This window comes from Streptomyces sp. B3I8, from assembly GCF_030816915.1.
Classification (GTDB): domain Bacteria; phylum Actinomycetota; class Actinomycetes; order Streptomycetales; family Streptomycetaceae; genus Streptomyces.
Genome location: NZ_JAUSYN010000002.1, coordinates 5,261,125 through 5,318,795, shown reverse-complemented (window position 1 = coordinate 5,318,795; position 57,671 = coordinate 5,261,125). Strand labels below are relative to the sequence as shown.

The 57,671-nt window shown below is 71.7% G+C and carries 40 protein-coding genes, 1 tRNA gene, 2 rRNA genes and 2 pseudogenes (2 of these 45 only partly in view); 15 read left to right on the top strand and 30 right to left on the bottom strand.

Annotated elements, in window-relative coordinates:
* Window positions 1–1,016, top strand: the 3' portion of a protein-coding gene (locus QFZ64_RS25800; protein WP_307069606.1) for a serine protease. It extends 214 nt beyond the left edge of the window; only the last 1,016 of its 1,230 coding nucleotides appear in the window; its start codon lies off the left edge, out of view; the stop codon is at window positions 1,014–1,016.
* Window positions 1,017–1,190: 174 nt separating this feature from the next.
* On the opposite strand, the gene hflX is transcribed toward QFZ64_RS25800, so the two are convergent.
* The 6 genes from hflX to miaA all read right to left on the bottom strand — a co-directional run bounded on the left by hflX (window position 1,191) and on the right by miaA (window position 9,955).
* Window positions 1,191–2,684: a GTPase HflX gene (hflX, locus tag QFZ64_RS25795; RefSeq protein ID WP_307069604.1), complete on the bottom strand. Its 1,494-nt coding sequence runs from the start codon at window positions 2,682–2,684 to the stop codon at window positions 1,191–1,193.
* Window positions 2,685–3,021: 337 nt separating this feature from the next.
* The gene (locus QFZ64_RS25790) at window positions 3,022–4,569 is read right to left on the bottom strand and encodes a M1 family metallopeptidase (RefSeq protein WP_307069602.1); all 1,548 of its coding nucleotides are present in this window, start codon (window positions 4,567–4,569) and stop codon (window positions 3,022–3,024) included.
* 256 nt (window positions 4,570–4,825) lie between these two features.
* Window positions 4,826–7,084: a bifunctional (p)ppGpp synthetase/guanosine-3',5'-bis(diphosphate) 3'-pyrophosphohydrolase gene (locus tag QFZ64_RS25785; protein WP_307069600.1), complete on the bottom strand. Its 2,259-nt coding sequence runs from the start codon at window positions 7,082–7,084 to the stop codon at window positions 4,826–4,828.
* Window positions 7,085–7,401: 317 nt separating this feature from the next.
* Window positions 7,402–8,274 carry a diaminopimelate epimerase gene (dapF, locus tag QFZ64_RS25780; protein ID WP_307069599.1) on the bottom strand — a complete coding sequence of 291 codons (873 nt, stop codon included), beginning with the start codon at window positions 8,272–8,274 and terminating at the stop codon, window positions 7,402–7,404.
* A 45-nt stretch (window positions 8,275–8,319) separates the two neighbouring features.
* Window positions 8,320–8,910 carry a hypothetical protein gene (locus tag QFZ64_RS25775; protein ID WP_307071862.1) on the bottom strand — a complete coding sequence of 197 codons (591 nt, stop codon included), beginning with the start codon at window positions 8,908–8,910 and terminating at the stop codon, window positions 8,320–8,322.
* 106 nt (window positions 8,911–9,016) lie between these two features.
* Window positions 9,017–9,955 carry a tRNA (adenosine(37)-N6)-dimethylallyltransferase MiaA gene (gene miaA, locus QFZ64_RS25770; RefSeq protein ID WP_307069597.1) on the bottom strand — a complete coding sequence of 313 codons (939 nt, stop codon included), beginning with the start codon at window positions 9,953–9,955 and terminating at the stop codon, window positions 9,017–9,019.
* Window positions 9,956–10,517: 562 nt separating this feature from the next.
* Between miaA and QFZ64_RS25765 the strand changes: the two genes are divergently transcribed.
* Together QFZ64_RS25765 and QFZ64_RS25760 are read left to right on the top strand one after the other, a co-directional pair.
* Entirely contained in the window at window positions 10,518–10,658 is a 141-nt protein-coding gene (locus tag QFZ64_RS25765) for a hypothetical protein (RefSeq protein WP_307069595.1), read from the top strand.
* Between the two features lie 24 nt (window positions 10,659–10,682).
* On the top strand, window positions 10,683–10,940 hold the full coding sequence (locus QFZ64_RS25760; protein ID WP_307069593.1) for an antitoxin: 258 nt from the start codon (window positions 10,683–10,685) through the stop codon (window positions 10,938–10,940).
* Between the two features lie 46 nt (window positions 10,941–10,986).
* On the opposite strand, the gene QFZ64_RS25755 is transcribed toward QFZ64_RS25760, so the two are convergent.
* Entirely contained in the window at window positions 10,987–11,700 is a 714-nt protein-coding gene (locus QFZ64_RS25755; RefSeq protein WP_307069590.1) for a class III extradiol dioxygenase subunit B-like domain-containing protein, read from the bottom strand.
* 74 nt (window positions 11,701–11,774) lie between these two features.
* Window positions 11,775–13,304: a tRNA (N6-isopentenyl adenosine(37)-C2)-methylthiotransferase MiaB gene (gene miaB, locus QFZ64_RS25750; protein WP_307069588.1), complete on the bottom strand. Its 1,530-nt coding sequence runs from the start codon at window positions 13,302–13,304 to the stop codon at window positions 11,775–11,777.
* Window positions 13,305–13,407: 103 nt separating this feature from the next.
* Between miaB and QFZ64_RS25745 the strand changes: the two genes are divergently transcribed.
* On the top strand, window positions 13,408–14,406 hold the full coding sequence (locus QFZ64_RS25745) for a TAXI family TRAP transporter solute-binding subunit (protein ID WP_307069586.1): 999 nt from the start codon (window positions 13,408–13,410) through the stop codon (window positions 14,404–14,406).
* Window positions 14,407–14,512: 106 nt separating this feature from the next.
* Here QFZ64_RS25745 and QFZ64_RS25740 read toward each other — a convergent pair whose 3' ends face one another.
* Together QFZ64_RS25740 and QFZ64_RS25735 are read right to left on the bottom strand one after the other, a co-directional pair.
* Window positions 14,513–15,928: a HAMP domain-containing sensor histidine kinase gene (locus QFZ64_RS25740; RefSeq protein ID WP_307069584.1), complete on the bottom strand. Its 1,416-nt coding sequence runs from the start codon at window positions 15,926–15,928 to the stop codon at window positions 14,513–14,515.
* A gap of 9 nt (window positions 15,929–15,937) precedes the next feature.
* On the bottom strand, window positions 15,938–16,624 hold the full coding sequence (locus QFZ64_RS25735; RefSeq protein WP_307069582.1) for a response regulator transcription factor: 687 nt from the start codon (window positions 16,622–16,624) through the stop codon (window positions 15,938–15,940).
* 332 nt (window positions 16,625–16,956) lie between these two features.
* On the opposite strand from QFZ64_RS25735, the gene QFZ64_RS25730 reads away from it, so the two are divergent.
* The 7 genes from QFZ64_RS25730 (at window position 16,957) to QFZ64_RS25700 (ending at window position 23,967) form a co-directional block, all read left to right on the top strand.
* A complete protein-coding gene (locus QFZ64_RS25730) occupies window positions 16,957–17,733 on the top strand; it encodes an amino acid ABC transporter ATP-binding protein (RefSeq protein ID WP_307069580.1) in 777 nt (258 codons plus the stop codon).
* Window positions 17,734–18,084: 351 nt separating this feature from the next.
* Complete coding sequence (locus QFZ64_RS25725) at window positions 18,085–18,924, top strand: glutamate ABC transporter substrate-binding protein (RefSeq protein ID WP_307069577.1); 840 nt, start codon at window positions 18,085–18,087, stop codon at window positions 18,922–18,924.
* 144 nt (window positions 18,925–19,068) lie between these two features.
* Window positions 19,069–19,737, top strand: coding sequence for an amino acid ABC transporter permease (locus QFZ64_RS25720; protein ID WP_307069574.1), 669 nt, complete (start codon window positions 19,069–19,071; stop codon window positions 19,735–19,737).
* Entirely contained in the window at window positions 19,734–20,675 is a 942-nt protein-coding gene (locus tag QFZ64_RS25715) for an amino acid ABC transporter permease (protein WP_307069572.1), read from the top strand. The genes QFZ64_RS25720 and QFZ64_RS25715 overlap by 4 nt, the downstream gene beginning before the upstream one ends.
* Window positions 20,676–20,895: 220 nt before the next feature.
* Entirely contained in the window at window positions 20,896–22,662 is a 1,767-nt protein-coding gene (locus QFZ64_RS25710; RefSeq protein ID WP_373430664.1) for an FAD-dependent monooxygenase, read from the top strand.
* A 298-nt stretch (window positions 22,663–22,960) separates the two neighbouring features.
* Window positions 22,961–23,524, top strand: coding sequence for a cysteine dioxygenase (locus QFZ64_RS25705; protein WP_307069570.1), 564 nt, complete (start codon window positions 22,961–22,963; stop codon window positions 23,522–23,524).
* Window positions 23,521–23,967 (top strand): rhodanese-like domain-containing protein, encoded by a 447-nt coding sequence (locus QFZ64_RS25700; protein ID WP_307069568.1) that lies wholly within the window; start codon window positions 23,521–23,523, stop codon window positions 23,965–23,967. Before QFZ64_RS25705 ends, QFZ64_RS25700 begins: the two co-directional genes overlap by 4 nt.
* 102 nt (window positions 23,968–24,069) lie before the next feature.
* Here QFZ64_RS25700 and recX read toward each other — a convergent pair whose 3' ends face one another.
* Together recX and recA are read right to left on the bottom strand one after the other, a co-directional pair.
* Window positions 24,070–24,906, bottom strand: a complete 837-nt coding sequence (gene recX, locus QFZ64_RS25695; protein ID WP_307069567.1) for a recombination regulator RecX — start codon at window positions 24,904–24,906, stop codon at window positions 24,070–24,072.
* A gap of 6 nt (window positions 24,907–24,912) precedes the next feature.
* Complete coding sequence (gene recA / locus QFZ64_RS25690; RefSeq protein WP_307069565.1) at window positions 24,913–26,046, bottom strand: recombinase RecA; 1,134 nt, start codon at window positions 26,044–26,046, stop codon at window positions 24,913–24,915.
* Window positions 26,047–26,263: 217 nt separating this feature from the next.
* Here recA and QFZ64_RS25685 point away from each other — a divergent pair.
* Window positions 26,264–26,882 (top strand): annotated as a pseudogene (locus tag QFZ64_RS25685) (hypothetical protein); the annotation flags it as partial.
* Window positions 26,883–26,952: 70 nt separating this feature from the next.
* Here the strand turns inward: QFZ64_RS25685 and QFZ64_RS25680 are convergent.
* From QFZ64_RS25680 to QFZ64_RS25660, 5 genes are all read right to left on the bottom strand, one after another.
* Window positions 26,953–28,218: an AI-2E family transporter gene (locus tag QFZ64_RS25680; protein WP_307069563.1), complete on the bottom strand. Its 1,266-nt coding sequence runs from the start codon at window positions 28,216–28,218 to the stop codon at window positions 26,953–26,955.
* Between the two features lie 120 nt (window positions 28,219–28,338).
* Window positions 28,339–28,533 carry a DUF3046 domain-containing protein gene (locus QFZ64_RS25675; RefSeq protein WP_307069561.1) on the bottom strand — a complete coding sequence of 65 codons (195 nt, stop codon included), beginning with the start codon at window positions 28,531–28,533 and terminating at the stop codon, window positions 28,339–28,341.
* A gap of 51 nt (window positions 28,534–28,584) precedes the next feature.
* Window positions 28,585–28,893: an AzlD domain-containing protein gene (locus QFZ64_RS25670; RefSeq protein ID WP_307069559.1), complete on the bottom strand. Its 309-nt coding sequence runs from the start codon at window positions 28,891–28,893 to the stop codon at window positions 28,585–28,587.
* The gene (locus tag QFZ64_RS25665) at window positions 28,890–29,621 is read right to left on the bottom strand and encodes an AzlC family ABC transporter permease (protein ID WP_307069558.1); all 732 of its coding nucleotides are present in this window, start codon (window positions 29,619–29,621) and stop codon (window positions 28,890–28,892) included. Before QFZ64_RS25665 ends, QFZ64_RS25670 begins: the two co-directional genes overlap by 4 nt.
* 10 nt (window positions 29,622–29,631) lie before the next feature.
* Window positions 29,632–30,483 (bottom strand): AraC family transcriptional regulator, encoded by an 852-nt coding sequence (locus tag QFZ64_RS25660; RefSeq protein WP_307069556.1) that lies wholly within the window; start codon window positions 30,481–30,483, stop codon window positions 29,632–29,634.
* Between the two features lie 423 nt (window positions 30,484–30,906).
* On the opposite strand from QFZ64_RS25660, the gene QFZ64_RS25655 reads away from it, so the two are divergent.
* The gene (locus QFZ64_RS25655; protein ID WP_307069553.1) at window positions 30,907–35,790 is read left to right on the top strand and encodes an ATP-dependent helicase; all 4,884 of its coding nucleotides are present in this window, start codon (window positions 30,907–30,909) and stop codon (window positions 35,788–35,790) included.
* 266 nt (window positions 35,791–36,056) lie between these two features.
* Entirely contained in the window at window positions 36,057–36,896 is an 840-nt protein-coding gene (locus QFZ64_RS25650; RefSeq protein ID WP_307069551.1) for an Fpg/Nei family DNA glycosylase, read from the top strand.
* On the opposite strand, the gene QFZ64_RS25645 is transcribed toward QFZ64_RS25650, so the two are convergent.
* From QFZ64_RS25645 to QFZ64_RS25605, 9 genes and pseudogenes are all read right to left on the bottom strand, one after another.
* Window positions 36,880–37,194 (bottom strand): hypothetical protein, encoded by a 315-nt coding sequence (locus tag QFZ64_RS25645; RefSeq protein WP_373430663.1) that lies wholly within the window; start codon window positions 37,192–37,194, stop codon window positions 36,880–36,882. The two genes, QFZ64_RS25650 and QFZ64_RS25645, sit on opposite strands and share 17 nt — an antisense overlap.
* A 305-nt stretch (window positions 37,195–37,499) precedes the next feature.
* A complete protein-coding gene (locus QFZ64_RS25640) occupies window positions 37,500–37,877 on the bottom strand; it encodes a helix-turn-helix domain-containing protein (protein WP_006142544.1) in 378 nt (125 codons plus the stop codon).
* Between the two features lie 109 nt (window positions 37,878–37,986).
* Window positions 37,987–38,532, bottom strand: a complete 546-nt coding sequence (locus QFZ64_RS25635) for a CinA family protein (protein ID WP_307069545.1) — start codon at window positions 38,530–38,532, stop codon at window positions 37,987–37,989.
* Window positions 38,529–39,335, bottom strand: a complete 807-nt coding sequence (gene pgsA / locus QFZ64_RS25630) for a CDP-diacylglycerol--glycerol-3-phosphate 3-phosphatidyltransferase (protein ID WP_307069543.1) — start codon at window positions 39,333–39,335, stop codon at window positions 38,529–38,531. Before pgsA ends, QFZ64_RS25635 begins: the two co-directional genes overlap by 4 nt.
* Window positions 39,332–40,801 (bottom strand): 30S ribosomal protein S12 methylthiotransferase RimO, encoded by a 1,470-nt coding sequence (gene rimO, locus QFZ64_RS25625; protein WP_307069541.1) that lies wholly within the window; start codon window positions 40,799–40,801, stop codon window positions 39,332–39,334. The genes pgsA and rimO overlap by 4 nt, the downstream gene beginning before the upstream one ends.
* Before the next feature lie 178 nt (window positions 40,802–40,979).
* Complete coding sequence (locus tag QFZ64_RS25620; protein WP_307069539.1) at window positions 40,980–41,882, bottom strand: helix-turn-helix domain-containing protein; 903 nt, start codon at window positions 41,880–41,882, stop codon at window positions 40,980–40,982.
* 304 nt (window positions 41,883–42,186) lie between these two features.
* Window positions 42,187–44,995: pseudogene (locus QFZ64_RS25615) on the bottom strand (DNA translocase FtsK).
* A 184-nt stretch (window positions 44,996–45,179) separates the two neighbouring features.
* Window positions 45,180–45,878, bottom strand: coding sequence for a two-component system response regulator (locus QFZ64_RS25610; RefSeq protein ID WP_307069537.1), 699 nt, complete (start codon window positions 45,876–45,878; stop codon window positions 45,180–45,182).
* A 370-nt stretch (window positions 45,879–46,248) separates the two neighbouring features.
* A complete protein-coding gene (locus tag QFZ64_RS25605; RefSeq protein WP_307069536.1) occupies window positions 46,249–51,783 on the bottom strand; it encodes a HAMP domain-containing protein in 5,535 nt (1,844 codons plus the stop codon).
* Between the two features lie 526 nt (window positions 51,784–52,309).
* Here QFZ64_RS25605 and QFZ64_RS25600 point away from each other — a divergent pair.
* Window positions 52,310–54,943 (top strand): SpoIIE family protein phosphatase, encoded by a 2,634-nt coding sequence (locus tag QFZ64_RS25600; protein WP_307069534.1) that lies wholly within the window; start codon window positions 52,310–52,312, stop codon window positions 54,941–54,943.
* Between the two features lie 58 nt (window positions 54,944–55,001).
* Here the strand turns inward: QFZ64_RS25600 and QFZ64_RS25595 are convergent.
* The 4 genes from QFZ64_RS25595 to QFZ64_RS25580 all read right to left on the bottom strand — a co-directional run.
* A tRNA-Thr gene (locus QFZ64_RS25595) sits at window positions 55,002–55,074 on the bottom strand.
* 105 nt (window positions 55,075–55,179) lie between these two features.
* Window positions 55,180–55,842, bottom strand: coding sequence for a DegT/DnrJ/EryC1/StrS family aminotransferase (locus tag QFZ64_RS25590; protein WP_307071860.1), 663 nt, complete (start codon window positions 55,840–55,842; stop codon window positions 55,180–55,182).
* Window positions 55,843–55,956: 114 nt separating this feature from the next.
* Window positions 55,957–56,073 (bottom strand): 5S ribosomal RNA (gene rrf / locus QFZ64_RS25585).
* Between the two features lie 89 nt (window positions 56,074–56,162).
* A 23S ribosomal RNA gene (locus tag QFZ64_RS25580) occupies window positions 56,163–57,671 on the bottom strand; it runs 1,618 nt beyond the window's last position.

Genomic DNA, 57,671 nt, shown 5'->3' with positions numbered 1-57,671 from the left:
AGAAGCTCAAGGAGCACGGCTTCGACCTGGACAAGTGGAAGGGCGGCGCCTGGAAGAACTGGGACAAGGACGACTGGCTGCGCGAGGCCAACGAGTACGTCAATCCCATCATCAAGGGCCTGTGGAACCCGGACCGGATGCGCAAGGCCGACGACCTGGACAAGGGCGTCGACACCGCCGACCTCGCCGGCGACCAGGGCGTCACCGACCCGACGCCCGCCCCGGTGCGGGCCCAGCCGGTCGCGGCGCCGTACCACGACAGCGCGGCCACGGCCGGCAAGGTCTTCTTCGACGCCCCCGAAGGCACGATGGTCTGCTCGGCGACGGTGGTCGAGGACCCCGCGCACCCCGGAAAGTCCAACCTGGTGTGGACCGCGGGCCATTGCGTGCACGCGGGCAAGAAGGGCGGCTGGTACCGCAACATCGCCTTCGTGCCCTCGTACAACGACGCCGGCAAGACCGCCGACCAGTTGGTGGGCGCCGGCTCCGAGGACGTGGCGCCGTACCGGATCTGGTGGGGCGACTGGGCGCAGACCTCGCAGCAGTGGATCGAGCAGGGCGGCGAGACGGGCGGCCAGGGCGCCTCGTACGACTACGCCGTGATCCATGTGACGCCGGAGAAGGGCAGTGACGGCAAGTCGCTGGAGGAGACGGTCGGTTCGGCGCTGCCGGTGGACTTCGCCGCGCCCGCCGTGCCGGACGTGGACAGCCTCACGGCCACCGGATACCCGGCCGCGCCGCCGTACGACGGGCAGAAGCTGTACCAGTGCCAGGACAAGCCGGGTCGGCTCTCGGTCAAGCGCACCGACCTGACGATGTACCGCATCGGCTGCACCATGACCGGCGGTTCGTCCGGCGGTGGCTGGGTCGCGACGGGCGCGGACGGCAGGCCCGCGCTGGTCTCCAACACCTCGATCGGCCCGGTCAGCGCCGGCTGGCTGGCCGGTCCGCGGCTGGGTGACGTGGCCAAGGGCGTGTACGACGCGGTGAGCAAGAAGTTCGCCGCCGCCGAGTAGCCTCTCGTCGTTCCGGCCGAAGTGGCCCCGGGCCCGCCGGCCGGGAGCGACGAGAAGGGCCCGGTCCCCCGCGAGTACGCGGGAGGCCGGGCCCTTCTCGTGTCCGTGCCGAGGCCGGTCCCGCCCCTGCCGGGAGGGCGTCGGGGCGGGCGGCCGGTGGTGTCGGCAGGTGCGTCAGGCGAGCGGCGCCGGGGTGTACGGCGCGAGGTCCGCCGCCAGTTCCTCGTGCACCCGTAGCTTGAGCAGTGTGCCCTCCGGGGTGTGCTCCTCGGAGAGGACCTCGCCCTCGGCGTGGGCGCGGGCGACCAGCTTGCCGTGCGTGTACGGCACCAGGGCCTCCACCTCGATCGCGGGGCGCGGCAGCTCCGCGTCGATCACGGCGAGCAGCTCGTCGATGCCGCGGCCCGTGCGGGCGGAGACGGCGATCGCGCGCTTCTCGTTCCGCAGCAGCCGCTGGAGGACCAGCGGATCGGCCGCGTCCGCCTTGTTGACGACGACGATCTCGGGCACGCCGGTGGCGCCGACGTCCCTGATCACCTCGCGCACGGCGGCCAGCTGCTCCTCCGGGACGGGGTGCGAGCCGTCCACCACGTGCAGGATCAGGTCGGAGTCGCCGACCTCCTCCATCGTGGAGCGGAACGCCTCGACCAGGTGGTGCGGCAGGTGCCGGACGAAGCCGACGGTGTCCGTCAGGGTGTACAGCCGCCCGCCCGGGGTCTCGGCCCGGCGCACGGTCGGGTCCAGGGTCGCGAACAGCGCGTTCTCGACCAGGACGCCCGCGCCGGTGAGGCGGTTGAGCAGCGAGGACTTGCCGGCGTTGGTGTAGCCGGCGATGGCGACGGAGGGCACCTTGTTGCGGCGCCGCTCCTGGCGCTTGATCTCGCGGCCGGTCTTCATCTCCGCGATCTCCCGGCGCATCTTCGCCATCTTCTCGCGGATCCGCCGCCGGTCCGTCTCGATCTTGGTCTCACCGGGACCGCGGGTGGCGAGGCCGCCGCCCTTGCCGCCGCCCATCTGACGGGACAGCGACTGGCCCCAGCCGCGGAGCCTCGGCAGCATGTACTGCATCTGCGCGAGCGCGACCTGCGCCTTGCCCTCACGGGACTTGGCGTGCTGGGCGAAGATGTCGAGGATCAGGGCCGTACGGTCGATGACCTTGACCTTGACGACGTCTTCCAGGTGGATGAGCTGACCGGGGCTGAGCTCACCGTCGCAGATGACGGTGTCGGCGCCGGTCTCGATGACGATGTCCCGCAGCTCCTCGGCCTTGCCTGAGCCGATGTACGTCGCCGCGTCGGGCTTGTCGCGGCGCTGGGTGACGCCGTCGAGCACGAGGGCGCCTGCGGTCTCGGCGAGGGCGGCGAGCTCCGCGAGGGAGTTGTCCGCGTCCTGGATGGTGCCCGAGGTCCAGACACCGACGAGGACGACCCGCTCCAGGCGGAGCTGGCGGTACTCGACCTCGGTGACGTCCTCGAGTTCGGTGGAGAGGCCGGCGACGCGGCGCAGCGCCGCGCGCTCGGAGCGGTCGAGCTGGTCGCCGTCCCGCTCTGTGTCGATCTCGCGGCTCCAGGTGACGTCCTCTTCCATCAGGGCATCGGCCCGGAGGCCCTCGGGGTGTGTGCGCGCGAGGCGCTTGGTGGCCTGAGAAGAGGAAGAGGAGGAGGTCATTGGATCCTTACGTCGTCGGAATGCGAGGGGGGACGGCGGGGAGCCGTCCTTCCTGTCAACGTGTGAGAGTGCCCGGGGATTCCCGGCGGGCCCCTCGCGCCGTCGACCCCCCGATGCTCCCACGGGCCCCCGTCACCCGTCACCGTGTTATCACCCGCACGGGCCGTGGGCCGTGTTTCTCGCCCCCGCCCGCTCTGGAAGGAGCGCGGGGAACTGCGCGAGCGGCCACCCGCCACCCGCGGTCGCCCGACAACCCGAACCCCCGAGCCATAAGGCGCCCGCGACCCCGCTCCCCCTGGCCCCGGGCCGATCCGAGGGCCAGGGGGCGGGGCCCCGGTCAGCTCGGGTCGCCGGACGGACGCCAGTCCGGGTGCCCCGGCATCGGCGGCGTCTTCGCCCCGTACAGCCACGGCCGCAGGAACCCGCTCAGGTCCCGCCCCGCCACCTTTGACGCGAGCCGCACGAAGTCGGCCGTCGTCGCCGTGCCGTCCCGGTGGGTTGCCACCCACTTCCGCTCCAGCCGCTGGAACGCGTCCGCACCGATCTCCTGCCGCAAGGCGTACAGCGCGAGCGCCGCACCGTCGTAGACGCTGGCCCGGAAGATGCCGATCTTCTGGCCGGCCCTGGGCGGCTTGGGCGCGGCCGGCGGGCCGCCGGACGCCCTCCAGCCGTCGGACGCGGCGTACGCGGCCTTCATCCGCGCCTCCATGGGGCGGTCCGCCTTCTCCTGCGCGTACAGCGCCTCGTACCAGGTGGCGTGCCCCTCGTTGAGCCACACGTCGGACCAGGAGCGGGGACTGACGCTGTCGCCGAACCACTGGTGGGACAGCTCGTGCACCATGATCGACTCGACGTACCAGGCCGGGTATCCGGGCTGGGTGAACACCTCCTTCTCGAACAGCGACAGGGTCTGCGTCTCGAGTTCGAACCCGGTCTGCGCCTGCGCCATCAGCAGCCCGTACGTCTCGAACGGGTACGGGCCGACCTTGCTCTCCATCCAGGAGATCTGGCCGGGGGTCTTCGCCAGCCAGGGTTCCAGCGCCTTCTTGTCCTTGACGGGCACGACGTCGCGGACCGGCAGTCCGTGCGGACCCTGGCGGTGCAGCACCGTCGAGCGGCCGATGGAGACCTGGGCGAGCTCGGTGGCCATGGGGTGCGCGGTGCGGTACGTCCAGGTGGTGGTGCGGGCGGTGCGCTCCAGCCCTGCGGGCAGGCCATTGGCGACGGCCGTGTAGCCCTCGGGGGCGGTCACGTGGATGGTGAAGCCCGCCTTGTCCGAGGGGTGGTCGTTGCACGGGAAGACCAGGTGGGCGGCGTCGGCCTGGTTGGCCATGGCGAGGCCGTCCGTGGTCCGCACCCAGCCGCCGTCCCGGTCCTCGGCGGGTTCCCGGGGGTCGCTGGTGTGCCGGACGGTGATCAGGAGCGGGACCCCCGGCACGAGCGGGGTGTCGGGCGTGACCACGAGGTCCTCCCCCGCGGTGGTGAACGTGGCGGGGTCGCCGTTGACGTTGACGGACTGCACCGTGCCGTGCGAGAAGTCCAGGTTGAAGCGCTCGAGGTTCTCCGTGACGCGGGCGTCGATCCTGGTCACGGCGGTGAGCGGCTTGGTGTTGTCGCCGCTGTAGGTGAAGGACAGGTCGTAGGCGCGGACGTCGTACCCGGGATTGCCGAGGTACGGGTAGAGCCGGTCGCCGACGCCGAGAGGCTCGGCCGGGGAAGGTGCCGAGGCCGCGACGAGGCAGACGGAGACGGCCGGGGCGAGCAGGGCGGCACGCAGCCGGCCGCCGCGACAGGGGCGGCGTGACCTGCGGGTGTCGAGGGGTGAGGGGGTTGCGGGGAGTACGGGGGCGGCGGACGGGTGCTGCGGATCCGGGGTGTGCGGCATGCCTCACGGCTATCAGCGCCCGCCCGCCGGACGGCGCAGACGCGCGCCGGGCCCACCCGAAAGAAGGGCGTGCGGGGCCCAGGGGAGGCGCACGGCGGCGCCGGGGAGCGCGGCGTACGGGGCGGGCACGCCCACGGGTCCGGGGGCGCGCCCGGCGGCGCCCGCAGCACGGGGGCGCGGTACCCCCGGGACCCGGGCGCGGCCGGGCGCGCTCAGCCCGGTCCGGCAAATCCGGTCCGACACGTCCGATAGGTGATCAGCGGTGCCCGAGGCTCCGTGCCGTGGCGTTGGAATGCGAGGCGCGGTCGACGTCGTAGACGCCGGGGACGTCGCGCATGGCCCGCATCAGGGCGGGAAGCTGCGCGGCGTCCGGGAGCTGGAGGGTGTACGTGTGCCGCACCCGCTGCTGGCTCGGCGGTGCGACGGTCGCCGAGACGATGCCGACGCCCTCCCGGGCGATCGCCTCGGTGAGGTCGGCGAGCAGGTGGGGGCGGCCGAAGGACTCGGCGACGAGCGTCACCCGGAAGTCGGTGGTGTCCCCCCAGCGCACGTCGACCTCCGCGCGCCCGGCGCTCTTCATGCGCGCCGCTCCGGCGCACTCGACGCGATGCACGGTCACCGCTCCCCCGCGCACGGTGAAACCGGTGATCTCGTCGGGCGGTACGGGCGTGCAGCATCCGGCGAGCCGTACAGGAGCCCCGGGCCGGTCGGCGACGACGCCTGCCGGGGTCCGCGTGGAGCCGGGCTGGGGCGCGGTCGCGGGCACCGGGCGCGCACCCTCCGCACCCGCGCCCTCCGCGCCGTCGGCGGGGACGGAGGCGGCGGGCGCCGTCGGGGGATGCGCGGTGAGCCAGCGTTGGATGGCGATGCGCGCGGCGGGGGTGTGCGCGTGCTCCAGCCACTCCCGGGACGGCTCGGAGGCCGCGTCCTGGCCCATGAGGAGTTCGACCGCGTCCCCGTCCCTCAGCACCGTGCTGAGCGTGGCCAGCCGGCCGTTCACACGGGCGCCCATGCAGGCGTGCGCGTCCTCGCCGTACTGGGCGTAGGCGGCGTCGACGCAGGTGGCGCCCTCGGGCAGGCCGAGCGTGCCGCCGTCGGGGCGGAAGACGGTGATCTCGCGGTCCTGGGCGAGGTCCTCGCGCAGTGCCGACCAGAAGATGTCGGTGTCGGGGACCGCCTCCTGCCACTCCAGGAGGCGGGAGAGCCAGCCGGGGCGGGTGGGGTCGGCACGCTCGCCGTCGGCCGGGTCCTCGGCTCCGGGGGCGTACGGATTACCGAGGGCGACCACGCCGGCCTCGGCGACCTTGTGCATCTGGTGGGTGCGGACGAGGACCTCGGCGACCTCGCCGTCCGGGCGGGCGACGGCGGTGTGCAGCGACTGGTACAGGTTGAACTTGGGTACGGCGATGAAGTCCTTGAACTCCGAGACGACCGGCGTCATACAGGTGTGCAGTTCGCCGAGCACGGCGTAACAGTCGGCGTCCTCGGCGACCAGGACGAGCAGCCGGCCGAAGTCGGTGCCGCGCAGGGTGCCGCGTTTGCGGGAGACACGGTGCACGGAGACGAAGTGCCGGGGCCGGATGAGGACTTCGGCGGAGATGCCCGCCTCGCGCAGGACGGCGCGGACCTCCTCGGCGACCTCGGTGAGGGGGTCGGTCCCGCGTTCCGCGTTGCGGGCGATCAGTTCGCGGGTGTGCGCGTATTCCTCGGGGCGCAGGATCGCGAAGACCAGGTCCTCCAGCTCGGTCTTGAGAGCCTGGACACCGAGGCGTTCGGCGAGCGGGATGAGGACGTCGCTGGTGACCCTGGCGATGCGTTCCTGCTTCTCGGGGCGCATGACGCCGAGGGTGCGCATGTTGTGCAGCCGGTCGGCGAGTTTGATCGACATCACGCGGACGTCGTTGCCGGTCGCGACGAGCATCTTGCGGAAGGTCTCGGGCTCGGCGGCGGCGCCGTAGTCGACCTTCTCGAGCTTGGTGACGCCGTCGACGAGGTAGCGGACCTCCTCGCCGAACTCCTCGCCGACCTGGGCGAGGGTGACGTCCGTGTCCTCGACCGTGTCGTGGAGGAGGGACGCCGTCAGCGTCGTGGTCTCGGCGCCGAGCTCCGCGAGGATCAGGGTGACGGCGAGCGGGTGCGTGATGTACGGCTCGCCGCTCTTGCGCATCTGGCCGCGGTGGGAGGACTCGGCGAGGAGGTAGGCGCGACGGAGAGGGTCGAGGTCGGCGTCGGGATGGTGGGCGCGGTGCGCCTCGACGACGTGGCCGATGGCGTCGGGGAGCCGGTCGCGCGCGGCGGGCCCGCGGAGGGCGGCGCGGCTGAGGCGGCGGAGGTCGAGATGGCGGCTCTTGCGGCGGGGGCTCGCGGCGGTGGCCGCGGGAGGGTCCTCGGGTGCCGGGGCCGGACGTGCGGGGGGTGCTGCCGGGCGCGGGGCCGGCGCCGGGGGTGTCGTCGACGGCGCGGGCGCGGACGTCGTGGGGGCGGGCGTGGCAGGGGTCGTGGCCTCCGCACTCAATGGGCACCTCCGGCTACTAGACCGGCGGACGGGTTCCCCTTGACGGTGCGCGGCTCGGGGACTGGCGTTGTTCCCCGTCCGGGCCGGTGCTTGATGCTACCGAGCCCACCACGGGTGTCCGACCGCCTCCCGCCGAGCGTGAAACGGATCACCCCATCGAGCGACGTCGTACGAGGTTTACCTCTCGCCGGCTGTGCTTGCCCCCACGTCAACACCCCGGGCGCCTTCACTCTTCCCGAATCCGGCACCCGGCCACTTCGTCCCTGGTGGACGCGCGAGAACGATGCGCGGTAGGCGCAGAGGACCGACCCGCTGGTTCAGGCGGAACCGACCGCCCGCAGCCACTCCTCGTCGATCTCCCCCTCCGCCACGATCACCGCGGGGCCCGTCATCTCGATCTCGCCCCCGGGGTACTCCGTGATCACCAGCCTGCCGCCCGGCAGGTCCACCGTGTACGTCGAGGCGTTGCCCGTCACCTGCGGGTCCGCCCCGTCCCGGCGCCCCGCCGCGACGGCCACCGCACAGGCACCCGTGCCGCACGACCGCGTCTCCCCCGAGCCCCGCTCGTGCACCCGCATCGCGACGTGCCGCGGCCCCCGGTCGACCACGAACTCGACGTTCACGCCGTCCGGGTAGGCGGCCGCCGGAGCGACCGGCGGCGGCGCCAGCAGATCCCCCGCGTGCGCGAGATCGTCCACGAAGGCCACGGCGTGCGGATTGCCCATGTTGACGTTGCGCGCGGGCCAGCTGCGCTCGCCGACGCGCACGGTGACCTCGCCCTCCGGGAGCCGCGCCCGGCCCATGCCGACCGTCACGTCCCCGTCCTTGGCGAGGTGGACCCGCTTCACGCCGCCGCGGGTGGCGATCGCGAGGTCTCCCGCCCCGACGTATCCGGCGCGCTCGAGGTAGCGCGCGAAGACCCGGACGCCGTTGCCGCACATCTCAGCGACCGAGCCGTCCGCGTTGCGGTAGTCCATGAACCACTCGGCCTCGGCCGCCATCTCCCGGGCTTCGGGGTGCGCCGCGGAGCGTACGACGCGCAGCATGCCGTCCCCGCCGATGCCCGCGCGGCGGTCGCACAGCGCGGCGACGGCGGCCGCGGGGAGGTCGAGGGCGTTCTCGGGGTCCGGGACGATCACGAAATCGTTCTGCGTGCCGTGACCCTTGAGGAAGGCGATCCGCGTGCTCATTCCTCGATCGTACGGGGTGGGTACGACACTCCGCCGCCCGTAGGGTCAGCGCAGGCGGGCCACCCGCCACACGGCGAGCACCGCGACCGCGGCGACCACCACCGCGTAGGCCAGGACGACCCGCCACTCGGGCCGTCGGCCGGACCCGCGCGCGGGCAGTCCGGGCCAGGCGTAGCCCACCCGGCGGGCGGCCATCATGCCCCACCCCGCGGCGCAGGAGCAGATGAGCAGCCCGAGCATGGCGACCACGGCGCCGCCGTCGCCGAACTCGAAGGCCAGCGGGAAGGCGAACATCAGCGAGCCGCCCGCGGCCAGGCCGACGATGGGCGCGAGCTGCCAGATGCGTAGTCGGCGCTGCGGGCGCAGCTCCACCTCGACCTCGGGCCCGGGGGAGAGCTCCTCCGGGTCGGGGCCGTCGTCGGTCACGCCCACCGGCTCCGGTTCGTCGTCGGGGCCGTCGGAACTGAGCGGTCCGACGTCCTCGCCGAGCCGGTCGTCGTCCGGCAGCGACGGGGCGTCACCGAACTCGGGCGCGGTCTCGTCGAGGTCGCCGTCCGTCTCCGGTTGCGGACGCCCGGTGCTCTCCGCGGCGCCGTGCACCGCGGCGTGTGCTGTGTCACGAGGGCCGGCCTCCATCGCCACGCGCCCTCCCCACTCGGACTCCACTTGCGATCGAAGCTCGATGATGGCACGCCCCCGATGGCCCGTACGGCGGCCGGAGCGTCCCGATGCCATCACGTGATCAGGCTGTGACCGGTCGTTCGACCAACGCGAGGGCGAGCCGCGGAAGTTCCCGGACGTCGGCCGCGGCCCCACTCAGCCAATGCACCCTCGGGTCGCGTCTGAACCACGAATCCTGACGGCGCGCGAAGCGCTTGGTGGCGCGTACGGTCTCGGCGCGCGCCTCCTCCTCCGTGCACTCCCCGGCAAGCGCCGCGAGCACCTGCTGGTAGCCCAGTGCCCGGGAGGCCGTGCGCCCCTCGCGCAGGCCCCGCGCCTCCAGCGCGCGCACCTCGTCGACGAGCCCCGCCTCCCACATGCGGTCCACCCGGCGCGTGATGCGGTCGTGGAGCTCGGGGCGCGCCACGTCGACCCCGATCTGCACGGTGTCGTACACCGAGTCGTGTCCGGGGAGATTGGCGGTGAACGGCTTGCCGGTGATCTCGATGACCTCCAGGGCCCGCACGATCCGCCGTCCGTTGCCGGGCAGGATGGCGTGCGCGGCCTCGGGGTCGGCGGCGGCCAGTCGCGCGTGCAGCGCGCCGGAACCGCGCAGTACCAGTTCCTCCTCCAGCCGGGCCCGCAGCTCCGGGTCGGTACCGGGGAACTCCAGGTTGTCGACGGCTCCGCGGACGTAGAGCCCCGAGCCGCCCACGAGCACGGGCCAGCGGCCCTCGGCGAGGAGCGCGTCGATACGGGCGCGGGCCAGTCGCTGATATTCGGCGACGGACGCGGTGACGGTGACGTCCCAGATGTCCAGGAGGTGGTGCGGAACGCCGGCCCGCTCCTCGGGCGTCAGTTTGGCGGTGCCTATGTCCATCCCCCGGTACAACTGCATGGAGTCGGCGTTGACGACCTCGCCCCCCAGTTGCCGGGCGAGGAAGACACCCAGATCGGATTTTCCGGCCGCGGTCGGCCCGACGACGGCGATGACCCGCGGGGCGGGGGCTGCGCTACTCACCACCCCAGTCTCGCAAACCGCGCGGGCGCTCCTCGAACGAGTTACGTGACGCCACCGAAGTGGGGTCGTTGCGGGATGCGGGGGTTCCGGCCGCCGTTCGTGGGCGCCGGCGTTCCGGAGGATGCGAAGAGGCGCACCGGAGCCACGCGGGAATTCGCCCGCACGAGTACCGTATGGAGTGGATATGGGTATTTTCACGCGGCTTTTCCGGAAGCCGGAGAGCACGGGGTCCGCGGAGACTCGGGAGGCCTCGGGGTCCGCGGAGACTCCGGAAGCCTCGGAGACCGTTGCGTGCTCGGCGTCTTCGGCGGGCTCGGCGTCCTCGACGCCCGCGGAGGGTGAGAGGGCGCCGGAGACCGGGGAGGCCTCGTCGGCCTCGGAGACCGCCGCGAGCGCGGCGGACCCCGAGACATCGGAGTCCTCGACGCCCTCCGGTCCGGCCGAGCCCTCGGCGTCCACGGACGCTGCCGAGCCCGCGGAGGTCCGCGAGTCCAGGGACGCGGAGGAGGCCCCTGCGGCGGACACCGACGGAGCGGCCGACGACGACGGGACGGAGGACCCGGTGGCCGATGCGGTGGTCGACACGGCCGGCGACGGGGTTCCCTCGGCCCGGGAACGCGCGGAGATCCCCGGGCAGCAGTCCGCCGGACGGGCCGTCGGCGAGGAGGCCGGTGAGCCGGCCGGCGAGGGCGCCCGTACCTGACGGTCCGCGAGGAGAAGGTGCACCATGGGTCTGCTCGACAACGTGAAGGCCAGGCTGGGCCCGGCCAGGGACAAGGTCTCGGACCTCGCCGATCGGCACGGGGACAGGATCGAACGAGGAATCGACAGGGCGGCGCGAGTCGTCGACAAGAGGACCGGGGGCAAGTACCGCGACCGGATCGGAAGCGGGTCGGGGAAGGTGAAGCACGCGGTGGAGCGGCTCGGCCGTCATGAGCCGGGGAACGGCGGTGCGGGCGGGGCGGCTCCGCCGCCCGTCTCCTGAGGAGTGCGGGTGCGGCGGGAGACTCCTCGCCGCCGCCCCGCTGTCCTCATGACCAGGTCGCCACCAGGTAGCCGACCCCGTACGGGGCCTCGTCGTACAGGAGGGTGCCCGTGAGGCCGGCCGGGGCTGCCGCGCCCGCCAGTACCTGCCAGGGGGCCCGGCCCGAGACCTTCAGGGTGCGGGCCAGGTCGGGATCGAGGGTCATCAGGGCGTCCGGGTCCGCCGCACCGAGCGCCTCGGCGACCCGGGCGTCGAACGGCTCGGCCCGCTCGTCGAGGTAGCCCGGCGCCTTGAGGGAGCGGCAGGCGCTGCCGTCCCCCATCACCAGCAGGGCCACCCGGTCGGCCCGCGCGGCGAGGTCCCGGCCTGCCTCGGCGCAGCGCTCGGGGGCGAGCGGTTCCCCCACGCCCAGCCCCTCCACCGGGGCACCGGACCATGCGTGGCGCTCCAGCAGCCAGGCGGCGACGGCCAGCGAGGGCGGCAGCACCGCCTCGGACGCGGTGCCGCGCTCCCGGCCCAGTCGGACGTCCAGATCGACACCGAAGCCACGGAACGAGCCCCGGGTGCCCTCCGGGTGCGGGCCCCGCCCCGGCCGCTCGGCCGCCCCTACGACGACGAGCAGATCGGGGCGGGCCGCGGCGAGGACACCGAGGGCGTCCGTGCACGCCGCACGCGCGGCCTCCAGCTCGGGCGCGGCTCCCCGGGCCACCTCGGGCACCAGCAGGGGCGGACAGGGGCAGACGGCTGCGGCGACAAGCATGATCGGCAGCCTAACGCCGGCCCCGACCCCGTCCCTGCCGCTCCCCCGGCCTCTGCCGCTCCCCGTCGCCCGGATCAGTCGCAGCCGCAGCCGCTCGCCGCCACCGGCAGCGGCTCGGGCACGCCGACCTTCGGCAGGCCGAGCAGGACGCCGTTCTGCTCGGTCTCCCGCCCCCGGGCGTTGCGAAGCGCCCAGGCGTCCCCCGCCCGCGTGCGGCGCGTGTCGAGTACGGCGCCCTCGGCGAGCAGGTGGTGCGGGGCGGCGTAGGTGATCTCGACGGTGACCATGTCGCCGGGGCGGACCTCCTGCTCCGGCTTGGTGAAATGCACCAGGCGGTTGTCGGGGGCGCGGCCGGAGAGGCGGTGGGTGGCGCCGTCCTTGCGGCCCTCGCCCTCGGCGACCATCAGCTCCAGGGTGCGGCCCACCTGCTTCTTGTTCTCCTCCCAGGAGATCTCCTCCTGAAGGGCGACGAGCCGCTCGTAGCGCGCCTGGACGACCTCCTTGGGGATCTGGTTCTCCATGGTGGCCGCCGGCGTTCCGGGCCGCTTGGAGTACTGGAAGGTGAACGCCTGTGCGAACCGGGCCTCGCGCACCACGTGCAGGGTCTGCTCGAAGTCCTCCTCGGTCTCCCCGGGGAAGCCGACGATGATGTCCGTGGTGATCGCGGCGTGCGGGATGGCGGCGCGCACCTTCTCGATGATCCCGAGGTAGCGCTCCTGCCGGTAGGAGCGGCGCATGGCCTTCAGGACCGTGTCCGAGCCGGACTGCAGGGGCATGTGGAGCTGAGGCATGACGTTCGGGGTCGCGGCCATCGCCTCGATCACGTCGTCGGTGAAGTCGCGCGGGTGGGGCGAGGTGAAGCGGACCCGTTCCAGGCCCTCGATCTTCCCGCAGGCGCGCAGCAGCTTGCTGAACGCCTCGCGGTCGCCGATGTCGGAGCCGTAGGCGTTGACGTTCTGGCCGAGCAGGGTGATCTCGGAGACGCCCTCGGCGACCAGGGCCTCGACCTCGGCGAGGATGTCGCCGGGGCGGCGGTCCTTCTCCTTGCCGCGCAGCGCCGGGACGATGCAGAAGGTACAGGTGTTGTTGCAGCCCACGGAGATGGAGACCCAGGCCGCGTAGGCGCTCTCGCGCCGGGTCGGCAGCGTGGAGGGGAACGCCTCCAGCGACTCGGCGATCTCGACCTGCGCCTCTTCCTGCACGCGGGCACGCTCCAGCAGGACCGGCAGCTTGCCGATGTTGTGTGTGCCGAAGACGACGTCGACCCAGGGCGCCTTCTTGACGATGGTGTCGCGGTCCTTCTGCGCCAGGCATCCGCCGACGGCGATCTGCATGCCGGGGCGCGAGGCCTTCCTGGGCGCGAGGCGGCCGAGGTTGCCGTAGAGGCGGTTGTCGGCGTTCTCGCGCACGGCGCAGGTGTTGAAGACGACGACGTCCGCGTCGCCGTCGGACCCCTCGGGGGCCCGCACGTACCCGGCGCCCTCCAGCAGCCCGGAGAGCCGTTCGGAGTCGTGGACGTTCATCTGGCACCCGTAGGTGCGGATCTCGTAGCTTCTGGGTGCGGGAACGTCCACTGCCGGGCTCCGGTCGCTGCTGCTGGTCATGCCCTCCAGGGTAGGCCGTCCCCCGACTGCCCCCCGGCGGCCCCCGGGGGGCCGGCAGAGCCGCCCTGGCCGTCGCGGCCCTCCTGCTGGCAGGATCGCGCGCATGGTCACAGGTCTCGCCGGGGTCGGCCGGCGCCGGATGCGGTACGTGGCGGCGGCCGTGCTCGTTGTGCTCGGGCTGCTGCTGTGGTGGCTGCTGCCGCTCGGGGGCACGTCGCCCAGCGGCACGATCAGCCTCAGTACGGGCACGCCCACCGGCGTCTACCAGAAGTACGGCGTTCTGCTCCAGCGCGAGATCGCCCAGCAGATGCCGCAGCTCGACGTGCGCCTCGTGAGCAGCGGCGGCTCCCAGGAGAACGTCCGCCGGGTGGCCACCGGGAAGGCGGACTTCACCATCGCCGCGGCCGACGCCGTGGAGGAGTACAAGCTGGCGAACGGGCAGGGCGCGGACGCGCTGCGCGGCTGCGCCCGTCTGTACGACGACTACGTGCACCTCGTCGTGGCGCGCTCCTCCGGCATACGGTCGGTGGCCGATCTCGAGGGGCACAAGGTCGCGGTCGGGGAGTCCGGCTCGGGGGTGCGGCTGATAGCCGATCACGTCCTGGCCGCGGCCGGGCTCGATCCGCAGGACGGCATCACGCCGCTGCCCGCGGGCATCGGTGACGCGCCCCGGCTGCTGGAGGAGCACCGGATCGACGCGTTCTTCTGGTCGGGCGGGCTGCCCACCGCGACTGTGACGCAGCTCTCGAAGCGCTTTCCGGTGCGGCTGGTGCCGATCGGCACCGACCTGGTGCGCAAGCTGCACGCGCAGGGCGGCGCGTCCCGCTACTACCGGGCGGCGGTGATGCCGGCCGACGCGTATCCCGACGCCCAGCACGGCAACGCGGTGCCCACCCTCGCGGTGGCGAACATCCTGGTGACCCGGGCGAGCTCCGGTGCGGATCTGACCGAGCAGCTGACCCGTACGGTGATCGACAGCCGGGATCGCATCGGGCGCAAGGTGCACGCGGCGCAACGGGTGGACCTGCGCACCGCGCTCTACACGGACCCACTGCCGCTGCACGAGGGCGCCCGCCGGTACTACCGGTCCGTCAAGCCGTAGGCCAGGGCCTCGCGGAGGCCCCGGCCGTAGGGCAGGCCCTCACCGAGGTCCCGGCCACGGAGCCCCTCGCCCCGGGCCCTGCCGCACCGGCCGCGCGAAGGCCCCGTCACGCACCCTGCGGCGCGGGTGTCCGCGGCACCGTCACCGTCACCGTCAGGCCGTGCGGGGCATGGTGGGCGAAGTCGATGGTGCCGCCGCCGGCCGCGAGCAGGGCGCGGCAGATGGACAGGCCCAGTCCGGATCCCTTGATGTTCTGGTGCGCGGTGCTGCGCCAGAAACGGTCGCCGATGCGCGCGAGCTCCTCGTCGGTGAGGCCGGGGCCGAGGTCGTGGACGAGGATGCTCACGCTCTCGCCCCCGGCGGTCACCTCCACCTCCACGCGCTCCCCCTCAGGGGTGAACTTCAGCGCGTTGTCGATGACGGCGTCCATCGCGCTGGACAGGGCGACCGGATCGGCCCAGGCCGTGGTGGCCGGGCACTGTCCCTCCAGCCGGACGCCCTTGGCCGTGGCGACCGGCCCCCAGGCCGCGACGCGCTCGGCGGCCAGCGCCCCGATGTCGGTGAGCCGGAGCTGGGCCTCGGCGTGCTCCGCGAGCGCCAGGTCCAGCAGGTCGTCGAGCACCTGTGCGAGGCGTTTGCCCTCGGTGCGGACGGAGGCGATCTCCTCGTTGCCCTCGGGCAGTTCCAGGGCGAGCAGTTCGATCCGCAGCAGGAGCGCCGAGAGCGGGTTGCGGAGCTGGTGGGAGGCGTCGGCGACGAAGGCGCGCTGCTGCTCCAGCACGTCCTGGACGTTGTCGGCCATCTCGTTGAACGAGCGGGCCAGGCGCCGGAGTTCCGGCGGTCCCCCGGCTGCCGCCACCCGGGACTTCAGGCTGCCGGTGGCGATGTCGTGGGTGGTGGCGTCCAGGACGCGTACCGGCCGCAGCACCCAGCCGGCCAGCCGGAGCGCGGCGCCGACGGCGAGCAGCATCGCGGCGAACTCGCCGGCGACGAGGACCACCCAGCCGTGCAGGATGCGGGAGCGCATCTGGCCGGTGGGCGAGTCCGTGACGACGACCGCGACGACGTCGCCGTCGCGGATGACCGGCGAGGCCACGAAGAGGGAGCTGTGCTGCCACGGCCAGACCTGGCGGGGGTCGTGGCTGCGGCGGCCGGCCAGGGCCTCGTCGAAGGCGGCGCGGCCCTCGCCCTCCTCGGGCACCTGCCAGGTGCCGGGCGCGCGGGCCATGGGGCACTCGTCGCGGTAGAAGACGCCGCCGCTGATGCCGTAGACCTCGTGGTAGGTGCTGAGTTCCTTCTGCAGGGTCTCGCCGCGCTCGTCGCTCTCGGCCAGTGTGGAGCAGCCCGCGGGCCGGTCCGTGACGAACTGGGCGAGCGCGGCGAAGCGCGCGGTGTCGTCGATCCGGTCGACGACGACCTTCTGCTGTTCCCCGGCGGCCAGGCTGACGGCGAGCGGAACGCCGAGCGCGAGCAGGACCGCCGCCATGAGGACGATGAGCAGCGGCAGGAGACGTGCGTGCACGCGGCCCCGCTAGGCGGCCGGGGCGACGAGCCGGTACCCGACGCCGCGCACGGTCTCGATCAGGGCGGGCATGCGCAGTTTGGAGCGGAGCGAGGCGACGTGCACCTCCAGGGTCCGTCCGGTCCCCTCCCAGCTGGTCTGCCAGACCTCGCTGATGATCTGCTCGCGGCGGAAGACGACGCCGGGACGCTGGGCGAGCAGCGCGAGCAGGTCGAACTCCTTACGGGTGAGCTGGACCACCGTGCCGTCCACCCGGACCTGGCGGGTGGGCAGCTCGATGTGGACGGCGCCCAGGCGCAGCGCGGTCTCGACGGCCCCGGTGTCGTCCACGTGCGGGGTGCGCCGGCTGACGGCGTGGATCCGAGCGAGGAGTTCGCCGGTGTCGTAGGGCTTGACCACGTAGTCGTCGGCGCCGAGGTTGAGGCCGTGGATGCGGGAGCGCACGTCGGAGCGGGCCGTCACCATGATCACGGGGGTGCTGGTGCGCTTGCGGATCTTGCCGCACACCTCGTAGCCGTCCTGGTCGGGCAGGCCCAGATCGAGCAGGACCACGTCGAAGCCTTCGCTCTCCGGGACGAGTGCGCGCAGTGCCTCCTCGCCGCTGCGGGCATGGGTGACCTCGAAGCCGTGCCGGGCCAGTACGGCGGACAGGGCGGCGGCCACGTGGTTGTCGTCCTCGACGAGGAGCAGTCTCATCCGGCGGCGCCCTCCGGTTCCTCGGTGGTCTTGCGGCTGCGTCTACTTGTCCGGGCGCAGGCGTCCGGACGCGCGTACGCCGTGGTCACGCGGACACGAGGTCGCGCCGTGTGCACATGGCAGTGACGCCGATGATGCAGGACGCCGTCAAGAGGGATCGGGTTGCGAGCGACTTCTGTTATCCACCCGGTACGGGCTCAGGACGCTCCTATGACGGCACGCGACCGAACGATATCCGATCGTGATGCTCAACCTTCCCTCAGATGTGCTGACGGTCACTTTCCTGGCTGATTACTGTCCTCCGAAACCGAGGAGGACGGAGCCAGTCAGCAATGACCGAAGTAGCAGTTGCCAAAAACAGTACGGCCTCGACCAGTGACCTTGTGGTCCTGAGGAGCGTCAACAAGCACTTCGGCGCCCTTCACGTGCTCCAGGACATCGAACTGACCATCACCCGCGGCGAGGTCGTCGTGGTGATCGGGCCCTCCGGGTCCGGCAAGTCGACCCTGTGCCGCACCATCAACCGCCTGGAGACGATCGACTCCGGCGAGATCACCATCGACGGCAAGCCGCTGCCCCAGGAGGGGCGGGAGCTGGCCCGGCTGCGCGCCGACGTGGGCATGGTCTTCCAGTCGTTCAACCTCTTCGCGCACAAGACGGTGCTGGAGAACGTGACCCTGGGCCAGGTCAAGGTCCGCAAGGCGGACAAGAAGCAGGCCGAGGAGAAGGCGCGCGCCCTGCTGGACCGGGTCGGCGTGGGCACCCAGGCCGACAAGTACCCCGCGCAGCTCTCCGGCGGCCAGCAGCAGCGCGTCGCCATCGCCCGGGCGCTGGCCATGGACCCCAAGGTCATGCTCTTCGACGAGCCGACCTCGGCGCTCGACCCCGAGATGATCAACGAGGTGCTCGAGGTCATGCAGCAGCTCGCCCAGGAGGGCATGACGATGGTCGTCGTCACCCACGAGATGGGCTTCGCACGCTCGGCCGCCAACCGGGTGGTGTTCATGGCGGACGGCCGGATCGTCGAGGAGGCGACCCCGGATCAGTTCTTCAGCAACCCGCGCAGCGACCGGGCGAAGGACTTCCTGTCGAAGATCCTGCATCACTGACCCACCCCTGACCACACTCCCAGCCCACCACTGACCTACCGCTGGTCTCCCCCGATCCACCGCTGCTCCACCCCGGAGAGAACCCGGACAGAACCCGGACCCGCCCCGGACCCCACCCTGGTCCGCCGCCGGCCCACCCGGCCGGGTCCTCCGTATCCCGGCACCGTGCCGCCCGCACCGGCACGCACCGGCCTACGCGGCAACACCGTCGTACCGCGCGGGACGGTCCGGAGACGTCCGGGCAGTCCCCCACCCACACAGACTTCCGTACCGGCACCAGCACCCGCTGGGCGCACCGCACACGCACCGCCGGCCTCGGCACACCGCTTTCACGAGTCAAAGGACACACACATGAACCTCCGCAAGATCACCGCCGCGTCGGCCGCCGTGCTCGCCCTCGCCGTGACCGCCACCGCCTGCGGTTCGGACGACAAGGACAGCGGGTCCTCCGGCGGCGGCGGCGACAAGATCGCGGTCGGCATCAAGTTCGACCAGCCCGGCATCGGTCTGAAGACGCCCGACGGCAGCTACACCGGCTTCGACGTCGACGTCGCCAAGTACGTGGCCAAGCAGCTCGGCTACGACGAGAAGAACATCGAGTTCAAGGAAACGCCGAGTGCCGACCGGGAGAACGCGCTGCAGCGCGGGGACGTCGATTACATCGTCGCCTCCTACTCGATCACCGACGAGCGCAAGGCGAAGGTCGACTTCGCCGGCCCGTACCTGCTCGCCCACCAGGACCTGCTGATCCGCGCCGACGACAACATCGCCAAGGGGGCCGACCTCAACGGCAAGAAGCTGTGTTCGGTCACCGGTTCGACCTCGGCGCAGAACGTCAAGAAGACGATCGCGCCCAAGGCCCAGCTGCGTAAGTACGGCACGTACTCCGAGTGCCTCGACGGACTGACCAGCGGCGCTGTCGACGCCGTGACCACCGACGACTCGATCCTCGCGGGCTACGCCTCCCAGGAGCAGTACAAGGGCAAGGTCAAGCTGGCCGGCCTCAAGCTCAGCAACGAGAACTACGGCATCGGTGTCAAGAAGGGCGACACCAAGATGGTCGACAAGATCAACAAGGCCCTGGAGAAGATGTCCTCCGACGGTGCCTGGGAGAAGGCCGTCAAGGACAACTTCGGCCCGGCGAACTACAAGAACGAGCCCGCCCCGAAGATCGGCAACATCGTCAAGTAGGCGAAAGCCCGGCAGCAACCGGTACGGCGAGCAGGCCGCAGTTCACAACGGCAGGTGAGCCCGTACGCATGATGTGCCGCGCCCGCAGCGCGCGGGCGCGGCACATCCCGACATCCCTCGGCACTCGTGGAAGCGCGGGAGATCGTGTTCGATTTTCTTGAAGGCTACGACGTCCTCGCGGCGTTCTGGGTGACGGTGAAGCTGACCCTCTTCTCCGCCATCGGTTCGCTGGTCTGGGGCACCCTGCTCGCCGGTATGCGGGTCAGCCCGGTACCGCTCATGCGCGGCTTCGGTACGTTCTACGTGAACACCGTCCGCAACATCCCTCTCACCGTCATCATCGTGTTCTCGTCCCTGGGCCTGGCCGACGTCTTCGGCATGACCCTGGGCGCGTCCGACGACTTCGACGCCCTGTCCTTCCGGCTCTCCATCCTCGGCCTGAGTGCCTACACCGCGGCCTTCGTCTGCGAGGCGCTGCGGTCCGGCATCAACACCGTGCCGATGGGACAGGCGGAGGCGGCCCGGGCCCTGGGACTGAGCTTCACCCAGGTCCTCACCCTGATCGTGCTCCCCCAGGCGTTCCGCGCGGTCATCGTGCCGCTCGCCAACGTCCTGATCGCCCTGACCAAGAACACCACGGTCGCGGCGGCCATCGGTGTGGGCGAGGCCGCCCTGCTGATGAAGGAGATGATCGAGAATGAGGCACAGACGGTGCTCATCGCGTTCATCTTCGCCCTCGGCTTCGTGGTCCTCACGCTGCCGATGGGTCTGGTCCTCGGTTGGCTCGGCAAGCGCCTGGCGGTGAAGCGATGAGTTCCGTCCTGTACGACACGCCCGGTCCCCGGGCCAAACAGCGCAACATCTTCTACACCGTCGGCTTCGTCGTCCTGCTCGGCCTGCTGCTGTGGTGGGTCTACAAGCAGATGGACGACGCCGGCCAGATGGCCTGGGCCAAGTGGAAGCCGTTCACGCTCTCGACGACCTGGACGACGTACCTGCTGCCCGGTCTCGGCGAGACCCTCAAGGCCGCGGCCCTGGCCATGGTGATCTCGCTTCCGCTGGGCGCGCTCTTCGGTATCGCGCGGCTGTCCGACCACAAGTGGGTACGGGTGCCGGCCGGGGTGGTCGTGGAGTTCTTCCGCTCCATCCCCGTGCTGCTGATGATGGTCTTCGCCAACCAGGTCTACGTGCAGTCCACGGACCTGAGCAGTGAGACCCGCCCGCTCTACGCGGTCGTCACCGGCCTGGTGCTGTACAACGCCTCGGTGCTCGCGGAGATCGTCCGGGCGGGCATCCTGTCGCTGCCCAAGGGCCAGACGGAGGCCTCGCACGCGATCGGTCTGCGCAAGTCGCAGACCATGATGTCGATCCTGCTGCCGCAGGCCGTCACGGTGATGCTGCCGGCGATCGTCAGCCAGCTCGTCGTCATCGTGAAGGACACCGCGCTCGGTGGCGCGATGCTGAACTTCACCGACCTGCTGAACGCCCGCAAGACGGAGGCGGCGTTCTACGCCAACGTCATCCCCAGCTTCTTCGTCGTGGGCCTGATCTACATCCTGCTCAACCTCGCCCTCACCACCTTCGCGGGCTGGCTGGAGCGGCGGCTGCGGCGCAGCAAGCGCGGGACGGGCACGGTGCTGGGCGCCGAGGACGTCGAGGACCTGAACGCGGCGGAGCTCGGCGGCGTGGTCGGTGTCGGCGCCCTCGGCGCCGGAGCCGGTGGGCCCGTCGACGACGTCGGCAAAAGGTGACGACCGGTCACTTTCCGTGAGCGGGGCCCGCCGGGGAACCGGCGGGCCCCGTCGCGCGTTCCCACGGTGGCTCTGACCCACTTGGCTGCCGCGTCGGAACCCGAGATGATCAAGGCCGACTCGGTCGCTTGACGCGGGCAGCGGCAATGGGTTGCATACGTTCTGTGATCGTGCACCCCGTTCCACCTGCCTGTTCCCGTCCGTTCCCGAGGACTTCGTCATGGGCGGGGGGCGCCGCGTCGTGGACCCGGTGATCATCGTCGGTGCGGGGCCCGTAGGGCTGACGCTGGCACTCGCGCTGGCCCGCCAGGAGGTTCCCTCCGTGGTCCTCGACGACGGTCCGGGCAAGGACGAACCACGGCTCGCCCGCACCGTCGTGCTGCGTGAGGACACCACCGCTCTCGTCGAACGACTGACCGGTGTCCCGCTCGACGGGGCCGGCGTCCGCTGGACCGGCTGGCGGTCGATGCGGCGCAGACAGCTGATGCGACGACTGGTGTTCGAGGGGACGGCGGACGAGGCACAGGGCGGCGGACACGGGGGCGGATACGGCGTCGCCGAGGGCACCCGGGGTCCCGGGTCCGCCACGAACGCGGGAGGCGCGGGCGCCGGGCGCGGGGTGCCGGCCGAGGACTCCGGGGACCCGGCGGGCGCGGGCGCCGCTGGTCCCGCTCCCCTCCACATCGCCCAGCACGTCCTGACCGGCGTCCTGCGGGCGGCGATCGCCCGCCAGTCGCTGGTGAAGGTGGCGGTGGAGAGCCGGCTCGACGGCGTCGAACAGGACACCTCGGGCGTCACGGCACACACCCGCGGACCCAAGGGCACCTGGTGGCGCGGGAGTTACCTGGTCGGCTGCGACGGCCCCCGCTCCACCGTCCGCAAGCTCCAGGACATCCGCTTCCCGGGCCGCACGGCCGTCGAACGGTACGCCGTGGCCGCCCTGCGCACCGAACTCCCCTGGGACGGCGAGGCGTTGCTGCACCGTCTGCCGCCGTGGCGCACCTCGGGCCCCTCGGCCGGCGAGATCAGCGCACGGCCGCTGCCCGAGGGGGTGTGGCGGCTGGACTGGCTGCTGCCGCCCGGCAAGGAACTCGTGACACCGGAACTGCTGGTCGGCCGCATCCGCGAGACGCTCACGGGCTGGACCGGGAACGCCACACCGGCGTACGAGCTCCTGGACACCGGCGTGCACACCGTGCACCACCGGCTCGCACGCCGCTGGCGCGCCGGGCGCATCTTCCTCGCGGGCGACTCCGCGCATCTGCTCGGCGCACTCGGCACCCAGGGGCTGGACGAGGGGCTGCGGGACACGGACAACCTCGCCTGGAAGCTGGCGGCGGCCTGGCACCAGCCGCACGACTCACGGGACGCCCTGCTCGACAGCTACCAGGAGGAACGGCGCACGGTCGTCTCCGGTCGGCTGCGCGCCGCCGACCGGGCGCTGCCGGTGGTGCGCGGCGGAGGTGGCCTGCGGTCGTACGTCCCCGGGTCGGCGCGCGGCCACGACGCGCTGCTCGCCGACGGCCACCTGGGACAGGGTCCGCTGGGCGGCCCCGGCGCGTACGCCGGTTCCCCCCTGGCGGCGCCGGACGACGAGGCGACGGTACCGGTGGTCACCCCACCGGGGGCGCCCGTGGTCGACGTGACGGTGACGGCGGAGGACGGCACGTTCGTGCGGCTGCGGGACCGGCTGGGGCGCGGGGCGCTGCTGGTGGTGCTGGTCGCTCCGGGTACCGGGGTGTGGGCGCGGCGGCACTGGATGTCGGCCGGGATCATGCCGCGGCTCGCGGCAGCGGTGACGGCCCTGCCGTACCGCGCGGAGCTCCTGGTCACCGAGGGCTACCCCGGCGCCGCTCCCCACACGGTCCTGCTGGTCCGCCCCGACGGCCACCTGGTCACCGCCCTCGCGGGCGTCCACCCCGCCGCGCTCTACACGGCCACCGCGACAGCCCTGGCCGCACAGGAGCCCACCGCGCACACGACCTGACGGCGGGGGTGCGACACGCCCGCCACCTCGCTCCCGCCCCGGAATTGACCGTCCGCCGCCCCCGTGGTGTACTCCCGACCATGACCGACACGTGCGTGCGCCTTTGGCGGAGGGTCCACATGGTCCTCGTCCGCTACGCGGGCTGCGTATGTAGCCCGTCCTGCTGAACCCACGTTTTCCCGGCCGGTCTCCCCGGCCCCTCGGTTCACCTCCGGCTCTCCGCCCCCCGTGCGCGCACGCCCATGAATGGCCGCCGCGCGGCGCGGAGAAGCCACGGACGACTCAGGACGGTCCCCGCATGTCTGCTACGCCTTCCGTTCCCGCTGCCCCCTCCGCTTCCGCCGGGCCGGCCGGTTCCCGGCCCGAAGCGCCTCCCACCCAGGCCGAACTCCTCGACTTCGTCCGCCGCACCGCCGCCGACGCGGAGCTGATCGACTCCCTCCCCCTCGACCCGGAGGGCCGCACCTGGATCCGTCTCGACGGCCCCGGCGGCAGCGAGGCCTGGCTGATCGGCTGGCCTCCCGGCACGGGCACCGGCTGGCACGACCACGCCGACTCGGTCGGCGCCTTCCTCACCGCCCGCGGCGAACTGCAGGAGAACGCGCTCGCCGCCCGGCTGCCCACCGACGGCTGGAAGACCCTCGAACTGACCGAGGACGTCGACCGGGAGCGCCTGCTGCCGGCCGGCGAGGGCCGCGCCTTCGGCCGCCACCACGTGCACGAGGTGCTCAACGAGTCCACCGACGCACACGCCGTCTCCGTCCACGCCTACCACCCGCCCCTGCCGCGCATCCGCCGCTACTCCCGCTCGGGCCACGTACTGCGTCTGGAGCAGGTCGAGAGCCCGGAGGACTGGCAGTGACCTCCGTCCCCCAACTCCCGTCAGGCGTCGATGAGTTGCTGGAGCGGGTCCGCGCCGGCCTCGATCGCGTCGGTCCCCGGCAGGCCCACGGGGCGGCGCAGGGCGACGGTGCCCTGCTGGTCGACATCCGGTACGCCGCCCTGCGCGACCGCGACGGCCTCATCCCGGGCGCCGTCGTCGTCGAGCGCAACGAACTGGAGTGGCGCCTCGACCCCACCGGCAGCCACCGCATCCCCGAGGCCACCGGCCACGACCTGCGTGTGATCGTCGTGTGCAACGAGGGCTACGCCTCCAGCCTGGCCGCCGCGTCGCTGCGCCGGCTGGGCCTGCACCGCGCCACCGACCTGGTGGGCGGCTTCCAGGCGTGGCGCGCCGAAGGTCTGCCGGTGACCTTCGAGCCAGGACGTCCCCCCACCGCACCCGTACCACCCACTGCCCACTGAGGGGAGCGGGGCCGGCGGCACGACGCAGCTCCCAGGGCGGCCCGGTGCCCGTTTCCCGCCGGTCCCGGGCACCGCGCATCAGGCGACGAGGACAAAGCGCTCTCAGCCCCCCTCGAACCCCAGGTCGTCCGTGTCCTCCCCCTCCTCCTCCAACGCCTGCCGGACCACCCGCAGGGCCATGCCCTCCGGGTAGCCCTTGCGGGCGAGCATCCCGGCAAGGCGGCGCAGTCGCTTGTCCCGGTCGAGGCCGCGTGTCGCGCGAAGCTTGCGGTCGACCAGCTCTCGGGCCGTCTCCTCCTCCTGCTCGGCGTCGAGCCGTCCCACGGCCTCGTCGATCAGGGTCGGGGCGACCCCCTTCGTCCGGAGCTCCCGGGCGAGCGCCCGCCGGGCCAGACCTCGGCCGTGGTGCCGGGACTCCACCCAGGCGTCGGCGAACGCTCCGTCGTCGATCAGACCGACCTCCGCGAACCGGTCGAGCACGCCCTCGGCCACGTCGTCCGGGATCTCCCGCTTACGCAAGGCGTCCGCGAGCTGCTTCCGTGTGCGCGGGGTCCCGGTGAGCAGGCGCAGGCATATCGCCCGTGCCCGCTCCACCGGGTCCCCCGGGGGCTCCCCCTGCTCGGCCCTCGACGAGGAGGAGGAGCCCCCGTCCTGTGCGGCGCCGGTTTCCTCACCGAAACCGCGCCGTCGTCCTCGGCCTCGTCCCGTGTACGCGCCCCCGGAGCGGCGCGCGCCGCCACCGCGCCGCGTGCCACCGCCGCCGGTCCCGTCCCCCGGCCCCCCGTCGGTGCCGTACGGGTCGGTGCCGTACGGGCGCTCCTCGTATCCCCCGTCACCGGCCCCGGCCGCGGCGGGCCGGCCGTCGGCGTCACCGGTCTCCCGACCGGGCGGCGCGAAGGGCCCGTGGGTGTACTCGGCCCACTCGGTGCGTCGTGTCATGCTCCGCTACTTCGCCGCCGTGGCCTTCGCCTTGGTGGCCTTGGCCGCCGGTGCGGGCACCGTCTTGGCGTCCGCCGCGGGAGGCGTCACGGCCGCGTCCGCGCCGGGCTGGGCGGCGGCGGACTCGGCGGCGGGCTCCGCCGGGCGGACACCGACGCCCAGCTTCTCCTTGATCTTCCTCTCGATCTCGTTGGCCAGGTCGGGGTTGTCCTTCAGGAAGTTGCGCGCGTTCTCCTTGCCCTGGCCGAGCTGGTCGCCCTCGTACGTGTACCAGGCACCGGCCTTGCGGACGAAGCCGTTCTCCACACCCATGTCGATCAGGCCGCCCTCGCGGCTGATGCCGTGGCCGTAGAGGATGTCGAACTCGGCCTGCTTGAAGGGCGGCGCCACCTTGTTCTTGACGACCTTGACGCGGGTGCGGTTGCCGACCGCGTCGGTGCCGTCCTTCAGCGTCTCGATACGGCGGATGTCGAGGCGCACCGAGGCGTAGAACTTCAGCGCCCGGCCACCGGTCGTGGTCTCCGGGGAGCCGAACATCACGCCGATCTTCTCGCGGAGCTGGTTGATGAAGACGGCGGTGGTCTTGGACTGGTTGAGCGCGCTGGTGATCTTTCGCAGGGCCTGGCTCATCAGACGGGCCTGCAGACCCACGTGGCTGTCGCCCATCTCGCCCTCGATCTCCGCGCGCGGGACGAGCGCGGCGACGGAGTCGATGACGATGAGGTCGAGGGCGCCGGAGCGGACCAGCATGTCCACGATCTCCAGGGCCTGCTCGCCGTTGTCCGGCTGGGAGAGGATCAGGTTGTCGATGTCGACACCGAGCTTCTTCGCGTACTCGGGGTCGAGGGCGTGCTCGGCGTCCACGAACGCGACCTGGCCGCCGGCCTTCTGCGCGTTCGCCACGGCGTGCAGGGTGAGGGTCGTCTTGCCGGAGGACTCCGGTCCGTAGATCTCCACCACCCTGCCGCGCGGCAGGCCGCCGACGCCGAGGGCCACGTCCAGCGCGGTGGATCCGGTCGGGATGACCTCGATGGGCTCGTTCGTCCGGTCACCCATGCGCATGACCGCGCCCTTGCCGAATTGCCGTTCAATCTGTGCGAGCGCGGCGTCGAGCGCCTTCTCGCGGTCGGTTCCTGCCATGGGTTCCACCCGGTTCGTTTGTGTCGATCGCTTCACGTCAAAGACGCTAACGCCTGCCACTGACAATGCGCCTCGACGCCGTCCGGCCTGTGGATAACTCGGGCACTTCGCCGCGAATCACACGGACGTTCCCTCCGTCGAGCGTCCCGCCGGAGATCTCATATGAATGGATGTTCGATTTTCATGTCAAGCGTGCCACGCGGCACCACGGTCGCACCCCGTCACCTCCGGGCTGTCCTTCGGCCTGACACCGGCCGCGCTCACCTGGGTCACCTCCTGGCCGCGCATCGGTTCCCGGACCCGTACCGTCCTGCTGGTCGTCTTCGCCGCCGAGCGCGTGGCGGAGGTGGCCGGGATCACGCTTCAGGCGTGGCGCCGGGTACCGTCGCACCTCACCACGGAGACCCCTTTCGACACGGCGGTCTCGATGTCCCTCACCGTGGGCGGTGGCGTCCTGGCCGTCGTCCTGCCGGCCTTCACCGTGGCCGCCTTCCGGCATCGGCGGTCGGGCCCGGAGGGCATGGCGTCCGCCGTGCGCGCGGGGTTCGCGCTCCTGTCGTGGCACTGCTCTCCGGGGCCGCGATGATCGCGCACGGCGTCGCACCGACCCGCACGGGACATCAGGAGGCGGCCCACCACTCCACCACGCCGCTCAAGCCGCTGCACGGGATCGGCCTGCACGCGGTGGTGGTCCTGCCGGCCGTGGCCCGGCTGCTGTCCCGTACGTCCTGGAGCGCCCCGGCGCCCCGGCGCGGCGCCGGGCCGTGTGGACGGCGATCGCCTGCCGCACGGCGGCCGCCCTGACGGCCGGGCTGTGGGGGCTCCTGAACCTCTGAAGAGGCCCCGCCACGCCTCCGGACAGCCCGTGCCCCGGCCGACGGACCCGCTGTCACGCCTTCCCCACTGTCACGCGTCCCCCCGCGGTTCGGAGTCACCCCGCGGTCCGGCGGTCCGCCGGGCCGCCCGGATCCGGCGCAGCCCTCGGGAGAGACCGCCCGGGGGGCGGCGGTTGCGGTGCCCGTGGACGCGGGGGTCGTCCGTGACGTCGTACCGCTTCACGTAGGCGCCCAGGAACGCCTGCAGTGTGGCGATCGCCGGAATGGCGATCAGCGCGCCGACGGCGCCGAGCAGCGCGGTGCCCGCGATGACCGACCCGAACGCGACCGCGGGATGGATGTCCACGGACCTCGCGGTCAGCTTCGGCTGCAGCATGTAGTTCTCGAACTGCTGGTACACCACGACGAACCCCAGCACCCACAGCGCGTACCAGGGGTTGACGGTGAACGCGATCAGCATGGGCAGGGCGCCCGCGAGGTACGTGCCGATGGTCGGGATGAACTGCGACACGAGACCGACCCAGACGGCGAGCACGGGCGCGTAGGGGATCTCCAGCGCCTGCAGCAGGACGTAGTGCGCGACGCCCGAGATCAGTGCCATGAGGCCGCGCGAGTACAGATAGCCGCCGGTCTTGTCGACTGCTATCTCCCAGGCACGCAGCACCTCCGCCTGCCGGGCGGGCGGCATCACCGAGCACAGGCCGCGCCGCAGCCGGGGCCCGTCGGCCGCGAAGTAGAACGAGAACAGGGTGATCGTCAGCAGCCTGAAGAGGCCACCCAGCACCTGTGCGGAAACGTCCAGCACGCCCGTGGCGCTGTTCTGCACGTACTTCCGCAGCCAGTCGGAGTGCACGAGGTTGTTCTGGACGTCGACCCGTCTGAGTTCGGTGTGGAACGTGGTGTTGACCCACTGGATGAGTGAGTCCAGGTATTCCGGGAAACCCTCGATGATCTTGATGATCTGCCCGGCGAGCATCGACCCCAGCAGGACGACGAACCCCGCGGTCAGGAGCATCAGACCGAGGAAGACCAGGAAGGTGGCCAGCCCCCGTCTCAGGCCGTGGTGGGCCATCCAGCTCACCGCGGGCTCTATGGCGAGCGCGAGGAAGAAGGCGATCAGGATGTTGATGAGCAGCCCTGTGAGCTGGTGGAAGGCCCAGCTGCCGAGCTGGAAGGCGGCGATCAGGGCGAGGGCCAGCACCATCGCGCGGGGCAGCCAGCGCGGCATGCGGGCGGGCCGCCCGGCCGCGCCCTCGGGCGGCGGTGCGGGCGGCCGGGGCGGATCGGCCGGCGCCGGGTGCGGGGGGACCTGCGCGGTCTCGTCAGTCGGGGCCACGACGCAAGTCTGACCTACGCCGCCGACAACCCGGCCGCCGCCCACCACTGTCGCGCCCCGGAACACACCTCACGGCCTGCAGGAAAGGCGCGAACCGCCGATTTCCACCGGCACGCGGGCTCAGCGCCGCTCCTGGGGGACGTCCATCGCCGTGCACACCACGCGCCATACGTCCTTGGCGTCCCAGCCCGCGTCCAGCGCCTCGTGGACCGTGCGGCCGCCGAGCTCCGCCATCACGTGGTCGTGCGCGAAGGTGTCGGCGTACCCCGCACCGAAATGCTCCGACATCCGCTGCCAGAAAACCGTCAACCGCATGGCACCAGTATCCCGCTCCCGGAAACCGCCCCGGCCAGGGCGCCGTGCCGGTCAGCCCGTCATCGCCCGCACCCCCGCCGTGACGACCACGGCGGCGGCGACCACGAGCAGGAAGGGGGCACGCAGCACCAGGGCGACGGCGGCCGCGGCGAGCCCGGCCGCGCGGGCGTCCAGGACCAGCACACGGCCGTCGGCGAACGTCTGCTGGGCCGTGAGGGCGGCCAGCAGGGCGACGGGCAGCAGGGCGGCCAGCCGCCGCACGACGGGCCGCTCCAGGACGCCCTCGGGCACCAGCAGCCCGGCGAGCTTGACGGCGTAGGCCCCGACCGCGGTCGCCACGATGGCGAGCCAGACGTTCACCGCCCCTCGCCTCCCGGCCGCGCGGATCCTCGCCTGCCCGTCAGGAAGAGCACCAGCGGGGCGGCGAGCGCGGCCGCCAGCACCGGCACACCGGCGGGCAGCACGGGCAGCAGCCCGAGCCCCAGCAGCACGGCGAGGCCCGCCACGACACGCTCGGTGGCGGTCCGCAGCATGGGGGCGAGCAACGCGAGGAAGACGGCGGGACCGGCGGCGTCGAGCCCCCACGCGCCGGTGTCGCCGATGGCCTCCGCACCCAGCGCGCCGAGCAGGGTGGTCACGTTCCACAACACGTAGAGACTGAGCCCGGTGACCGTGAACCCGAGGCGGGCGGCCCGCCGGGAGGGCTGGGCGAGCGAGACGGCGGTCGTCTCGTCGATGACCCATTGGGCGGCGAACGGACGCACCACGCGGGGGAGGGACAGCAACTGCGACAGCCGCAGCCCGTAGAAGGCGTTGCGCACACTCAGGAAGAAGGCCCCGGCGGCCGCGGTGAACGGGTTGCTCCCGGCCGCGAGCGCGCCCACCAGGGCGAACTGGGAGGCTCCCGTGAACACCAGGAGGCTCAGTACGCAGGTCTGCGCAAGCGTCATCCCGCTGCCGGCCGAGGTCACTCCGAAGGCGAACCCGGAGAGACCGACGGCGATTCCGACGCCCAGGGCGTCACGGACGACGGCGGCATCGGGTTTCCCGTCCGCCCCTCTGTCCACGAAAACTGTCTGTTCTGCCACTCCCACGACGCTACGGACCGCCCGCCCCGAAATCTTGTACGTTTTTGCGCTCCCGCCGGTACGCCCCCGGCGGCACCCCCACGATCCGGGTGAAGTGCCGGCCGAGGTGCGGCTGGTCGGTGAAGCCGACGACAACGGCCGCCTCGGCGGGCGCGACACCGGCGTCCAGCAGCCGACGAGCCGCACGCACGCGCGCGTCGGTGAGCCAGGCGTGGGGCGGCATCCCATAGGCGTCGCGGAAGGCCCGCAGCAGCGCGAACGGACCCGTGCCCAGTTCCGCGGCGAGCCTCTCCAGGGTCGGCGGCTCGGCCAGCCGTTCCTCCAGGACGGCACGCGCGCGTGCGGCCAGCCGGTCGCCCGCCGTCCGCACGGCCCGCTGCGGCAGCGCTCCGCCGTTCCGTCGGAGCAGCCGTGTCACCACGACCCGCAGCAGCGTGTCGGCGGCCAGCGGATTGCCCTCGTCGACCGCGCGCAGCACCTGGTGCACGAGACCGGCCGCGTACGGATCGTCCAGCACGGGCCTGACGAACCCCGGCGTGCCGCGGAGCACGGTCGTCTCGCCGGCGATCTCGGCCACAAGATCCGCCGACGGATAGACCGCCCCGTACCGCCACCCCTCGGGCACTCCGGCGCGCCCGGTGTGCGGGGTGTCCGGATTGACGAGCGCGAGGGAACCGGGGCCCACGTACTGGTCGGCACCGCCGTGGTGGAACACCTCGACGCCCTCGACGACGGCCGCGATGACGAACTGCTCATGGGTATGCCGCACGAACCGCTTGTCGACATAACGCGCACGCAGCAGATCGACCCCCGGCAACTCCTCGTACCGCCAGTGCCGCGCCCGCTCCCTGCCCTCACCCATAGGCCCATTCTCCGCACGGGCGTACGGCGTGAGCGAATTGCCCCGAGGTCACCCCCCACGGCGGACGGGCCGCGGACGCGCGGAAGGGGACGGGGCGGAGGTGTCCGCCCGCGGCGTCCGGCGCGTCGACACCGGCGCCTTCCCCGCCGTGCCGATCCGCGCCGGGCCGAGGACGGACACTTCCGCCGCGGCCCCGACCCAGTACGCACCGTGGTGCGATCCGACCGACACCCATGACGCACGACGAACCCACCCACGACGACCTCCGCGAAGATCCCACCCACGACCGATCGAAGATCCCACCCACGACCGATCGAAGATCCCACTCACGACCGATCGCCGACGGACCCGCTCCGAACCACCCCGCCAAGCCCGAACCCGCAGGTCACCCCCATTGTCAGTGGGACAGGGCACCATGGACACATGGTCAGCTCCGCCCACCGAGCCCTGGACGGCTTCTCGCCCGCGACCCGCGCCTGGTTCACGGGGGCCTTCTCCGCGCCCACCGCTGCCCAGGCCGGCGCGTGGGACGCCCTCGCCCAGGGGTCGGACGTCCTCGTCGTCGCCCCCACCGGCTCCGGCAAGACACTGGCCGCCTTCCTCGCCGCCCTCGACCAGCTCGCGTCCGCCCCACCCCCGGCCGACCCCCGCAAGCGCTGCCGGGTGCTGTACGTCTCCCCGCTCAAGGCCCTCGCGGTCGACGTCGAGCGCAATCTCCGCAGCCCCCTGACCGGCATCCGCCACGAGGCGCTCCGGCTCGGCCTGCCCGAGCCGGAGGTCAAGGTCGGCATCCGCTCCGGGGACACCCCGCCCGCCGAGCGCCGCGCCCTGGCCACCCGTCCGCCGGACATTCTGATCACCACCCCCGAGTCGCTGTTCCTGATGCTCACGTCGGCCACGCGGGACGCGCTGACCGGCGTGGACACGGTGATCCTGGACGAGGTGCACGCGGTCGCCGGCACCAAGCGCGGCGCGCATCTCGCCCTGTCCCTGGAGCGGCTGGACGAACTGCTGCCGCGCCCGGCCCGCCGCATCGGCCTCTCGGCCACCGTCCGCCCGGTGGACGAGGTCGCGCGCTTCCTGTCACCGCGCCGCAAGGTGGAGATCGTCCAGCCGGAGTCCGGCAAGGAGTTCGACCTCTCCGTCGTCGTCCCCGTGGAGGACCTGGGCGAACTCGGCGGCTCCCCCGTCGCCGACGCCTCCGGCGGCAGCGAGAAAGCCGCCGAGCGCCCCTCCATCTGGCCGCACGTGGAGGAGCGCATCACCGACCTGGTGCAGGCGCACCGCTCGACGATCGTCTTCGCCAACTCCCGCCGCCTCGCCGAGCGCCTGTGCAACCGGCTCAACGAGATCGCATACGAGCGGGCCACCGGCGAGCCCCTGGAGGAGCACCACTCCCCCGCCGAACTGATGGGCGGCTCGGGCGCCGCCCAGGGGGCGCCCCCGGTCCTCGCGCGCGCCCACCACGGCTCGGTCTCCAAGGAGCAGCGCGCCCTGGTGGAGGAGGACCTCAAGGCGGGCCGACTGCCCGCGGTGGTGGCCACCTCGAGCCTGGAACTGGGCATCGACATGGGCGCGGTGGACCTGGTGATCCAGGTGGAGTCGCCGCCGTCGGTGGCCTCCGGGCTGCAACGGGTGGGCCGCGCCGGCCACCAGGTGGGCGCGGTCTCCACGGGCGTGGTCTTCCCCAAGTACCGGGGCGACCTGGTGCAGGCCGCGGTGGTCACCGAACGGATGCGCACGGGCTCCATCGAGTCGCTGCGCGTCCCGGCCAACCCGCTGGACGTGCTCGCCCAGCAACTCGTCGCCATGGTGGCGCTGGACGTCTGGCAGGTCGACGACCTGCTGGCCGTGGTCCGCCGTGCGGCGCCCTTCGCGGCACTGCCGGAATCCGCGTTCACGGCGGTCCTCGACATGCTCGCGGGCCGCTATCCGTCGGACGCGTTCGCGGAGTTGCGCCCGCGCGTGGTCTGGGACCGCGTGGCGGGCACGATCACCGGCCGCCCCGGCGCCCAGCGGCTGGCCGTCACCTCCGGGGGCACGATCCCGGACCGCGGGCTGTTCGGCGTCTTCCTCGCCGGTGCCGATCCCAAGAAGGGCGGCGGCCGGGTCGGCGAGCTCGACGAGGAGATGGTCTACGAGTCCCGCATCGGGGACGTGTTCACGCTCGGCACCAGCTCCTGGCGGATCGAGGACATCACCCGCGACCGGGTCCTGGTCTCCCCCGCCCCCGGTGTCCCGGGTCGGCTGCCGTTCTGGAAGGGCGACCAACTGGGCCGCCCACTGGAACTGGGCCGTGCGCTGGGCGCGTTCCTGCGCGAGGTGGGCGCGCTGTCCGAGGAGGACGCCCGGCTGCGGCTGCTGTCGGCGGGGCTGGACGCGTGGGCGGCGGACAACGTGCTCGCGTACCTCGACGAGCAGCGCGAGGCCTGCGGTCACGTCCCGGACGACCGCACGATCGTCGTGGAGCGGTTCCGCGACGAGCTGGGCGACTGGCGGGTCGTGGTGCACTCCCCGTTCGGCGCGCAGGTGCACGCCCCCTGGGCTCTCGCGCTGGGCGCCCGGCTGTCCGAGCGGTACGGCATGGACGCCCAGGTCATGCACGCCGACGACGGCATCGTGCTGCGCCTTCCCGACGCCGATCTGATGGGCCTGGACCTGCTCGACCGGGAACCGTCCGCCACCGGCACGGCCTATGACGCCGACCAGGCCCCCGTGGGCGCGTCCGACGTCCTGTTCGACAAGGGCGAGGTGAACCAGGTCGTCACCGACCAGGTCGGCGGCTCCGCCCTGTTCGCCTCCCGCTTCCGCGAGTGCGCCGCCCGCGCGCTGCTGTTGCCGCGCCGCAGCCCCGGCCGGCGCACCCCGTTGTGGCAGCAGCGTCAACGCGCGGCGCAACTGCTGCAGGTGGCGAGCGAGTACGGGTCGTTCCCGATCGTCCTGGAGGCGGTCCGCGAATGCCTCCAGGACGTGTTCGACGTCCCCGGGCTCACCGAGCTGATGGGCGACATCGAGGCCCGCAAGGTGCGCCTGGTCGAGGTGACCACCCCGGAGCCCTCCCCCTTCGCGCGCTCCCTGCTGTTCGGCTACGTCGCGCAGTTCCTCTACGAGGGGGACTCGCCGCTCGCCGAACGGCGTGCCGCCGCGCTGTCGCTGGACTCGCGACTGCTGTCCGAACTGCTCGGCCAGGCGGAGCTGCGCGAACTGCTCGACGCGGAGGTCCTCACCGAGCTGGAGCGGGAGCTGCAGTGGCTCACCGAGGACCGCCGGATCAAGGACGTCGAGGGCGTCGCCGACCTGCTGCGACTGCTGGGCCCGCTCACCGGCGCGGAGCTGGCCGAGCGGGGCGCCGCACCGCAGTGGGCGTCCGAACTGGCCACGTCCCGGCGGGCCATCCGCGTGCGCATCGGCGGCGCCGAGCACTGGGCGGCGGTGGAGGACGCGGGCCGGCTGCGGGACGCGCTCGGCACCGCGCTGCCCGTGGGCGTACCGGAGGCGTTCACCGAGCCGGTGAAGGACCCCCTCGGTGACCTCCTCGCCCGTTACGCCCGCACCCACGGCCCGTTCACCTCGGCCGCGGCCGCCGCCCGCTTCGGACTTGGCACCGCCGTCACCGAGGGCGCGCTGCAGCGGCTCGCGGCGAGCGGCCGGGCCGTGCAGGGCGAGTTCCATCCGGCGGGCATCGGCCAGGAGTGGTGCGACGCGACGGTGCTGCGCCGGCTGCGGCGCCGCTCGCTGGCCGCCCTGCGTCACGAGCTGGAGCCGGTGCCGCCCGCCGCGCTGGCGCAGTTCCTGCCGCAGTGGCAGCACGTCGGCGGTGGGCACGGTCTGCGCGGCATCGACGGACTGGTCCGCGCGATCGAGCAGTTGCAGGGCGCCTCCGTGCCCGCGTCCGCCCTGGAGAAGCTCGTCCTGCCGTCCCGTGTCGCCGGCTACGCGCCCGCGATGCTGGACGAACTCACCGCCGCTGGCGAGGTGGTGTGGGCAGGCGCGGGCGCACTGCCCGGCAAGGACGGCTGGGTCTCCCTCTACCTGGCCGACGCGGCTCCCCTGTTGCTGCCCCCGCCGCATCCCCTCGAACTGTCCGCCCTGCACCAGTCCGTGCTCGACGCGCTCTCCGGGGGCTACGGCCTGTTCTTCCGTCAGATCGCCGACCAGATCCGCGCCACCACCCACCCCGATGCCACCGACCCCCAACTGGCCGAAGCGGTCTGGGACCTGGCCTGGTCGGGCCGGCTCACCAACGACACCCTCGCCCCACTGCGCTCCCTCCTCGGCTCCGGACGCACCGCGGGTTCCACGGCACACCGCGCCAAGCGCTCGGTCCCGCGCGGACGGTACGGCTCGCTGACGGCCGCCGCACGCCCCCAGTCCCGTACCGGCCCGCCGACGGTCGCGGGCCGGTGGTCGCTGCTCCCGTCGCGGGAGGCGGACCCCACCGTGCGCGCTCACGCGCTCGCCCGCACGCTGCTCGACCGCCACGGCGTGGTGACCCGGGGGGCAGTGGGCGCGGAGGGCGTCGAGGGCGGGTTCTCGGCGGTGTACCGCGTGCTGTCCGCGTTCGAGGACAGCGGCCAGGCCCGCCGCGGGTACGTGGTCGAGGGACTGGGCGCGGCGCAGTTCGCGATGGACGGCGCGGTGGACCGGCTGCGCGCGGTCTCCAATGCCCGGGAACGGGGCGGGACACCGCCGGTCCCGGCGGGCGTGGCGACCGGTTCGGTCGCCGGGGAGGGTTTCCTCGACGCGTTCGACACCTCCTACGACGGTGACGGGGGCGGGCAGGCGGGCGCGGACGATCCCTGGTCCGCGCCCGGCTTCGGCGGCCCGCGTTCCGGCGCGGGCGGCGGCGGTCCGGCGCAGCCGGGTTCTCCCGCCTTTCCGCCCGGCCACGGGCGCGGCCGGCGCCCCGGTGGCCCGAGCCGGGCGGTCGTCCTGGCCGCGGCGGACCCGGCGAACGCCTTCGGTGCGGCGCTGTCCTGGCCCGAACCGCCGGAGGGTGCCGGGCACAAGCCGGGCCGGAAGGCGGGGTCGCTGGTCGTACTGGTCGACGGTGAGCTGACGATGTACATGGAACGGGGTGGGAAGACCCTCCTCGCCTGGCCCGTCGCACCGGATTCCGCGCCTCGGGACGATGTTCGTCTGCCCGCCGCCGCGGAGGCGCTGGCCGACGCCGCCCGTGCCGGCTCTCTCGGCACGCTCACGGTCGAGCGCATCAACGGCGCGGCGGCGCTGACGTCGCCCTGGGGCGGCCTCCTCGAAGCCGCGGGCTTCGTGGCCACGCCCCGGGGCCTGCGCATACGCGCGTGACCCCGAGGGTGTTTCTCGCCCCCGCCGCCCCTGCCCTTCCTCGCCCCACGGGGACTCCGCCCCCGGACCCCCGAAAGACTGCGCAGTTCCCCGCCCCTTCCAAGGGCGCGGGGCGTGTCGATATGCGGCTCCGCCGCGTGGACGCGAGAAGCACCACCCACCCGTACATCCGGGGTCCAAGGGCGGAGCCCCTTGAGGCACGGGAAGGGCAGGAGCGGCGGGGGCGGGAGACATCCGTCCGCCCTCCACCGTGTCACCCTGTAGTCATGCCCGAAGGCGACACCGTCCACCAGGCCGCGGCCCGGCTCCACACCGCCCTCGCGGGCAAACCACTGACCCGGTTCGACCTCCGCGTCCCCCGCTTCGCCACCGCCGACCTCACCGGCCACACCGTCCTGGGCGTCACCCCCCGCGGCAAACACCTGCTCACCCGCATCGAGGGCGGGTACACCCTCCACTCCCACCTCCGCATGGACGGCGCCTGGAAGCTGTACGCGCCGGGCAAGCGCTGGACCGGCGGCCCCGCCCACCAGATCCGCGCGATCCTCGGCACCGCCGACCGCACCGCCGTCGGCTACCGCCTCCCCGTCCTAGAACTGCTGCGCACCGCCGACGAGTCCCGCGCCGTCGGCCACCTCGGCCCCGACCTGCTCGGCCCCGACTGGGACCCGGGCACGGCTCGCGCCAACCTCCTGCGCGACCCCTCACGCCCCCTCGGCGAGGCCCTGCTCGACCAGCGCAATCTCGCCGGCATCGGCAATGTCTTCAAGAGCGAGCTGTGCTTCCTGCTGCGGGCCACCCCCTGGCTCCCGGTGGGCGAACTCCCCGCCGGTCACCTCGCCGAGCTGCCGGGGCTCGCGCAGAGGGTCCTCGAGGCCAACCGGGAGCGCCCCGTCCGCAACACCACAGGCCGCCGCGAACAGCCCCTGTTCGTGTACGGCCGCGCGTCACGGCCTTGTCTGCGCTGCGGCACCCGCATCCGGCTCGCCGACCAGGGCGACGGCTCCCGTGACCGCCCCACGTACTGGTGCCCCGTCTGCCAGTCGGGCCCCGCCCCTTCCGCTCCCGCCCCCCGTGCGGTGCCCCCGGTCATTCCCGCCCCGTAGGACGTCCTACCGCTCCCTCGGTCGTGCGGCGGCCCGGCTCCCCCTTGTCACGCCGCCGCACGACCGATGCCCAGCCTCCGCCACCGCCAGGGTTCCCCCCATCGGTCCGGCCCGCCGCGCGGGCCTTCGGCACACAGTGCACCGGCAGCAGGCTGAGCCCCCACCCCCCGGTGGCGACCGCCCCCTCCAGCAACCCCGGTTCGGGGGCCAGGACGAGCCGCAGCAGTCCCCACCACCACAGCCCGCCGAGCGCCAGCGACACCCCCCAGCGCACCGCGCGCCCGGTCAAGGCCGCCACCTGTCGCCAGACGCTAGCCGCCCTCCGCGTCGCGCCGGGAGGGCGCACCGACGGCACACGGGCGCACCGCCACGACCGGTCGTGCGGTCACCGCACATCCACGGTGCGCGCGCGGCACCTCCCGCACCGGCCGGGTCGCTCCGGATCATCCCTCCACCATGACCGCCCCGCCGCGCACCGGCAAACGCACCTCGCGCACCGGGCGATCGCCCCTCGGGCAGAAGCGGCCGAAAGCCCCGGTGGGGAGCTCCGGAACGAATCCGGAGCTCCCCACCGGGGCTTGTCGTACCGCGCGGGACCGCGCGTCAGGCGGCGACCACATCCACCGCTTCGCTGGGTGCCTTGATCGTGACCCGTTCCGGCGGGACGCCGGCGACGGACACGGAATTGAGCATGGGACGACGCACCGGAGCGGGCACCGGTTCGGTGACCGCGGCCGACGCCGCCAGCTCCGCGAGCGCGAGTTCGTCACTCACCTCGCGCATCAACTCGGACATCCGTACGTCCAACGCGTCGCAGATCGCGGAGAGCAGTTCGGAGGAAGCCTCCTTCTGCCCCCGCTCCACCTCGGAGAGATAACCGAGCGAGACTCGGGCGGAGGAGGAGACTTCGCGCAGAGTACGGCCCTGGCGCTGGCGCTGCCGACGCAGCACGTCACCCAGTAGGCGACGGAGCAGAATCATCGGTGGCTCCCTCCTCGGACCGCGTAACCGCATCCTTCACGCCCCACCGTACCGCCTTGCGCCGCGGCCGTGCGGGGAGCGCTGTCGTGTTCACTCAGGGCTGCAAACATCAAGTCCCCCCGTTCCGTTCCGTATTCCGTGCCCGCTCGTTACCGGTCCGTTCGCCCGCCAGCTCCTCCAGGAGGAGTGCGAGTACGCTCCGTACACTCTCCATACGAATTTCCGTACGGTCGCCGTTCAACCGCAGCGACACCACTTTCTCGCCACCAGGTTCTCCGAAAACAGTCTCGAAGGGGCCGTCGACGGCCACGAAGACCGTGCCGACCGGTTGTCCGTCCTGGGGTTCCGGGCCGGCCACGCCGGTCGTCGCGATTCCCCAGTCGGCGCCGAGCAGTCTGCGTACGCCGGCCGCCATCTGGGCCGCGACCTGCGGATCCACCGCGCCGCGTTCGGCCAGCAGAGTGCCCTCCACGCCGAGGACGTCCCGCTTCACATCGGTGGCGTACGCGGTGACAGACCCCCGGAAGGCCTTGGAGGCCCCCGGCACGGACGCGATGTCCGCGGCCGCCAGACCGCCGGTCAGCGACTCCGCGACGGCGAGGGTCTCGCCCCTCACGGTGAGTAGTCGCAGCACTTCGGCGGCCCCGGACGTCACCTCTGTGCCTCTTCCAACGCGGCCCGGCGCTCGGCGATTCCCCGGCGCCGCAGCACAATGGCCTGTCTCACATAGTCGAGCCCGGTCGCCACCGTCAGGACGACCGCCGCGGCCATCACCCAGAACCGCAGGGAGGCGAGCCATCCGGTGAGCGCCAGGACGTACATGCCGACGGCCACGCCCTGGGTGAGCGTCTTGAGTTTGCCGCCGCGGCTCGCCGGGATGACGCCGTAGCGGATGACGAGGAACCGCAGCAGCGTGATGCCGAGTTCGCGGCCGAGGATGACGACCGTCACCCACCAGGGCAGGTCGTCGAGGGCGGACAGGCAGATCAGCGCCGCCCCCATGATCGCCTTGTCCGCGATGGGGTCGGCGATCTTGCCGAAGTCGGTGACCAGGTCGTAGGTGCGGGCGAGGTGACCGTCGAAGAGGTCGGTGATCATGGCGACGGCGAACGCCGCCCAGGCGAACGAGCGCCAGGCCGGGTCGTGGCCGCCGTTGCCGAGCATCAGCGCGACGAAGCCCGGCACGAGGAGCAGGCGGACCATGGTGAGCAGGTTGGCCACGTTCCAGACGCTGGCCTGGTCGACCGCCGCGGCCCCGATCTTCCCGCCCCGTACCGCCCGCGCACCCTCACGCGGTGCGGTCCCGTTCTGCCCGGCCGTGGCCCCCTCATCGGCACCGGAGTCCCGCGCGCTCCCGCGCGCGACATCCGCCGCAGTGGCTCCGGGGGTCTGCGCCGCGGGAGCCGTCCTGCGGGCGCCGGAAGGGCCGCCCGCCGCGGATGCCGGGATTCCGGTCATCTGCCCGCCTCCTCTGTACATCCCGGGGAGCCCGGGAGCGGCTCGGCCACCAGATCGACGCCCTCGGCCCCGACCACCTTCGCCTCGACCATACGGCCGACGCCGACACCCTCGCCGCTCGTCAGCCGCACCTGACCGTCCGTCTCGGGCGCCTGGTGCGCGGCGCGGCCGTACACGCCCTCCTCGTCGACGGACTCCACCAGCACGTGCACCGTCGAACCGACACGCTCGTCGGCACGCTGCGCGGACAGTTCCTCCGCGAGCCGGGAGACCCGGTCCAGCCGCTCGGCCACGGTGTCCGCGTCGAGCTTGTTCTCGTACGTCGCCGCTTCCGTGCCGTCCTCGTCGGAGTACCCGAAGACGCCGATGGCATCCAGCCGCGCGCCGTTCAGGAATCTCTCCAGTTCGGCGAGGTCGCCCTCGGACTCGCCGGGGAAGCCCACGATGAAGTTGGAGCGCACGCCGGCCTCGGGGGCCTTGCTCCTGATGGTGTCGAGCAGTTCCAGGAAGCGGTCGGTGTCGCCGAAGCGCCGCATCGCACGCAGCACGCCGGGCGCCGAGTGCTGGAAGGAGAGGTCGAAGTAGGGCGCGACCTTGGGGGTGGCGGTCAGTACGTCGATCAGGCCGGGGCGCATCTCGGCGGGCTGGAGGTAGCTGACGCGCACCCGCTCGATGCCGTCGACCTCGGCGAGCTCGGGCAGCAGGGACTCCAGCAGCCGGATGTCGCCGAGGTCCTTGCCGTAGGAGGTGTTGTTCTCGGAGACGAGCATGACCTCCTTGACGCCCTGCTCGGCCAGCCAGCGCGTCTCGTTCAGCACGTCGCTGGGGCGGCGGGAGATGAAGGAGCCGCGGAAGGAGGGGATGGCGCAGAAGGAGCAGCGGCGGTCACAGCCGGAGGCGAGCTTCACGGAGGCGACCGGCGCGCCGCCCAGCCGACGGCGCAGCGGAGAGCGCGGACCGGAGGCCGGGGCGAGGCCTTCGGGGAGGTCGACGGGGCCGTGCCCGGGGAGCGCGACGGCGGCGCCGGCCTCCTGGCGCTCGGCGGGGCTGATCGGCAGCAGCTTGCGCCGGTCGCGGGGGGTGTGCGCGGCGTGGATGCCGCCGGAGAGGATGGTCCGCAGGCGGTCGGAGATGTCCGCGTAGTCGTCGAAGCCGAGGACGCCGTCGGCCTCGGGCAGGGCCTCGGCGAGTTCCTTGCCGTACCGCTCGGCCATGCAGCCCACCGCCACGACGGCCTTGGTTCTGCCGTGGTCCTTGAGGTCGTTGGCCTCCAGGAGGGCGTCGACGGAGTCCTTCTTGGCGGCGTCGACGAATCCGCAGGTGTTGACGACGGCGACGTCCGCGTCCTCGGCGTCCTCTACGAGCTGCCAGCCGTCCGCCTCCAAACGGCCTGCGAGCTCCTCCGAGTCCACCTCGTTACGGGCGCAGCCGAGTGTGACGAGTGCGACGGTACGGCGTTCAGGCATGGGCTCAAGACTACTTCGTCCCGCCGACATCCCACGTCGACGGGGTTGCCCCTCCCCGGACCCGCCTCCCGGAGCACCTTCCCGGACCGCGCGACGGGCCGCGGCCCGGGGTCCGGACCCGGTCATCCGGCCACAGCCGTCCGCCGTCGGTCAGCCGACCCCGGTCAGCCTGCCCCGGTCATCCGGCCTCGGGGTCGCCCTTGGTGTACGTCAGCCGCTGGACCTGGCCGGGCCGGAAGTCGTCCTTGATCTCCTTGCCGTTGACGTGCAGCCGCACCGCGCCGGCGTCGCCGAGGACGAGGTCGACCCGCTCCTTGTCCTGGAAGGTGTGGGAGTCGCCCTTCTCCAGGGTGCCGTCGAACAGAGTGCGGCCGTTGTGGTCCTTGGCCGAGATCCAGCTGCGGCCGTCGGTGGCGCTCACCTGGACGGTCACCTTGTCCTGCGGGGCCGCCGCGATGGCGCTGTCCGTGGGGTCGGGCTTGTGGTCGGCGGGTTTGCCGGACTTGGGCGTGGCGGACGTGGCGGGCTTGCTCGCGGTGGCGGTGGAGCCCTCGGCGACCTTGGCCTGGGTGCCGCTGTCGTCGTCACCGCCGGTGAACAGCGTGAATCCGACGAAGCCGATCACCGCGACGATCGCGGCGACCATGGCGGCGGTCCAGTTGGGCCCGCGCCGCTCCGGACGGATCCGCTCGGCCTCGAAGAGAGGGGCGGCCGGGGTCGGGGCGGGGCGTCCGCCGTGCTCGGCGGCGAACTGTTCGAGCAGCGGTCCGGGATCGAGGTGGACGGCGCGCGCCAGGGTGCGCAGGTGCCCGCGGGCGTAGACGTCGCCGCCGCAGGGCGCGAAGTCGTCCCGTTCGATCGCGTGCACGATGGTGGTGCGGACGCGGGTGGCGTTGCTTATCTCGTCGACGGTCAGACCGGCGTCGATGCGTGCCCTGCGCAGGGCGGTGCCGATCGAGGGAAGGTCGGCGGCACGGGTGGCCTCGTGGTCGTCGCCGGAACCGTCCTCGCCGGGACGAGCGTCTTCGACCGGGAGTGCGTCCTTGGAGGGGTGGTCGTCAGGGGAGTTGCCGATGGACACGGGGGCGCCTTTCGAGGGTGTAGCCACCTGTGCTGGAAGCTCAGTCTAGGGGGGGTACGAAAGGGTGAGGCAACCGGGCGGTAGCACTTTGTACGCCATCAGAATGGCCGTCATCCTGACGCCGGGAGGTCTTTCCTACCCCCCTCAAATTGACGTACGCGCACGGAAAAGGGTTGCTCACGGATCACTTACGGGTGGGTCACGTTCCCGTTGCCGTGACCCGTCCCCGGCGCCCCTTGACCATCCGCTCCGCCCCGTCCCACTCCCCGCGTCGCCCCGTCCCGCTCCTCCGCGTCGCCCTTCGCTACTCCCCGCTCTCCCCGCGGATCACGGCGAGCACGCCGTCCAGTTCGTCCGCCTTCACCAGGACGTCACGCGCTTTGGAGCCCTCGCTCGGACCGACGATGTTGCGCGACTCCATGAGGTCCATCAGCCGTCCGGCCTTGGCGAAGCCGACGCGCAGCTTGCGCTGGAGCATGGACGTGGACCCGAACTGCGTGGAGACGACCAGCTCGGCCGCCTGGCAGAGCAGGTCGAGGTCGTCGCCGATGTCCTCGTCGATCTCCTTCTTCTGCTTGCTGCCCACGGTGACGTCGTCCCGAAAGACGGGCGCCATCTGGTCCTTGCAGTGCTGTACGACGGCCGCGACCTCGTCCTCGGTGACGAACGCGCCCTGCATACGGGTGGGCTTGTTGGCGCCCATCGGCAGGAACAGCCCGTCGCCCTTGCCGATCAGTTTCTCGGCGCCGGGCTGGTCGAGGATGACGCGGGAGTCGGCGAGGGAGGAGGTCGCGAACGCGAGCCGCGAGGGCACGTTCGCCTTGATCAGACCGGTGACGACGTCGACGGAGGGCCGCTGGGTGGCGAGCACCAGGTGGATGCCGGCCGCGCGGGGCGAGCTGCGTGATCCGCACGATGGAGTCCTCGACGTCCCGGGGCGCGACCATCATCAGGTCGGCGAGCTCGTCGACGATCACCAGCAGATAGGGATACGCGTGCAGTTCGCGTTCGCTGCCCTCGGGCGGCTTGACCTTCCCCTCGCGCACCGCCCGGTTGAAGTCGTCGATGTGCCGGTAGCCGTAGGCGGCGAGATCGTCGTAGCGCAGGTCCATCTCGCGCACCACCCACTGCAGCGCCTCGGCGGCCCGCTTGGGGTTGGTGATGATCGGGGTGATCAGGTGCGGGATGCCCTCGTAGGCGGTGAGTTCGACGCGCTTGGGATCGACGAGGATCATCCGCACGTCCTCGGGCGTCGCCCGCATCATCACCGAGGTGATCAGGCAGTTGATGCACGAGGACTTGCCGGAGCCGGTGGCGCCGGCGACCAGTATGTGCGGCATCTTCGCCAGCGAGTGCATGACGTAGCCGCCCTCGACGTCCTTGCCGAAGGCGACCAGCATCGGGTCGTCGTCCTCCGCCGACTCCGCGAGCCGCAGCACGTCGCCGAGGTTGACCATCTCCCGGTCGGTGTTGGGGATTTCGATGCCTACCGCGGACTTGCCGGGGATGGGGCTGATGATCCGCACGTCCGGGCTGGCGACCGCGTACGCGATGTTCTTGGCGAGCGCGGTGATCCGCTCCACCTTGACGGCGGGTCCGAGCGCGACCTCGTACCGGGTGACCGTCGGGCCGCGAGTGAAGCCGGTGACGCGGGCGTCGACCTTGAACTCGGTGAAGACGTTGGTGAGAGCGGCCACTATGGCGTCGTTGGCCGCGCTGCGGGACTTCCCCGGCCCGCCGCGCTCCAGCAGGTCCAGGGCGGGCAGCGCGTAGGTGATGTCGCCGGAGAGCTGGAGCTGTTCGGCGCGGGGCGGCAGCTCTCGCGGCTCCTGCGGGGACCGCTTGGTGAGGTCGGGAACCCCGGAGTCGGGTGCTGCCGAGTCGAGGACCGCGGAGTCGTGCTGCGGCTGCGGGACCTTCCCCGCCGGGAGCTTGGCCTGCCGGGGAGTCGCCTCGGCAGGCCCCTTGGTGCGCGCCGCCGGTACGGGAGTGGTCTCCTCGTACGGCTCCCGCGGGCCGCCGACACCCTGGGTGAGGTCGGCGACGATCGGGGAGGGCGGCATGCCGTGCAGGACGGCGCCGTCGAGGGCGGCCGCGGCCGCCGCGGCGACGTCCACCGCGTCCATCGGCCGGTGCATGTCGGGCTGCGGCACGGCGGAACGCCGGGGGCGGCCGCGCCGCTTGGCGAGCGCCTCCTCCTCGGCGCCGACGGTGTCCTGCGGGCCGGGGGCGGACAGGCGCCTGCGGGGGCGCGCGGGCGCCTCGTCGCGCCACTGATCGTCGTACCGGCCCTCCTCGTACGCCCCCTCGGCCTGCTCCCTCGGGTCGACGAGATCGTCCTCGGGGTCGGCGAGGATGCCGAGCTTGATCCCGAGCAGCCGCAGCCGCTGCGGGATCGCGGTCACCGGGGTCGCCGTCACGACGAGGAGCCCGAAGAAGGTGAGCAGCACGAGCAGCGGCACGGCCAGGACCTCGCCCAGCATGTACGTCAGCGGGGTCGCCGCTCCCCAGCCGATGAGGCCGCCGGCGTCCCTTATCGCCTGCATGCCGTCGCTGCGGGCGGGCGACCCGCAGGCGAGGTGCACCTGGCCGAGCACTCCGATGGCAAGCGCCGAGAGGCCGATGACGATACGGCCGTTGGCCTCCGGCTTCTCGGGATGCAGGATCAGGCGCACCGCGATCGCGCCGAGCAGTATCGGCACGAGCAGATCGAGCCGCCCGAAGGCGCCGGTCACCAAGATCTCAACCAGATCGCCGACGGGGCCGCGCAGGTTGGCCCAGGTGCCCGCGGCCACGATCAGCGCGAGCGAGAGGAGGAGCAGCGCGACGCCGTCCTTGCGGTGCGCCGGGTCGAGCCCCTTCGCGCCCCGCCCTATGCCGCGGAAGAGGGCGCCGACGGCATGCGCGAGGCCCAGCCAGAGGGCGCGCACGAGCCGGTACACGCCTGCGGTGGGGCTGGGGGCCGCCGCGGGCGCGGGCTTCTTCGCCGGGACCTTCTTGGCGGGCGCCTTCTTCGCGACGGCTTTTTTCGCGACGGCCTTCTTCGCCGGAGCCTTCGCGGGAGCGGCCACCTTCTTCGCGGGTGACTTCTTGGCTGCGGGACGTGGGGCCATGGGTGGGAGATTACCGTCGGAGAGGGCGACGGACACGTGTGCCCACCGCTTCACCCGTTCGTGTCGTCCGTACCAGGGAGCCCTGCTGACGCGGGGTCAACGCACGAGGGGACCTCCCACGGCGGTCCGACGACGGCTCGACGGCGGCACCGGCGCTGCTGCGCCGGTCCACGTCCGCCGGACGCTACGACACCGTCGTCGGCCCGCCGGAGGCGCCGGGTTCCAGCGCGTCCAGGGCGCGGCGCAGCCCCGTCAGCTTGCGTTCCAGATGAGCGGCGGTGGCCACCGCCGCCGCGTCGGCGGACTCGTCGTCGAGCTGCTTGGACAGCGCCTCGGCCTGCTCCTCGACCGCCGCGAGCCGCGCGGAGAGCTCGGCCAGGATGCCGGCCGCCTCCCTGCTGTCGCCGACCATGTCCTTGCCGGTACCGCTGCCGTTGCTGCCGCCGTTCCCCTCCAGCTGGAGGCGCAACAGCGCGGCCTGCTCCTTGAGCTGGCAGTTCTTCATGTAGAGCTCGACGAAGACCGACACCTTCGCGCGCAGCACCCACGGGTCGAACGGCTTGGAGATGTAGTCCACCGCGCCGGCCGCGTACCCGCGGAAGGTGTGGTGCGGTCCGTGGTTGATCGCGGTGAGGAAGATGATCGGGATGTCCCGGGTCCGCTCCCGCCGCTTGATGTGCGCGGCGGTCTCGAAACCGTCCATTCCCGGCATCTGGACGTCCAGCAGAATGACCGCGAAGTCGTCCGTCAGCAGCGCTTTGAGCGCTTCCTCCCCGGACGATGCCCGCACCAGCGTCTGATCGAGCGCGGAGAGGATGGCCTCCAGCGCCAGCAGATTCTCCGGCCGGTCATCGACCAGGAGGATCTTGGCCTTCTGCACCATGGCCCGCCCTCCTCGCCCCGGCGTGGGGCCTCCCCTGTCATAAGGATTCGGGCCGGCACCGGACGCCGCCCCGGAGGACGGCTCCCTTGCGCCGTCCGTCCTTGTGCCGGTCATGGTAGCCGCACCCCGCCCGTCACCACACCCTGTCACCGCGATGTCACCGTGCACGTAGCGGAAACGCGGCGGAAGACCAGAAGGTTCCCCGGTTCCCGCAGTTCTACACGTGCACCACCGCTCCGCGGCAGCGGTGAACGGTGAACATCTCGTGTCCACGCCTCCCCGCCCGCCGCACCGCGCGCCTCAGGTCACGGCCGACAGGCTCCGCCCGTCGCCACCGCCGCCCCGTGCGCCACCCCTGCCGCCACTGCCGTCACTGCTCCCGCATCCACTGGTTCATCACGGACAGCAGATGATCGGGGTCGACGGGCTTGGTGACATAGTCCGAGGCGCCCGACTCGATGGCCTTCTCCCGGTCGCCCTTCATCGCCTTCGCGGTGAGCGCGACGATCGGCAGCCCGGCGAACTGCGGCATGCGGCGGATCGCCGTGGTCGTCGCGTAGCCGTCCATCTCGGGCATCATGATGTCCATCAGGACGACCGCGACGTCGTCGTGCTGCTCCAGGACCTCGATGCCCTCCCGGCCGTTCTCGGCGTACAGCACCGACAGCCCGTGCTGTTCCAGGACGCTGGTGAGCGCGAAGACGTTACGGATGTCGTCGTCGACGATCAGCACCTTCTCCCCGTCGAACCGCACGGCCGAACTCGGCCGCGACACCTGGTCCGCCTCGTCGCTCGCGCTGCCGGCCCCCTGGGCGCCCCGTTCCAGGGCCTGCCCCTGCGCCGCGGACGATGCCTCCCGCGCCGCCGCACGACGGCGCCGGAACAGGGCCGCGGTCCCGTTGTGCGGCTCCTGACGCCGCCTCGGCTCGACCGGCGCCCCGGCGGCGCCCGCGTTCCCCGCCAGTTCCGCCTCGGAGGCGAGCAGCTCGCCGGGTTCCATGGTGGGTGCGAGCTGCGCGTATCCCTGGGGCGGCAGTTCACTCGGGTGCAGCGGCAGGTACAGCGTGAACGTCGAGCCGCGCCCCGGTTCGCTCTGTGCGTGGATCTCGCCGCCGAGCAGCCGGGCGATCTCCCGGGAGATGGACAGCCCGAGCCCCGTGCCGCCGTACTTGCGGCTGGTCGTGCCGTCGGCCTGCTTGAACGCCTCGAAGATGACGCGCATCTTGCTGGCCGCGATCCCGATGCCGGTGTCGGTGACGGAGAACGCGATCATGTCGGCCTCCGGGTCGGCCAGCGAACCGGCCTCCAGCAACTGCTCCCGGATCGCCTGGGGCACATCCTGACCGGCCGGGCGGATCACCAGCTCGACCGCCCCGGAGTCGGTGAACTTCACCGCGTTCGACAGCAGGTTGCGCAGCACCTGCAGCAGCCGCTGCTCGTCGGTGTGCAGCGTGGCGGGCAGCTCGGGCGACACCCGTACGGAGAAGTCCAGGCCCTTCTCCGCGGTCAGCGGCCGGAAGGTGGCCTCCACGTAGTCGACGAGCTGGACGAGCGCGATGCGCGTCGGGGAGACGTCCATCTTGCCCGCCTCGACCTTCGACAGGTCCAGGATGTCGTTGATCAGCTGCAGCAGGTCCGAACCGGCGCCGTGGATGGTCTCGGCGAACTCCACCTGCTTCGGCGAGAGGTTGCCCTCGGCGTTGTCGGCGAGCAGCTTGGCCAGGATGAGCAGCGAGTTGAGCGGCGTGCGCAGCTCGTGCGACATGTTCGCCAGGAACTCGCTCTTGTAGCGCATGGAGACCGCGAGCTGCTCGGCGCGCTCCTCCAGCACCTGCCGGGCCTCCTCGATCTCGGTGTTCTTCACCTCGATGTCGCGGTTCTGCTGGGCGAGCAGCTCGGCCTTCTCCTCCAGTTCGGCGTTGGACGCCTGCAGCGCCTTCTGCCGCTGCTCCAGCTCCTCCGACCGCTCGCGCAGTTGCTCGGTCAGCTCCTGCGACTGCTTCAGCAGCACCTCCGTCTTGGTGTTGACGGAGATGGTGTTGACGCTGGTCGCGATCATCTCGGCGATCTGGTTGAGGAAGTCGCGCTGGATCTCGGTGAATTTGGTGAAGGACGCCAGCTCGATCACCCCGAGCACCGTCCCCTCGAACAGCACCGGCAGCACGATGACCTGCACGGGCGGGGCGTCGCCGAGCCCGGAGGAGATCTTCAGGTAGCCGCTGGGCGCGTTCTCCACGAGGATCGTGCGCTTCTCCAGGGCGGCGGTCCCGATGAGCGCCTCACCGGGGCGGAACGACGTCGGCATGGAGCCCATCGAGTACCCGTACGAGCCGAGCATCCGCAGCTCGTAGGCGTCACCGGTGCCGGCCTCGAGTTCCCTGGCGTCCCTGATGTCGCGTGCGTCCCGGGCGTCCCGGCCGTCGACCAGCGGCATGCCCAGGAAGAACGCGCCGTGCTGCGCGGCCACCAGGGGCGGCAGTTCACTCATGATGAGCGAGGCGACGTCCTCCAGATCGCGGCGGCCCTGCATGAGGGCGGAGATCCGCGCCAGGTTGCCCTTGAGCCAGTCCTGCTCCTTGTTGGCGATCGTGGTGTCGCGCAGATTGGCGATCATCTTGTTGATGTAGTCCTGAAGTTCCTGGATCTCGCCGGAGGCGTCCACGTCGATCTTCAGGTTGAGGTCGCCCCGGGTCACCGCGGTGGCCACGCGGGCGATGGCGCGCACCTGCCGGGTCAGGTTCCCGGCCATCTCGTTCACCGACTCGGTCAGGTCCCGCCAGGTGCCGTCGACGTCCCGCACGCGGGCCTGGGCGCCGAGCTGCCCCTCGGTGCCCACCTCGCGGGCCACCCTGGTGACCTCGTCGGCGAACGAGGAGAGCTGGTCGACCATCGTGTTGATGGTCGTCTTCAGCTCGAGGATCTCCCCGCGGGCATCGATGTCGATCTTCTTCGTGAGGTCGCCCTTGGCGATGGCGGTGGTGACCATGGCGATGTTGCGCACCTGACCGGTCAGGTTGGACGCCATCTGGTTCACCGACTCGGTGAGGTCCTTCCAGGTGCCCGCCACGCCCGGCACCCGCGCCTGGCCGCCCAGGATGCCGTCCGTACCCACCTCGCGGGCCACCTTGGTGACCTGGTCGGCGAACGAACTCAGTGTCTTCACCATCGTGTTGAAGGTGTCCGCGAGCTGGGCGACCTCACCGCGCGCCTCGATCTTCACCGTACGGGTCAGATCGCCGTTGGCCACGGCCGCCGCCACCTGGCTGATGTTGCGCACCTGCACGGTCAGGTTGTTGGCCATCAGGTTGACGTTGTCGCTGAGGTCCTTCCAGATGCCGGTGACCCCGGGCACATGGGCCTGGCCGCCGAGGATGCCCTCGGTGCCCACCTCGCGCGCCACCCGGGTCACCTGCTCGGCGAACGACGACAGCTGGTCGACCATCGTGTTGACGGTGGTGACGAGCTCCAGGATCTCGCCCTTGGCGTCGACGGTGATCTTCTTCGACAGATCGCCCTTGGCGACCGCCGTCGTCACCTCGGCGATGTTCCTCACCTGAATGGTGAGGTTGTTCGCCATGAAGTTGACGGACTGAGTGAGGTCCTTCCAGGTGCCGGAGACCCCCTGCACCTCCGCCTGCCCGCCCAGGATGCCCTCGGTGCCCACCTCACGGGCCACCCGGGTCACCTGCTCGGCGAAGTTGGAGAGCTGGTCGACCATCGTGTTCAGCGTGTTCTTGAGCTCGAGGATCTCCCCGCGCGCGTCCACGTCGATCTTCTGCGACAGATCACCGCGCGCCACCGCCGTGGCGACCTGGGCGATGTTGCGCACCTGCGCGGTGAGGTTGCCGGCCATGCCGTTCACCGAGTCGGTCAGGTCCCGCCACACGCCCGCCACGCCGGGCACCTGCGCCTGACCGCCGAGACGGCCCTCGGTGCCCACCTCACGGGCCACCCGGGTCACCTGGTCGGCGAAGGCCGAGAGCTGATCGACCATCGTGTTGATGGTGTTCTTCAGCTCCAGGATCTCCCCGCGCGCGTCCACGTCGATCTTCTGCGACAGATCACCACGCGCCACCGCCGTCGTCACCTGGGCGATCTGCCGCACCTGGGAGGTCAGGTTCCCCGCCATGAAGTTGACGGAGTCCGTCAGCTCCTTCCAGGTGCCCGACACCCCGTCCACGCGCGCCTGACCGCCGAGGCGCCCCTCGGTGCCCACGTCCCGGGCCATCCGCGTCACCTGGTCGGCGAACGAGGACAACTGGTCCACCATCGTGTTGACGGTGTTCTTCAGCTCCAGCATCTCGCCGGCCACGTCCACCGTGACCTTCTGCGACAGATCACCGTTGGCCACCGCCGTCGTCACGGTGGCGATGTTCCTCACCTGTCCGGTGAGGTTGCGGAACGCCGTGTTGACGGAGTCCGTCAGGTCCTTCCACGTCCCGGCCACACCCGGCACCTGCGCCTGACCGCCCAGCTTGCCCTCGACACCGACCTCGCGCGCGACCCGCGTCACCTCGGCACCGAACGAGGAGAGCTGGTCCACCATGCCGTTGACGGTGTTCTTCAGCTCCAGCATCTCGCCGGCCACGTCCACCGTGACCTTCTGCGACAGATCACCGTTGGCCACCGCCGTCGTCACCGCGGCGATGTCGCGGACCTGCGTCGTCAGGTTCCGGAACACCGTGTTGACGGAGTCCGTCAGGTCCTTCCAGGTCCCTGCCGCACCCGGCACGTTCGCCTGGCCGCCCAGCTGTCCCCCGGCACCCACCTCGTTGGCGACGCGCGTGACCTCGTCCGCGAAGGTCCGCAGCGTCAGCGTCATCTGGTTGATCGTGTCGGCCAGCTGCGCCACCTCACCGCGCGCGCTCACCGTCACCTTCCGCGACAGGTCACCATTGGCGACCGCCGTGGTCACCTCCGCGATCCCCCGCACCTGGGCCGTGAGGTTGCCGGCCATCAGGTTCACCGAATCGGTGAGGTCCTTCCACACCCCCGCCACACCCGGCACCTGCGCCTGCACGCCGAGCTCACCCTCGACACCGACCTCACGCGCGACCCGCGTCACCTCGGAGGAGAACGAGGAGAGCTGGTCGACCATCGTGTTGACGGTCTCCTTCAGCTCCAGCATCTCGCCGGCCACGTGCACGGTGACCTTCCGCGACAGATCGCCCTTGGCGACCGCCGTCGTCACCAGCGCGATGTCCCGCACCTGAGCGGTCAGCCGGTACGCCATCGTGTTGACGGAGTCCGTGAGGTCCTTCCACGAACCCGACATCCCGCGCACCCTGGCCTGCCCGCCCAGCTTGCCCTCCGTGCCGACCTCGCTGGCCACACGCGTGACCTCGTCGGTGAACGTCGACAACTGGTCGACCAGGTTGTTGACGGTCCGCCCCACCTTGAGGAACTCGCCCCGCAGCGGCGCACCGTTCCCGCCGCTCTCCGGCGCCGGCGTCCGCAGGTCCATCCGGGGCGACAGATCGCCCTCCGCGACGGCGGTGAGCACCCGGCCGACCTCGGAGACGGGCCGTACCAGGTCGTCGACGAGAGCGTTGGAGTTGTCGATCGCGACCGCCCACGAGCCCTCGCAGGCGCCCGTCTCCAGCCGCTCCGTGAGCTTGCCCTCGCGCCCCACGACCCGCCGGACCCGCGCCAGCTCACCGGTCAGGTGCAGATTGCGGTCCGCGACCTCGTTGAAGACGGCGGAGATCTCCGCCATCACGTCGTCGCCCGTGACAGTCAGCCGCCGACGGAAGTTCCCGTCCCGCATGGCCTCCAGCGCGCCCAGCAGCCGGTGCAGGGCCGCCGTGTCCACCTCGGTGGTCCCACCGCGCGAGCGCCCGCCACCCAGGGACTGTCCGCCTTTCGCGCGCGTCTTCGTACTCCGCGTCGCTGCGCCAGACTCCACTGTGTCCCTCCCGCAGGGATCGACCGTTACTCCGCGTGCTCGGTTGCTGCCGCCACCCGGCCGCCGGGCACTGCCGCGTGCTCCTGCCCGGTGCCGTGGAAGGCACTCGCCGTGTGAACGGACCTTCCTAGAAGCCTGCCCAGTGTTCCACCATGGCGCACCGGGACGTCCGGCCACGACCGTAACCCTAGGCGCCGCCCCTGCGGCACCGTGCCGGGCGGGCCGCTTCCCGCACCGGCCTCGACCTCGTCCGAGCCGCCCGGATCCCGCTCCCGGACCACAACGGCGCAGGTCGGCGCCACAACTCCTGCTCCCGTCCCACGTCCTGCGCCCCACCCGAGCCCTCCCGAGCCCGCCCGGAGGGCGCACAAGGGGCGCGAGAAGGCGCGAGACCCCATGCCAGGCGCCACCCCAGTGTTCAGGGACGTGTCCACATGGGGATACCCCTGAACACGGAGGCAGTGCCCCCACTACCCTGTAGTGATCGAACCGGGGAATCGGGCATGGAGCCAGGGGGCGCCGACACATGGGGAGTGCTGTGATCACCGCGCGCGCGGCCGCCAGCTTCAAGCCCGTCGGACGGTCGGTGGCGACCGCCCGATCCTTCGTCCGCGACACCCTCCAGGGCTGGGGCTTCGCCGACATCGTCGACGACGCCGTCGTCCTCACCAGCGAACTCGTCACCAACGCCGTCGTCCACGCGGGCACCTCCGCCGACGTCCTGTGCCTGCGCACCGAGGACGGCGTCCGCGTCGAGGTCTCCGATCTGTACCCCGACCGCGAGCTCCCCGTCCAGAGCGCCGCCGTCTCCATGGGCAGCCCCGACCGCGAGGGCGGCCGCGGCCTCCAGCTCTGCGCGGCCCTCGCCACCCGCTGGGGCGTGGAATACACCCCCACCCACAAGCAGGTCTGGTTCCAGCTCGACCTGCCCGAACGCAACGTCGGCACCCGCGCCGCCGGCCCCGTGCTCCCCGCCGACCTGCTCCCCCTCACCGACGGCCGGGTCCGGGTGGCTGTGGTGCAGATCGACCGCGCGTCCGCCATCACCGCGTGGAACGAGGACGCCGAGGAACTCTTCGGCTATGCCGCCGAACAGGTCATCGGCAAGCCCCTCACCGACCTGGCAGCCTGGCCGCACACCCCCGGCACCGGCACCGGCATCGCCGAGGCCCTGCGGCTCTCCCGCTGGGAGGGCAGCTACGGCATCCGCGCCACCACCGGCCGGGTCATCCCCGTCTACGCCTCCCACCTGCGCGTACGGGACACCGCGGGCGAGCCGTCCACCGTCTGCCTCCTGGTCCGCGACCACGAGCGTGCCGTCCTGCAGACCCCCCTGCGCACCCCGAACACCGACAGCACCAGTTCCGGCGAGGGCCAGTCCGCGGACCCCTTCGAGGTCTTCATCGGCTCCCCCGCCCCCGACGACCTCGACGGCCTCCTGCAGCGCACCGTCGAACGCGCCCGCGACATGCTCGACGGCGACGCCGCCTTCCTCCTCCTGGCCACCGACGACGAGACGGAACTGGAGGTCCGCGCCTCCACCGGCCTGCCCTCCGCCCGCCAGCGCTTCGCCCGTGTCCCCGTCGAGGCCGGCCCCGGACGCTACGGCTCGGCCCGCATGCCCTCCGTGCACGACGACCTCGCCGCCGTGCCCGGCGCCGTCCCCCTGCTGGGGGGCACGGGCATGCGATCGGTGGTCACCGTCCCGCTCAAGGTCGAGGGCCGCCTCACCGGCTCCCTGGGCGTCGCCGCCGAGTCCCCCTCCCGCTACTCGAACGAGGAAGCGCTCAGACTCCAGTTCGCCGCCGACCGCATCGCGCTCGCCGTCGAGTCCGCCCGCCTCGGCGAACTCGAACGCCTGCGCCGCGGCTCGCTCAGCTTCCTCGTCGAGGCCTCCGACCTCCTCGCCGGCACCCTGGACCGCGACCAGACGCTCGCCCTGATGGCACAGATGACCATTCCCACCCTGGCCACCTGGTGCGCCGTCTACACCATCGCCGAACCGTCCTCCGAGCCGTACCTGTCCTATGTCCTCCACGAGGACGAGGAACGCATCGACGGCCTCAAGGCCCTGCTCGCAAAGATCGAGCCGCCCGAGGCCATCCCCACGCCCGGCGCCCGCGTCTGGACGGCCCCCGCCCAGGCCGCCCACCAGGCGGCCCTGCGCACCTCCATGCGCAGCCTGGGCCTCGGCGAACCGGCCACGGCCACCTCGGGCGTCGGCACGACGCTGGCGACGGCCTCCGCGGTCGGCGGCGAGACGGTGGTACTGCCTCTGGTGGCCCGCAACCGCGTCATCGGCATGCTCACGCTCGGCAAGCCCACGGACGACCACTTCCGCCAGGAGATCCTGGAACTCGCCGAGGACCTCTCCCGCCGGGCCGCCCTGGCCCTGGACAACGCCCGCCTGTACTCGGAACGCACGGCCATCAGCCAGTCCCTCCAGCGCAGCCTGCTGCCACCCGAGCTACCGACGATCGACGGCGTCGAGGTCGAGGTCATCTACCGCGCCGCCGGCGAGGGCAACGAGGTCGGCGGCGACTTCTACGACCTGTTCCCCATCCGCGACGGCGCCTACGGCTTCGCCATCGGCGACGTCTGCGGTACGGGCCCGGAGGCGGCGGCGGTCACCGGGCTGGCCCGGCACGCCCTGCGGCTCCTGGCCCGCGAGGGCTTCGGCGGCCCGGCGGTCCTGGAGCGCCTGAACTCCGCGATCCTCGACGAGGGCGCCCGCAGCCGCTTCCTCACCCTGCTCTACGGCGAGTTGTGGCCGCAGGAGGACGGCAGCGCGGTCCTGAAGGTCGTCTGCGCCGGCCACCCGCTGCCGCTCCGCCTGCGCCAGGACGGCACCGTGGAACCGGCCGCCGAACCGCAGCCGCTGCTGGGCGTGATGGACGACCTGGAGCTCTACGAGGAGACGGTGACCCTGGACCCCGGCGACGTACTGCTCTGCGTCACGGACGGCGTCACCGAGCGCAGGGAAGGCACCCGCATGCTGGGCGACGACGGCCTCACCGACGTCCTCACCGGCTGCACGGGCCTCACCGCCGGCGCGGTCGCCGCGCGCGTGATGCGCGCGGTCGAGCGCTTCGCCTCCGCCGCCCCGTCGGACGACATGGCGATTCTCGCGATGCGCGTACCGGAGCCGCAGCAGAGCTGAGCCGGGCCGCAAGGGCATGAAAAAGGCCCCGCCCATGTGGGCGAGGCCTTTTCTGCAGAGCCCCCAAACGGAATCGAACCGTTGACCTTCTCCTTACCATGGAGACGCTCTACCGACTGAGCTATAGGGGCCTGTCGCATTCAGGGTTTCCCTCGCTGCGACGGAAGAGATCATACCCCGAACAGATGACTGCTCCCAACTCCGTGCCACTCGCGCGCACCGGTGGAGTTCCCTGCCTAGAACGCGTCCTGCAACAGCCCGCCGAGCGCATTGCAGACGGAGACCATCCGCTGCATGTCGCGCTTGGTCAGCGCCCCGTCGAGCGGCAGCGCCAGTGTCTCGTCGGCGGCCCGTTCGGTCTCCGGCAGAAAGGCGTCCCGCCGGAAGGCGGGCATGCGGTGCACGGGCGTTTTCACCGGCACCCGGCAGTCCACACCCCTGGCGCGGAGGGCTCGCGCGAAGGCATCACGGTCCGGCCGGCCGTTCCCGGGGACACGGACGACGTACTGCTCGTACGTATGGACGGCACCGCCCTGCGGCGTCCACACCCCGCGGAGCCGCCGGTCGAGATGCGCGGCCCGCTCCTTGCGCACCGCCACATTCGCGTACGGTGCCCCGGGTTCCCCCTGCTCCAGCACGAGGAAACCGTGCCGTCGGCCAACGGCGTACAGGCTGCCGAGCGGCGCCTGGTGACCGAAGCGGTGGACGACGACCACGGCCGCCGTCCGCGGGCTGACCACGGTCTCCACGGCGGCGGGGTCGAGGCAGTACGTGTCCGGGTCTATGTCGGCGAAGACGGGCATCGCACCAGCCAGCAGTGCTGCCTCGGCCGGCTCACTGTCGCCGAACGCCGGCACGATGACCTCGTCACCGGCGCTCACGCCGGCTGCCCTGAGCATTTCCACGGTCCCCATGGCACCGATCGTGCGGGGGCCAGATGAACGCGAAGTGACAGAAAACGCAAAAGAGCGGGTCCCTGAACCGAAGTTCAGGGACCCGCTCCCGCAATGATTGTTCGGCGGTGTCCTACTCTCCCACAGGGTCCCCCCTGCAGTACCATCGGCGCTGTAAGGCTTAGCTTCCGGGTTCGGAATGTAACCGGGCGTTTCCCCTACGCTATGACCACCGAAACACTATGAAACACACAACCAGCAACCGGTGACCAAACACGGCCTGATCGTTCGTGGTTTCAGAACCAACACAGTGGACGCGAGCAACTGAGGACAAGCCCTCGGCCTATTAGTACCGGTCACCTCCACACCTCACGGTGCTTCCAGATCCGGCCTATCAACCCAGTCGTCTACTGGGAGCCTTACCCCATCAAGTGGGTGGGAGTCCTCATCTCGAAGCAGGCTTCCCGCTTAGATGCTTTCAGCGGTTATCCCTCCCGAACGTAGCCAACCAGCCATGCCCTTGGCAGAACAACTGGCACACCAGAGGTTCGTCCGTCCCGGTCCTCTCGTACTAGGGACAGCCCTTCTCAAGACTCCTACGCGCGCAGCGGATAGGGACCGAACTGTCTCACGACGTTCTAAACCCAGCTCGCGTACCGCTTTAATGGGCGAACAGCCCAACCCTTGGGACCGACTCCAGCCCCAGGATGCGACGAGCCGACATCGAGGTGCCAAACCATCCCGTCGATATGGACTCTTGGGGAAGATCAGCCTGTTATCCCCGGGGTACCTTTTATCCGTTGAGCGACGGCGCTTCCACAAGCCACCGCCGGATCACTAGTCCCGACTTTCGTCCCTGCTCGACCCGTCGGTCTCACAGTCAAGCTCCCTTGTGCACTTACACTCACCACCTGATTACCAACCAGGCTGAGGGAACCTTTGGGCGCCTCCGTTACCCTTTAGGAGGCAACCGCCCCAGTTAAACTACCCATCAGACACTGTCCCTGATCCGGATCACGGACCCAGGTTAGACATCCAGCACGACCAGACTGGTATTTCAACGACGACTCCACCCGAACTGGCGTCCGAGCTTCACAGTCTCCCAGCTATCCTACACAAGCCGAACCGAACACCAATATCAAACTGTAGTAAAGGTCCCGGGGTCTTTCCGTCCTGCTGCGCGAAACGAGCATCTTTACTCGTAGTGCAATTTCACCGGGCCTATGGTTGAGACAGTCGAGAAGTCGTTACGCCATTCGTGCAGGTCGGAACTTACCCGACAAGGAATTTCGCTACCTTAGGATGGTTATAGTTACCACCGCCGTTTACTGGCGCTTAAGTTCTCAGCTTCGCCACCCCGAAAGATGACTAACCGGTCCCCTTAACGTTCCAGCACCGGGCAGGCGTCAGTCCGTATACATCGCCTTACGGCTTCGCACGGACCTGTGTTTTTAGTAAACAGTCGCTTCTCGCTGGTCTCTGCGGCCACACCCAGCTCAAGGAGCAAGTCCCCTCACCAGACATGGCCCCCCTTCTCCCGAAGTTACGGGGGCATTTTGCCGAGTTCCTTAACCATAGTTCACCCGAACGCCTCGGTATTCTCTACCAGACCACCTGAGTCGGTTTAGGGTACGGGCCGCCATGAAACTCGCTAGAGGCTTTTCTCGACAGCATAGGATCATCCACTTCACCACAATCGGCTCGGCATCAGGTCTCAGCCTCCATGAACGGCGGATTTACCTACCGTCCGGCCTACACCCTTACCCCGGGACAACCACCGCCCGGGATGGACTACCTTCCTGCGTCACCCCATCACTCACCTACTAACCGCTTGG

Excerpts from the sequence above, each read along its gene's own strand:
- hflX (WP_307069604.1), bottom strand. The coding sequence starts at position 2,684 with ATGACCTCCTCCTCTTCCTCTTCTCAGGCCACCAAGCGCCTCGCGCGC.
- QFZ64_RS25790 (WP_307069602.1), bottom strand. The coding sequence starts at position 4,569 with ATGCCGCACACCCCGGATCCGCAGCACCCGTCCGCCGCCCCCGTACTC.
- dapF (WP_307069599.1), bottom strand. The coding sequence starts at position 8,274 with ATGAGCACGCGGATCGCCTTCCTCAAGGGTCACGGCACGCAGAACGAT.
- QFZ64_RS25775 (WP_307071862.1), bottom strand. The coding sequence starts at position 8,910 with ATGGAGGCCGGCCCTCGTGACACAGCACACGCCGCGGTGCACGGCGCC.
- QFZ64_RS25760 (WP_307069593.1), top strand. The coding sequence starts at position 10,683 with ATGGGTCTGCTCGACAACGTGAAGGCCAGGCTGGGCCCGGCCAGGGAC.
- QFZ64_RS25755 (WP_307069590.1), bottom strand. The coding sequence starts at position 11,700 with ATGCTTGTCGCCGCAGCCGTCTGCCCCTGTCCGCCCCTGCTGGTGCCC.
- miaB (WP_307069588.1), bottom strand. The coding sequence starts at position 13,304 with ATGACCAGCAGCAGCGACCGGAGCCCGGCAGTGGACGTTCCCGCACCC.
- QFZ64_RS25745 (WP_307069586.1), top strand. The coding sequence starts at position 13,408 with ATGGTCACAGGTCTCGCCGGGGTCGGCCGGCGCCGGATGCGGTACGTG.
- QFZ64_RS25735 (WP_307069582.1), bottom strand. The coding sequence starts at position 16,624 with ATGAGACTGCTCCTCGTCGAGGACGACAACCACGTGGCCGCCGCCCTG.
- QFZ64_RS25730 (WP_307069580.1), top strand. The coding sequence starts at position 16,957 with ATGACCGAAGTAGCAGTTGCCAAAAACAGTACGGCCTCGACCAGTGAC.
- QFZ64_RS25725 (WP_307069577.1), top strand. The coding sequence starts at position 18,085 with ATGAACCTCCGCAAGATCACCGCCGCGTCGGCCGCCGTGCTCGCCCTC.
- QFZ64_RS25715 (WP_307069572.1), top strand. The coding sequence starts at position 19,734 with ATGAGTTCCGTCCTGTACGACACGCCCGGTCCCCGGGCCAAACAGCGC.
- QFZ64_RS25710 (WP_373430664.1), top strand. The coding sequence starts at position 20,896 with ATGGGCGGGGGGCGCCGCGTCGTGGACCCGGTGATCATCGTCGGTGCG.
- QFZ64_RS25705 (WP_307069570.1), top strand. The coding sequence starts at position 22,961 with ATGTCTGCTACGCCTTCCGTTCCCGCTGCCCCCTCCGCTTCCGCCGGG.
- recX (WP_307069567.1), bottom strand. The coding sequence starts at position 24,906 with ATGACACGACGCACCGAGTGGGCCGAGTACACCCACGGGCCCTTCGCG.
- recA (WP_307069565.1), bottom strand. The coding sequence starts at position 26,046 with ATGGCAGGAACCGACCGCGAGAAGGCGCTCGACGCCGCGCTCGCACAG.
- QFZ64_RS25675 (WP_307069561.1), bottom strand. The coding sequence starts at position 28,533 with ATGCGGTTGACGGTTTTCTGGCAGCGGATGTCGGAGCATTTCGGTGCG.
- QFZ64_RS25660 (WP_307069556.1), bottom strand. The coding sequence starts at position 30,483 with ATGGGTGAGGGCAGGGAGCGGGCGCGGCACTGGCGGTACGAGGAGTTG.
- QFZ64_RS25655 (WP_307069553.1), top strand. The coding sequence starts at position 30,907 with ATGGTCAGCTCCGCCCACCGAGCCCTGGACGGCTTCTCGCCCGCGACC.
- QFZ64_RS25650 (WP_307069551.1), top strand. The coding sequence starts at position 36,057 with ATGCCCGAAGGCGACACCGTCCACCAGGCCGCGGCCCGGCTCCACACC.
- QFZ64_RS25640 (WP_006142544.1), bottom strand. The coding sequence starts at position 37,877 with ATGATTCTGCTCCGTCGCCTACTGGGTGACGTGCTGCGTCGGCAGCGC.
- pgsA (WP_307069543.1), bottom strand. The coding sequence starts at position 39,335 with ATGACCGGAATCCCGGCATCCGCGGCGGGCGGCCCTTCCGGCGCCCGC.
- rimO (WP_307069541.1), bottom strand. The coding sequence starts at position 40,801 with ATGCCTGAACGCCGTACCGTCGCACTCGTCACACTCGGCTGCGCCCGT.
- QFZ64_RS25610 (WP_307069537.1), bottom strand. The coding sequence starts at position 45,878 with ATGGTGCAGAAGGCCAAGATCCTCCTGGTCGATGACCGGCCGGAGAAT.
- QFZ64_RS25600 (WP_307069534.1), top strand. The coding sequence starts at position 52,310 with ATGGGGAGTGCTGTGATCACCGCGCGCGCGGCCGCCAGCTTCAAGCCC.
- QFZ64_RS25590 (WP_307071860.1), bottom strand. The coding sequence starts at position 55,842 with ATGCTCAGGGCAGCCGGCGTGAGCGCCGGTGACGAGGTCATCGTGCCG.